This is a genomic window from Rhodococcus sp. 06-418-5 (assembly GCF_002258285.1).
In the GTDB taxonomy this organism is placed as follows: Bacteria; Actinomycetota; Actinomycetes; order Mycobacteriales; family Mycobacteriaceae; genus Rhodococcoides.
In genome coordinates this window covers 113,240-170,541 of sequence record NZ_NOYE01000037.1, presented here as the reverse complement: position 1 = coordinate 170,541, position 57,302 = coordinate 113,240, and the positions used below count along the sequence as shown (strand labels likewise).

Here is a 57,302-nt window from a genome sequence, read left to right as displayed (position 1 = left end):
AATTCTGCACACCTCGGACTGGCACATCGGTCGCACCTTTCACGGTGTCGACCTGTTGGCCGATCAGGGCGCTGTGCTGAGGTCCATCGCGGAACTGGTTGCGGCACAATCGATCGATGTGGTGGTGGTGCCGGGCGACATCTACGACCGCGCTGTTCCCAGTGCCGATGCCGTCCTGGTCTGCAACCGCGGACTGGAGGCCATCCGCGCGGCCGGTGCCGTGATCGTCGCGACGTCGGGAAATCACGATTCACCCGCTCGACTGGGCGCAGGCGCGGCCTTCGCGTCGGCAGGAGGGCTGCATCTGATGACGCGGGTGGGCGATGTCGCCACCCCGGTCGTCATCGACGACGAGCACGGGTGCGTTGCGTTCTACGGCATTCCGTATCTCGAGCCCGAAACCACTCGCGTCGAACTCGACGTTCCCACTGCGCGTACTCATGCCGACGTTCTCGGTGCCGCGATGGGTCGGGTGCGCGGCGACCTCGCGACGAGAAGCGAGGCAGGGCAATGCGTTCGTTCGGTCGTGCTCGCCCACGCTTTCATCGTCGGCGGTGAAGCGACCGGATCGGAGCGGTCGATCTCCTCCGGCGGTATCGAGACCGCGCCTGCGTCGGCGTTCGACGGGGTCGACTACGTGGCGCTCGGACATCTGCATTCGCCCCAGACCCTCACCGACCGGGTGCGGTACTCCGGTTCGCCGCTGCCCTATTCGTTCGGCGAGCGGTCGCACCACAAAGCGGTATGGATCGTCGATCTCGATGCCGACGGGCTCGGCACTGTCGAGCGAATGGATCTGCCGGTGGTCCGCGGCCTCGCCCGCATCGAAGGAACGCTCGAGGAATTGACCACGGACACAGCGTATTGCGAGTTCGAGGATCACTACGTCTCCGCCGTGCTCACCGACGAGGTGCGACCGGTCGACGCAATGCGCTTGCTGCAGCAGCGTTTCCCGCACGCGATCCACCTGGAATGGCGTCGGCCGGAGGGATCCGGCGAGCTTCGCTACCGCGACCGTGTGCGCGGCCGTAGCGATCTCGACATCGCCACCTCCTTCGTGACGGACATGCGCAGCGTGCCGACGGCCGCGGAATCCGCGCTCCTGTCCCGCGCTCTGGCCTCCGTGCAACGGGAGACCGAGGCCACCCGCGGGTCGGCCACCACGGCCGACCGCGGTGCTGCATGAGGCTGCATTCACTCGAGATCACCGCCTTCGGCCCCTTCGCCGGCACGGAGACGGTGGACTTCGATGCGCTGGGGGCCGACGGGCTGTTTCTGTTGCACGGTCACACCGGAGCCGGCAAGACGACGGTTCTCGACGCCGTGGCGTTCGCGCTGTACGGAACGGTGCCCGGAGCTCGTCGCGAGGGCAAGCGGCTGCTGTCCGATCACGCGGCCAAGGGTGCGGTGCCACAGGTCACGTTGGAAGCGACACTCGGTGGGCGGCGGATCAGAATTGTGCGCAGTCCGGAATTCCTGCGGCCCAAGCTGCGAAGTACGGGTACCACCAAGCAACACGCCAAGGCCAGTCTCACCTGGCTCGACGGCCGCGGGCAGAACCTCACCCGGCTCAGCGAGATCGGTGACGCCGTCAACGCGCTGCTCGGGATGAGTGCCGACCAGTTCTTTCAGGTGGTGCTGCTGCCGCAGGGTGAGTTCGCGCGGTTCCTCCGAGCCGACAGCGACGAACGCGGGAACCTGCTCGAAAGACTCTTCGACACAGGCAGATTCGGTGATGTCGAGGAGTGGTTCGCGCAGCGCCGCCGGGAGCTCGCCGCCGAACTCGCCGACGCTCACCACGCCATCGACATCATGCTCGGCCGAGTGTCGCAGGCATCGGGTGTGCCCGAGCCCGCCGGCGAGGACGGCGAACAGCCGGACCCCCTCGAATGGGCGGCCGACGTCCTCGACGAAGCCCGGCAGAATCGGACCCTCGCGCAAGGTCGAGCGGTGCTGATCGACGCGGCAGCTCGGCGTGCGTCGGCAGCGCTGACGAAGGCCACCGCCGTTGTAGATCTGCAGCGTCGACGCGCACTCGCCGAGGGGCAACTCGTGCAGTATCGGGAGGGCGAGACGGTGCGAGCAGCGCGCAGAATCGAGCTCGCCGATTCCGCGGCCGCCGGGCCGATCGCGGACACTGCTGCAGACCTCCGTCTCGCACGACTGGCGACCGACGCCGCAACGTCCGCACTCGCGGCGGCGGAGCATGCCCTCCCGTCGACGGCGGAGGGCCGACGCTTCCACGCTGCACTGCACTGGCCACCGGCACCGGCGGATCCGTCGGCCGAGCGCACGGTCGTCGCACAGTTCGTGCGTGACTGGACCACCGATGTCGCTCGGTTGCAGTCGCTGCTCGGTCTGGCCCGAGAAGCCGACCGACTCGACGGCACCCTCGCCGACTGTCGTGCGCAGCAACGCACCACCGCAGCGGCGATCGAACGCACCGTGCAGTCGCAGGCGTCGATGCCAGAGAAGATCGGAGCGGTCGAATCTCGGCTGGCACGAGCATCCTCGGCGGAGGCAGAGTTGCCGGGTCTCGAGGAGCGATGCGATCGTGCCCGCGCGGCAGCCGAGTCCGCCCTCGACCTGGTGCGCACACGCGCGACTCTGGCCGAGGCGGAGCGGGCCCGCGACAGCGCCAGAGCAGCGCACAACACGGCCTGGGCGCACCTGCTCGATCTCCGTGAGCGACGCATCGACGGGATGGCGGCCGAGCTGGCGGCTCGTCTGGAGGCGGGGGAGCCGTGCGTCGTGTGCGGATCGGAGGTGCACCCGCATCCCGCTGCCGCGTCGACGTCGACGGTGACCAAGGCGCAGGAAGACAAGGCCGCCGCCGCGGAACGCAAGGCTGCTGCTGCGCTCGAACAAGCGGTCGCGGTCGTCGCAGAAGCGCAACGCGGCGTGGACCTGCTGCACGATCGCACCGGAGGGGAGTCCGCTGCGGAACTGACCCGGATTCTCGATGCCGCGACCACCGCAGTGCAGGACGCTCGTGCGCGTGCGGCCGATGTCGAACCCGCAACCGCGGAACTGCATCGGCTGCGGAGCGAGTCGGACGCGCTGACGGTCAGGCTCCACGACCTCGTCGCCTCGCGCAGTGCCGTCGACGAACGCATCTCGGCCACCGAGAAATCGCTGACGCAGATGCGAGCGTCGGTCGCCGAGGAAGTGAACGAGGGCGCGTCGCTGGTGGACCGAATCGCGGAGCGGGAAGCCTTGATCGACGGTGCCCGGCGAATTCAGGAGGCGCGTATCGCCTGGCTCGACGCCACTGCGCGGGCCGATGAGCTGGCAGCCGAACTCGACCGGCGAGTGCAGGCGTCGAGCTTCGAGTCCGTCGACGCGGCAGCCGGGGCAGTGCTGGCCGCCGACCGCGTCGAGCAGATCGAGACCGAACTGCGCACCGCCGAGGAGGCGCGCGCACATGCCGAGCACGTGTTGCGCGAGCCCGCCATCGTGGACGTGGCCGGCCGGCCGCCGGTGGATCTGGAACCGCTGGCACATGCGTGTTCCGAGCTGGACGAGAAGGTCAGGGCCGCTGCTGCCGAAGTGGCCGAATGCCGAAGGCGCGCAGACGATCTGGAACGACTGATCACCGAACTGTTCACCGCCGCCCAGGCCATCGCGCCACAACGCGCCGAGTTCGACGAACTGGCGAACCTGGCGGACGTCGTGGCAGGCCGGGGGCAGAATGCTCGCAAGATGTCGTTGCGCTCGTACGTCCTCGCGTCCCGACTCGAGGACGTCGCCGAGTCCGCATCCGCGAGGCTGCGTCGAATGTCGTCGGGGCGTTACGAATTCGTGCACTCCGACGAGGCAGGCGTCCGTGGCAAACGGGGCGGTCTCGGACTGGACATCAGGGACGACTACACCGGCGTCGTGCGCTCGGCGAAGACACTGTCGGGCGGGGAGGCGTTCCTCGCGTCGCTCTCGCTCGCCTTGGGCCTGGCCGATGTGGTGGCCGCCGAATCCGGAGGTGTCGTCCTCGACACGATGTTCATCGACGAAGGATTCGGCACGCTCGACGCCGACACCCTCGAATCGGTGATGTCGGTTCTCGACGAACTACGTGCGGGCGGACGCGTCGTCGGCGTGGTCAGCCACGTCGACGAGATGCGTCAACGCATTCCCAGCCGCCTCTACGTCAAGCGGGAGCGCACCGGATCGACACTTCAGGTCGTCGCGTCCTGACCCGACGCAGGTTTGTCGGACTTCGACTCGTCCTCGTCGTCCAGACCGGCCTGCTCGTCGGTCAACCCCTCGGGCGGCGGAATTTCGTCCTCGAGTTCGTCCTGGTCCGGTTCGTTCGAGCGGGCGTCGATCTGCTCGGACAGGTACCTGATCAGCACGGCAGCCACCGCGGCAGCCGGGACGGCGAGGAATGCGCCGATGATGCCGAACAGTGAGCTACCGCCGGTCACGGCCAGCAGCACTATCGCCGGGTGCAGGTTCATGCTGCGACTCTGCAGGATGGGTTGCAGCACATTGCCTTCCAGCTGCTGTACCGCGACGATGATGGCGAGCACGATCAGTGCAGTGGTCAGCCCGTTCGCAACCAGGGCCACCAGAACGGCGAGAGCGCCCGCCACGAACGCACCGACGATCGGGATGAATCCACCGATGAACGTCAGGGTCGCCAGCACCAGCGCCAGCGGAACACCGAGAATGACCAGTCCCAGACCGATGAAGAAGGCGTCGATGAAACTGACGATGGCCTGAGTTCGGATGAACCCGCCGAGGGTCGCCCACATCCGTGAGAGCACCTCGCCCAGATGGCGTCCGGCGCGGCCACCGGAGAATCCGTGCAACCACGGCAGGAACTTCGGCCCGTCCTTGACGAAGAAGAACGTCAGTACCAACACCAGCGCCAGGGTCACCAACAGTGAGCCCGCAGCGGATACGCCGGTGAACACGCCGGTGGCGATGACCTCGCCGCTGTCCTGCAGCCGCGCAACGATGGCCGATACGGCCGAGTCGATCTGGTCGTCGCCGATGTTCAGCGGTGGACCCTTCAACCAGTCCTGAACCTGTGCGATACCGCCCGATGCCTGGTCGACCAACTCCGGTGCCTGCTCGGCGACCGACGGAACGATCAGAGTGATGATGCCGCCGATGACGACGAAGAACACCACGAGCGACACCGATGCGGCCAGAGCGGGAGGAAATCCCAGACGCATCATCAGCTTGGCCGGCGGCCACAGCACCGTCGCGACGATCACGGCGAGCAGGACCGGCAGCAGAATCACCCAGAGGTGCCCGATCAGCCAGCCCAACACCCACGCCCCGGCCGCGATGGAAATGAGGATCAGCGACCATTTGGCCAACCACACACCGCCGACCCCGATGAGGTCACCGCGATCATTGCCGGACGTCTCGGACTTCGACGTCTTACCGGGAACTGCCGATTCGGTCACTGTGGGGTCCTCACATTCGGCGGGTGGCGGTTCGTGAAGAACCATAACGTCCGGCGTACTCGGCCTGTATGTGACCGCCATCGGACGACCCGTCGACGAGACGTGCTCAGGCAGCCTCGTGTGCCAACAACCACTTCTTCACCGGCAGCCCCCAACGGAAACCGCCGAGCGCCCCGCCGATTCGAACCACCCGGTGGCACGGCACGAACAGCGCGGCGGCATTGCGCGCGCACGCCGACGCAGCACCGCGAATCGCTGCCGGTCTTCCGGACAGTTCGGCGAACTCGGAGTAGGTCACCGGTGCGCCGGGCTCGACGGTGCGCAGTACTCCCCAGGCGTGCATGAGAAATTCGCCTGATCGTTGCGCGACGGCAACGGAGTCGATGACGGTCAGCTCGCCGCGGTGATAGTTCTCCACGGCGCGCGTCACGTCACCGAGATCGGCCACCCTGCGCACGGTGTCGGGTCGCATCGTCGGGTGGATCAGGACGCGGAGCTCTTCGACATCGGCGGTCCACCCGGAGGCGAGGACGCGCTGATCGTCGTCGACGATGGTGCTGAACGGCCCGATCGGAGTGTCCTGGGTGGCGGCGGTGGCAGTCATGGCTGTCTTCTTTCCAGTGCGGTGATCCACAGGTGCATCGAGACGTACGAACGCCACGGAGCCCAGCGGGCAGAGTTGTCCAACGAGATATCGAGTGCCTGAGCACCTTGGCGGACGACGAGATCGGTATCGAGCAGAACATCGGGATCGCCGAGTAGCCGCATCACGACGTACCGGGCGGTCCAGGGTCCGATTCCTTTGAGCGCGAGCAGCTCTCGCTCCAGTTCGGGCCCTTCTCGCGCGGGATGCAGCACGACGGTTCCCGCCGCGATGGCGTCGGCGACGCGGATGACGGTCTGCACCCGGGCGGCAGGTCCGGTGAGAACTTCGTGGCCCCGTTCGGCGATGACGGCAGGCTCGGGAAACAACCTGGTGACGGTTCCGTTGCCGAGATCGAGTGGCGCACCGAGAGCATCGACGAGCCGGGCGGTGTGGGTGGCCGCAGCCTTGAGCGAGATCTGTTGTCCGATCACGGTGCGCAGCAACATCTCTGCGCCGTCGACCACTCCGAGGGCACGGATGCCCGGGTGGGCGTCGACGCTCGGTGCCAGCTGCGGATCCGTGCGCAGGGCGTCGTCGACGGCGAGTGGATCGGCGTCGAGATCGAGCAGGTGGCGAATCCGAGCGACGGCCGGGGCAAGATCGCGCATGTCCTGCAATGTCACTGCGGCGCTGACGAATCCGTCCATCACCCGCAACGCCACGAGTCCGGCGGCATGCGGTAGGCGCAGCGATCGCACGTATTCGCCGTCCTCGGAGAAGGATTCGATGCCCTCGACCACGTGGCCCCGCAGGAACCACTCGATCCAGCCGCGATCCAGCGGCGGGCGGTACGGCAAGCGCAGGGTGACCGTTCCACCCGCGGTCGCAACGGCCGTGCGGTGTGCTTCTTTGCGCAGTGTCGACGGATCGACGGCGAAGACTTCTTTGATGGTGTCGTTGAATTGCCGAACGCTGGAGAAGCCGGCCGCGAAGGCGACGTCGGCCATCGACATGTCGGTGGTCTGAATCAGGGTGCGGGCGGTGTGGGCGCGGTGCGCGCGGGCCAATGCCAGCGGTCCTGCACCGACTTCGGCCGTCAGCACGCGCGTCAACTGACGGGTCGAGTAACCGAGGGTGCTGGCGAGGCCATCGACGCCACCACGTTCGACGGCTCCGTCGGAGATCAGTCGCATGGCACGAGAACTGAGGTCCGAGTGGATGTTCCAGCGTGGGGAACCGGGGGTGGCGTCGGGCTGGCAGCGGCGGCAGGCTCGGTAGCCGGATTGCTGCGCCGCCGCTGCGGTGGCCATGAACGAGACGTTGCCGGGCTTGGGTGTGCGGGCCGGGCAGGAGGGTCGGCAGTAGATGCCGGTGGTGGCGACGGCGGTGAAGAACTGGCCGTCGAACCGTGCGTCACGCGAGGAGACCGCGCGATAACACCGATCGAAGTCCAGTTCTTGCACCTGCCGTTCGCTGCTCATGCACCTACTGTGTCAGCGTGGACGCGTCGGTGCTAGCGGAAATCGGACATCACCGCGTCAGCAGCAGCGTGCCCCCGGGTTTCGGTCCGCCTCCGCGTGCCGATCCTTCCAGTACTGCCGCACGGTCGGCGGTTCCTGACCGGGGTGGTGGCGGGCCAGATGGGCGACGTATCGGTCGTAATCGTGGTCGCCCATCACCGAGGTGATCCACCACCACAGCCCGCGCATCTAGTGCGCCGATCCGGGGCGACGGACGGTGCCCGCGTCGATCAGCTCGTCCCATTCGGCCTGGATCTTCTTCTCGGCCGGGGTGAGGACGAACCCGGTGGGACCGAAGATCTTCGACGGCACCTCGGGCTCCTCGTTGTCGGGCAGGTTGTCTCCCCGCACTGCCTTGATGCAGACCCACACTCCGGCGAACACGACCACCAGGACGAGTGCCGCGAAGATGATCGACAGCGTGCCCTGAATGAAGGTGTTGCGGATGACGGCGTCGATGGCCTCGGGTGTCTTGGCGCTACCGAACTCGCTCAGGCCCTGCGCCTTGGCGTCGCGGAACTGCGAGTGCTGCGTCCAGTAGCCGATGGCCGGGATGGAGGAGAAGATCTTCTGGTACGACGCCGTCATGGTGACGATGAGGTCCCAGGCGAGTGGAACTCCGGGGATCCAGGCCCACTTGTAGAGGCCACGCTTCACCACGATGACGAGTACCACCGTCAGTGCGATGGCGGCCAGCAGTTGGTTCGCGATACCGAACAGCGGGAACAGGGTGTTGATTCCGCCCAGTGGATCGGTGACGCCCATGAGAAGGATTGCGCCCCAGGCTGCGACGACGATCAGCGAGCAGATCCAGGCACCGGGACGCCACGACGGATCCTTGAACTTCTTGGCCGATGCGCCGGGCAGGTTGCCGATGCTGTCGGAGAGCATGAAGCGTGCGACGCGGGTGCCGGCATCGACCGTGGTGAGGATGAACAGTGCCTCGAACATGATCGCGAAGTGGTACCAGAACGACTTGAGCGATTCGCCGCCGAACACCTGGTGCAGCACCTCGGACATGCCGAACGCGAGTGTCGGTGCGCCGCCGGTGCGGGAGATGATCGATTCCTCGCCCACATCGGCTGCGGCCTGGCTCAATTCGGCAGGCGTGATGTCTCCGCCGCTCAGTCCCAGTCCGTTGACGTAGGGAGCTGCAGCCTCGGGAGTGCCACCGGTCAATGTCGCCGGTGCGTTCAATGCGAAGTAGATGTGCTGATCGAGAACGCAGGCGGTGATGAGCGCCATGATGGCGACGAACGACTCGGTGAGCATGCCGCCGTAGCCGATCATGCGCATCTGCTTTTCCTTCTCCAGCAGCTTCGGCGTGGTGCCGGAGGAGATCAGAGCGTGGAAGCCGGACAGTGCGCCGCAGGCGATGGTGATGAACAGGAACGGGAACAGGGACCCTGCGAATGCCGGCCCGTTGCCCTCGGTGGCGAAGCTGGTCATCGCGGGCATCTGGATCTCGGGACGCGCGATGAGGATGCCGACGGCCAGTAGGGCGATGGTGCCGACCTTCATGAACGTCGACAGGTAGTCGCGCGGGGCGAGCAGCAGCCATACCGGCAGGATGCAGGCGAGCAGACCGTAGCCGATCAGCAGCCAGGCGACGGTCACCTTGGAGAGGGTGAACCAGTCGGTGCCCCAATCGGTTTCGGCAACCCAACCGCCGGCCACGATGGCGAGCAGCAACAGGACGACGCCGATGAGCGAGACCTCGGTGACGTTGCCCGGCCGCAGGAAGCGTAGGTAGACACCCATGAACAGGGCGATCGGAATGGTCAGCGCGATGGAGAAGACACCCCACGGGCTCTCGGCGAGTGCGTTGACGACGACCAGGGCGAGCACCGCGATGAGAATGATCATGATGACGAACACCGCGACCAGGGCGGCGGTGCCGCCGACTACTCCGAGTTCGTCGCGGGCCATCTGGCCGAGGCTGCGGCCGTGGCGTCGCGTCGAGATCCACAGCACCAGGAAATCCTGTACGGCACCGGCGAACACGACGCCGATGATGATCCACATGGTGCCCGGGAGGTAACCCATCTGAGCGGCGAGTACGGGTCCGACGAGCGGGCCTGCTCCGGCGATCGCGGCGAAGTGGTGGCCGAACAGCACCCGACGGTCCGTCGGCATGTAGTCCTTGCCGTTCTCCAGAATCTCGGCGGGGGTGGCGCGGTCGTCGCGTGGGAAGACGATCTTGCGTTCGATCAGCCTGGCGTAGAAGCGAAAGGCGAAGATGTAGGTACACACCGCGGCGATGACGAACCAGACGGCGTTGGGATTCTCTCCGCGGACGATCGCGATGATCGTCCACGCAACACCGCCGAGAAGGCCGATGGCGACGAGCATGAGGCGCTTGATCGGGGTCATCGGATGTGACTCGACGACGCCGACGGGCGGCAGATCGGGATCTGTCTTCAGCAATTCGACGTGTGGTTCGTCGGCCGCTTTCAATGACATGTGTGGGGTCTCCAGGCTCGCAGGTGTGACTGCGATCACCCTATGTCCGGCGCGGGCGCACGTCCTCGAATCGACGCATCGCCGTGCGCCCGGCGGTCGCTGGAGTGCGACGAGCGGCAACCGTGCCGACGGCGCGTGCCGATCAGCCGCCGAGGGCGTCGTCGACGGCTCTGGCGCTGAGCACCTGATCCAGCACCAGCGCGGCGCTACCGATGACTCCGGAGAGGTCGCCATGGGTGGTGGCCTGAATGGTGAGGGCCTTGGTGGCCAGTGCGGTGGCGTTGCCGTAGACGGTTTCACGCAGCCCGGCGACGAAGATGTCGTAGGCGTTCGCCATGTCGCCGCCGATGATGAGTACCTCGGGGTTGAGCAGGTTCACGGCCCCGGCCAGAGTTTCGCCGATGTGGCGACCGCTGTCGCGGATGAGTCTGCGTGCCTCGGGGTCGCCGCTCACCGCGAGGTCGACGACGCCGCGGACGTGGCCGACTTCGCGGCCCTGTTCGTTGAGTGCGCGCACCAGTGCCCAGCCGCCTGCGATGGCTTCGAGGCAGCCGCTGTCGCCGCATCGGCAGGCGACACCTGCTGCAGCTGCGGTCTTGGTGTGGCCGAATTCGCCTGCAGCCCCCAGTGATCCGCGTTGCAGTGCGCCGCCTGCCACGATCCCGGCTCCGAGGCCCGTCGAGGCCTTGACCAACAGGGCGTTCTGGAAGCGATCTCTGTTGTCGCGACGTTCGGCGAGAACCATCGCGTTGGCGTCGTTGTCGAGAAACACCGGAGCCGACGTCGTATCGGCGAAGAACGGGGCCAGCGGCACCCCGTCCCAGCCGTGCATGATCGGCGAGTCCAGGCTGCAGCCTCGGTCGGTGTCGGCGGTGCCGGGGATGGACAGCCCGACCCCGAGGATGCGGTGGCCGGTTCGGTGCGATTCGTCGAGCAGTGCCTGCAGTCGCTTGGTGATCTGCGGCATCAGTTCGTCCGGGCCGACGCCGATCTCCTGGTCGACGGTGTCGCTCGCGAGCAACTCGCCGCCGAGGGTGAAGACGCCCAGCTGGGAGCGGCTGCGTCCGATCGCGGCGGCGAGCACGACTCCGGCGTCGATGTCGAACGACAGTCTCGCCGGAGGCCTGCCGCCGGTCGAGTGCGTGTCCTCGGTTTCGATGACCAGGCCGAGGCCGGTGAGCGCGGCGACGCGGGACGCGACGGCGGACCGTGACAGTCCGGTGATCCGGCCGAGCTCGGCCCGGGTATCAGCTTCTCCATCGCGGACCAGAGCGAAAACCTCGCCTGCCGTCGCAGGTGGAGCGCTCAGGCGCGGCATCGACATAGACGCCATTCAACCAACTGGCAACTTCTACGGCAACAACCTAAGAAGTGCCACTTATAACTTCGAAAAGCATAAGTTGGGTTGTCGATCGACCTAAGCGGCCTTAAGGTGAGTGATGAGAGACCGAACATCGGAGATACTCATGGACACACTTCATCCGGTCCTGCGGCAGGTCACCGACCACATCGCAGACCGTAGCCAGTCCGCTCGCGCCGCCTACCTCGCTCGAATCGACGCCGCAGGAGATCGAGGCCCCGCCCGTGGTCGCCTCGCCTGCGCCAACATCGCCCACGGTTTCGCCGCCTCCGGCAAGGCCGACAAACAAGCATTGCGCGGCATGGTCAAGCCCAACATCGCCATCGTCTCGGCGTACAACGACATGCTCTCGGCGCACAAGCCGTTCGAGAACTACCCCGCCGTGCTGAAGAAGTCCGTCATCGATGCCGGCGGCATCGCGCAGTTCGCCGGGGGAGTCCCCGCCATGTGCGACGGCATCACTCAGGGCCGCGACGGCATGCAGCTCTCACTCTTCAGCCGAGACATCATCGCAATGTCGACGGCAATTGCGTTGTCCCACGACATGTTCGACGCCACCCTCATGCTCGGGGTGTGCGACAAGATCGTCCCCGGAATGCTCATCGGTGCACTGAGTTTCGGCCATCTTCCCGCGGTGTTCGTGCCCGCAGGTCCGATGACGTCCGGACTTCCCAACGGGGAGAAGGCAAAAGCGCGCCAGCTCTACGCCGAGGGCAAGGTTGGCCGTGAGGCTCTGCTCGACGCCGAGGCCGCGTCGTATCACGGCAGTGGTACCTGCACCTTCTTCGGAACGGCCAATTCCAATCAGCTGCTGATGGAGGTCATGGGCCTGCATCTGCCGGGATCGTCGTTCGTCAACCCCGGAACTGCGATGCGCGACGCATTGACCCGCGAGGCCGCGCACGTCGTCACCGGCCTGACGTCGCTCGGTGACAACTACACGCCGGTGGGTGAGGTCGTGGACGTCAAGTCGATCGTCAACGGCTGCGTCGCGTTGCTCGCCACCGGTGGTTCGACCAATCACACGATGCACCTCGTCGCCATCGCCAAGGCTGCCGGCATCACGCTGACCTGGCAGGACCTGTCCGATCTGTCGGCCGTCGTGCCGCTGATGGCCAGGATTTACCCGAACGGCAAGGCCGACGTCAATCACTTCCACGCAGCAGGCGGCCTCGGATTCGTCATCGGATCTCTGCTCGACGCCGGGTTGATGCACGAGGACGTGAAAACCGTTGCTGGGCAGGGCCTGCGACGCTACACACAGGAACCGAAGCTCGACGGCGACGGAGTGATGTGGCAGGACGGAACTCGAATCAGTCATGACGCCACCGTCTTACGCGGTGCAACCGAGCCGTTCAGTGCCGACGGAGGGCTGAAGATGTTGACCGGTCCGATCGGCAAAAGCGTCATCAAGACCTCTGCGGTGGCACCGGAACATCGTGTGGTCACCGGTCCGGCGCGGGTGTTCGACGACCAAGCCGACTTCCTGGCAGCATTCGATGCAGGACTGCTCGACACCGATTTCATTGCGGTGCTGCGGTACCAGGGACCGCAGGCCAACGGCATGCCAGAACTCCACAAGCTCACCCCCGCGTTGGGTATCCTGCAGGACCGCGGCCGGTCCGTCGCGCTGATCACCGACGGCCGGATGTCCGGAGCTTCCGGAAAAGTGCCTGCGGCAATTCATCTCACACCCGAGGCGGCGAGCGGTGGACCGATAGCGAAGATCCTCGACGGTGACGTGATCACCGTGGACTCTCTCGGTGGCACATTGTCGATCGACGTTCCGCTCGACGAGTTCGAAGCCCGACCGGTCACCGGTCGAGTGTTGGACGCAGACGAGTGGTCGAGCACCGGCCGTGACCTGTTCTCCGGGATGCGTGCTCTCGTCGGTCCGGCAGACGAGGGTGCGATGTTCGTGATGCGTTGACCCGAGAACCCGATTCGAGAGAAAGTAAGACCGTGACTGCATCCTTGCTCGACCGTGTACCCGTCATTCCCGTCGTCGTCATCGACGATCTCGACCATGCCGTTCCGATCGCTCGCGCTCTGGTGGCGGGCGGAGTGCCCGTCATCGAGTTGACTCTGCGGACACCGGTGGCGCTCGATGCCATCGAGCGCATCGCCGCCGAGGTTCCCGACATCCTCATCGGTGCCGGCACGATCATCACTCCCGGCCAGGCCAAGCAGGCCGCCGACGCGGGCGCGCAGTTCCTGGTCTCGCCCGGCTGTACGCCGTCACTGACCAAGGCGATGCGAGACACCGGACTACCCCACTTGCCCGGTGCCGCAACGGTGTCCGAGGTGCTCACTCTGCTCGAGGCCGGTCACACCGAGCTCAAGTTCTTCCCGGCCGAAGCATCCGGTGGCGCGAATTTCTTGAAGTCGATCCACTCGCCGATCCCGGCCGCACGCTTCTGCCCGACGGGTGGCATCTCGACCTCCAATGCATCGAGCTACCTGGCGCTGCCGAACGTCGGCTGTGTGGGCGGATCGTGGCTCACTCCGGCTTCGGCCGTCGCGCAGGAGGATTGGGACGCCGTCACTCGGTTGGCCGAGGCCACCTCGACGCTGAAGGCAACAGCCCAGTAGCGGTCAGCACCACGAGTGTTCATCCGCGGGTGACCGAGATACCGCCGTCGACGTACAGCGTTGTGCCGTGGATCATCGCGGCGTTGTCCGATACCAGAAACAGAACGCCGTCGGCGATGTCCTGCGGAGAGAGCACTGTGCCTGCAGGCGTTCCGGCCGTCATGGCGTCCAACACCTGCCGCGCATCCTCGTTGCCCGGCGTGAGCGTCGCGCCGGGTGCGAGGGCGTTGACCCGCACGCCGCGTGGGCCGAACTCGGCAGCCCAACTGCGAGTGAGTTGCTCGTCGGCGGCCTTGGTAGCGGAGTACATCGCGGCGAACGGGCTCCCCATCGTGGCCATCCACGATCCGATGTTCACGATGACACCACTGCCGCGCTCGGTCATGGCCGGGGCCATCGCGCCGACGAGAACGTGCGGAGCCCGGACGTTGACGGCGAGCATCGCGTCGAGCTGGTCGTCGGGCAGGTCTGCGGTGGCGGTGGCCGGATAGATGCCGGCGTTGTTGACGAGAATGTCGACGCGGCCGCCGAGAGCGTCGGTGGCGCGGGCCGCGAATTCGCGGAGCTCCTGGTAGCTGCCCGAGAGATCGACGTCGACGAAGGCCGCAGTGCCGCCTGTCTCGGAAATGCTGTGCGCCAGGGCCTTGCCGCGCTCGGCGTCGCGGCCGCTGACGACCACCGATGCCCCCTGGGCGGCGAGGGTCAGCGCGATGGCAGCACCGATCCCACTGGTCGATCCGGTGACGACGGCTGTGCGTCCGAGGAGCTGCGGAGAAGTGGAAGAAGTCATGACGCCATGTCTACGGTCGGTCGAGGCAGGCAACCAGGCGTCGTTCTGCCTAGGTCTGTCATGACCAGGTTGCCGATCGCCCATGTCGCTACTGTGGGATTCGTGAACAAAGACAGGTCCGCCCTCAGCGCATTTCTGCGTGATCGGCGCGACCGCATGACCCCGATCGAGGCGGGGATTCGTACGTATCCCGGTGCCCGACGGGTGCCGGGGCTGCGGCGCGAAGAGCTGGCGGCTCTGGCCGGAGTGAGTCCGGATTACTACAGCAAACTCGAACAGGGTCGGCAGGCCAACGTGTCGAACGAGGTGCTGCTGGCAATCGCCGGTGCGTTGAAGCTCGATGATGTCGAGTCCGCGCATCTACTCGATCTCGCGTCCCCGGCGACGCCCACCGAGGATGCTGCGCAGTTACCGAATCCAGGTCTGCTCCAGGTCATGAAGGCGCTCGACCATGTGCCGGTGATCCTGCTCGGGCGCAGCGGGGCCGTCCTGGCCAGCAACTCGCTGGTCCGATCGGTACTGAGTCTGCAACCGTCCGCCGACCAGTCGTTGTTCCACTATCTGTTTCGCAACCCCATCGCCCGCGAGCGAATCGTCAATTGGTCGCAGTTCGCGGCAGCATCGGTCGCGGGGTTGCGCCGTGACCTCGCTCGTCGACCGGGGGATCGCGCGCTCATCGCCTTGATCGCCGAATTACGTTCCGCAGAGCCATGTTTCGAGCAGTGGTGGGGCGACCACGAGGTTCGCGAATTCGAGCGCGCAACCAAGATCATCCAGCATCCGGCGGCGGGAACCCTCGAATTCGGTATCGAGTTTCTGACCTCGCCCAGCGAGCCGGATCAGAGTCTCATCGTCTACACGGTCGAGGACGGGTCGAGCACTGCCGAGATTCTGCCGATCTTGGCGAGTTGGGACCCGAGTTCGGCGATCCGCACTTGACCTCGATATAACTCGAGGTTTTAGCGTCGCCTGCATGGACACACTCGGTCTCGGCAGACTCGGCATTTCCATCGACGTATCGCCGTCGTACCTCGACGACGCACACGAGTTGGAATCACTCGGATTCACCTCGGTCTGGTTGCCGGGTGGACAGCTCGATCGGCTCGGCAGGTTGGCCGATCTGGTCCACGCGACCGAGAAGGCGACCATCCTTCCGGGGATCGTGCCGGTCGATGTGTACTCACCTGCACAGACCGGTGAGCTGTTCGACGAGCTCTCGGGCACCGGTCGATTCGTTGTCGGCCTCGGTGGGCCGCAGAGTGCTCGGCCTTTGGCCGGGTTGAGGAAGTACCTCGACGAGCTCGAGGTGCCCGCCGATCACCTTCTGCTCGCGGCGCTCGGTCCGAGGAAGTTGGAGATGGCGCGGGACCGCGCTGCCGGCGCAATCGCGTTGCTGGTGACGCCGGAGTGGACGGCGCAGGCGCGCGGTGCACTCGGTGGGTCGACGTTGGTGGTCGACCAGTTCGTCGTGGTCGAGTCCGACCCGGATCGGGCGCGTGCTGCAGCTCGGCAGCCGCTGAGCTTTCTCGCCACTGTTCCCGGCTATCGGCAGAACTTTCTGCGGATGGGCTTCGCCGAGGCCGACGTCGACCAGCTCAGCGACCGATTGGTCGACGGCCTGGTGGTGTGGGGGAGTATCGAGACGATTGCTTCGCGGTTGGCGGAGCACCACGAGGCGTGAGCGGATCACGTCGTTCTTGCACCCCTCGGCGCTTCCAGTATCGACGCTGGCCGGGCACTGTCCGAGCTGGTGGTGTCGTCAAAGTAGACTCCATAGACCGTGAGCCTCACCCTCGGAATCGTCGGACTGCCCAACGTCGGCAAGTCCACCCTCTTCAATGCACTGACCAACAACGATGTGCTGGCCGCGAACTATCCGTTCGCCACCATCGAGCCCAACGTCGGAGTGGTCGCGCTGCCGGATCCCCGGCTCGAGAAGCTGGCCGAGGTGTTCGGTTCGGAGAAGCTCGTGCCCGCGCTGGTGTCGTTCGTCGACATCGCCGGCATCGTCAAGGGTGCGTCCGAGGGCGCAGGTCTGGGCAACAAGTTCCTCGCCAACATTCGTGAGGCCGACGCCATCTGCCAGGTCGTTCGTGTCTTCGCCGACGACGACGTGGTGCACGTCGACGGTCGCGTCGACCCGACCGCCGATATCGAGGTCATCGAGACCGAACTCGCGATCGCCGATCTGCAGACCCTCGAGAAGGCCATTCCGCGCCTCGAGAAAGAGGTGCGGATCAAGAAGGATCGCAAGCCCGCACTCGATGCGGCGCTGGCCGCGCAGGCTGTGCTGAACGACGGCAAGACGCTGTTCTCGGCCAAGGCGAAGTTGGACTTCGAGCTGCTCGGTGAATTCCAGCTGCTCACCACGAAGCCCTTCCTCTACGTGTTCAATGCCGACGAGTCTGTGCTGACCGACGACGCGAAGATCGGCGAACTGGCTCGCCTCGTTGCCCCCGCCGATGCGGTGTTCCTCGACGCGAAGATCGAATCCGAGTTGCTCGAACTCGACAAGGAATCGGCAGCCGAACTGCTCGAATCCGTCGGACAGACCGAGCCCGGTCTCGATGCGTTGGCACGTGCAGGCTTCCACACCCTCGGCCTGCAGACCTACCTCACCGCTGGCCCGAAAGAGGCTCGCGCGTGGACAATTCATCGGGGTGACACCGCACCCCAGGCTGCGGGCGTCATTCACACCGACTTCGAGCGCGGCTTCATCAAGGCCGAAATCGTCTCCTACGAAGACCTCATCGCCGCGGGTTCCATGGCCTCGGCCAAGGCCGCAGGCAAGGTACGCATCGAAGGCAAGGACTACGTCATGGCCGACGGCGATGTAGTGGAGTTCCGCTTCAACGTCTAGTCGCCGAATTGCAGAATCGGCGGCGCTTTACCGCCGAGTGTCAGATATCGTTACCACGGTGGTACGCGCCACCGACTGCGCTTCCACGTGGCAACCACGTGAATCATCGAGGAGAGGCCTGACCAGCTCAGGACATGTCCGGATGGGGTGCGGCGCAGAAATGCGCCTCCTTCATTGTGCCGATGCCCGACATCGGTTGGCGAAAGGACATGACATGTCGTCGAAGGACGAAAAGAACCTCGCTCAGGTGATCGAGAAGATCTCGAAGATGGACGAACCGCGGCGTTCGGTCATGCAGCGTGTGCACGACATCATCGTGTCCGCGGCACCCACTTTGAAGCCGCGGATCTGGTACGGAATGCCCGCCTATGCGAAGTCGGCGAGCACACCGGCGCTGGTGACGCTGCGCAACGACGATCGACTGAATCTGGCCATCACCGAGAAGGCGGTGTTCCGCGCTGCCGGTGGCGCGGACGGAGAGTTGATGCCTGCGGCGTGGTTCTTCGAGACTGTGGACGAGGGCACGGCGCAGCGCATCGCCGAGATCGTCCGTTCGGTCGTCGACTGAGCTTGTTCGGTCGACCGCGGATCCGGTCGGGACGGCGGCGCTCGGAGGACTACCCGAGGCGGTCGCCGTTGCCCGACGTGAGTTCATCCGTGACCCCTCGTCCACCAAATCTACGACACCCGAGTTGTGGTGCGAGTGATAGCAATTGCTCATCGCAGGGACGCCTATCGGTGATCATTGCGGCACGTTCTGCGAGTGGGCGTCGTCGTCTGCGCCGCCCAATGATGTTGACTACGCTTCGAATCGAACGATAGGAGAACGTGAATGGGTCTGCAGGAACTCGAAGCCTTGGTGCACCGAACGGCCACTGCTGGGGAACCTTTCGAGCGTGGAGCCGACGAGGCGGAGCAGGCATACTTGTCTTCGCTTGCGACACGGGAGAGTACGAAGGTGATCTGTGAGGTCGGGTTCAATGCCGGCTTCTCGAGTTGGGCGTTCCTCGACGCATCGCCCGATACGACCGTCGTGTCCTTCGACCTGGCAGCCTATGCCTACAGCGACGCCGCGAAAGCACATATCGACGAACACTTTCCGGGTCGGCACACCCTGATCCCGGGCGACTCGCACACCACCATCGCGGCCTACGCGAAGGAACATCCGGACGTACGGTTCGACGTCATCTTCATCGACGGCGACCATTCGGTGGAAGGTGCTCGCGCAGACCTCGACGACCTCCGTCCACTCGCCACCGCGGACTCGATCGTGATCATGGACGACATCACCCCGTGGCTCTGGTTCGGCGAAGGCCCCACTCAGGCATGGCAGGAAGCCGTCGATGCGGGCCGGATTCTGCACACGCAGTACTTCCGCGACGGCGAACCTGTCGATGCGGTGACACCTCCGGCTGCCCGCGCCTGGGCCGAGGGGCGCTACCCCTTCTGAACCTCCGCGCGGGGTCGAGAAGCGTTCCTCACCGACAGTCGGACACGGCCTGCCGCACCAACTCGGCGGCCTCGTCGGTGGTCGACGCGAAGTGGACGTTGTCGAAGCGGTGCAGGTAGGCGTCGTAGATACCGGACACCTTCCTGTTCGCGTTGTCCATCGCCACGACACGCTTGCCCATCATCGCCGCCAGTACCGCGGCGTGCAGTCGATCGGTGAGGACAACGGGTGCGAGGTTCAGAATGCGTTGGGCCACACGAAGGTTGAGCTTCGCCGTTTGCTCGTACGAGCGGAGAAGGGCGGGGTAGAGCAGACGATTCGTTCTGGGGAAACGTTGCGCAATCAGAGTCGGCAGCATCACCGCCGTCGAGATCGCCAGATCCGTTCCGTGCAGGCCCCAATCGTATTGGACGGATGAAGCGTCGATGTTCACCGATGCATGACCGAGGCTTTCCGAATCGGCGCGCAGGAGCTTCACGACCTCCACTGCAGAGCCTTCGGCGCTGCGCGCGATCTCGGCACCGAAAGCCATGTCCGGACAGTACTCGACGCGGTTGCTCGGGAAATGCTCGAGCGCCAATTGGTACGAACGTTGTTCACGGAGCATGAGGGTGAGATCCGGGTGCTGCGCGTACAGGGCTGCGGTCCTCGTAAGGGCTTCGGCATCGGCAAAGTCGATGCTCTGGGGGAGGCACACTATTTTGTTGCGAGGAAACCGCGCAACGATTGCTTCACGAAACCTCTGGTCGATCGGCCACCGGTCGCCGAAATTTCCCCCGCCTTGCAAGAACAGGGTCCCGTCGCCGATTCGTTCTTCGAGTAGAGCATCGTTGTGGGTGAACGGATCGGACACGTAGTCGACGTGCACGTTCAACCGCTTCAGGTACTCGACCTCACCGGCGTGGATGAGCGAGTCACCGGCATTGTAGTGATTCGGAAAGTCCAGGTGCGCCACACGATCTCCCGGTTCCGCGTGAGGCCGCAGGACGCCGAGAGTCTCCTCGCGTAGCGCATCGACGGTCTCGTACGTCATCGGACGCTCGGTCTCTGTCGTCGGCCGAGCGAGGTCACTCGTGTTCGCAGAGCGCCGTAGTGAATCCCGATGTAGTGAGCCCACAAACCACTCGGCATCGGTCTCAGTACATTCGGCAGCCACGGATTACGAACTGTCGCAAGATAAAGTATCGACACCGCGTGTACGGGAATCCTGACCACGGACGAGGGGTGTGGGCAGCCCGATGCGCGGTGCTTCGTCGACAGTTGATACGACGTCCGGCCGTACGCCCGACCTTGCTCGAACGATCGACGGACAGTCGTTCTGACGCGGTAGGCGACCACTGCATCCGCGGCATGTCCGAGTGTCGATCCCGCCTGCTGAATTCTCCACGAGTAGTCGACGTCCTCGGCACCGCCGACGAAGTCTTCGTCGAAGTCTCCGACCTTCTCGAACACCCTCCGCCACATGGCGAAATTGCTCCCCGGTGCGTACGGCAGGTAGGCGGAGCGGAACAGAGCGCCGGGCGGCGGGACGGTTCGCCACGACGCCACCTCCGGGGAATTGAGGGATTCGACTTCGAGAGCGCCGCCCACCGCGTCGAAACTGTCGAGTGCGTGTACCAGAGCAGTCAGCCAGGTCTTATGAGCGACGTCGTCGTGGTCGACGAAGGCAACTATGTCACCGCGCGCAGCTTTCACGCCGGCGTTTCTGGCGTACGAGACTCCACGCTTGGCGGAGGCGTCGACCATGCGGATCGTCATAGGCAGAGAGAGATTCTCGAGGTGTGCGCGCAGGCCGTCGGTCGAGCCGTTGTCGCTGACTATCAGCTCGACGTCGCCCGTGTAGTCCTGTGCGGCGACGGCCTCGAGCTGCTCATCCAGATCGGGCAACCCGTTGTACACGGGGAGGACGATGGAAACGAGACTGATCGGCACGGTCCGACCCTATCGCGAATTCGGGCACCGTTCGGCCGCGTGCCCCGCTGCCCAGGCAGATATCGGCTACTTCTTTCCCCGCAACTTCTTCTCCAGCGGCGTCGGGAAGGACGGGACCACCGGGGTGCCGTCGAGCAGGGTGGTTATTCTTTCTGCCTCGGCTGCAACGGCTTTCGTCACCGGAGCCCCGACGTCCTCCAGGAATTCCGTCACCACTGCTCCGGAACCGGTGACCGCCCAACCGCCGACGATACGACCACCGGACCAGATGGTCGGGCCGATGTTGCCGAAGGTGTCGAACAGCGGGGCCTTGTGCTCACCCAGATACCAGGCTCGGTGCTTCCACCCCATCGGCGTGGGATCGAGCGCAGGTAGCAGCATGACGCTCGTGCCGGAAGGCTTATCGAAAACAGTGCTGGACAACATGATTCCGTCGCCCTCGGTCAGTTCGACCGTAACGGTGTTCAGTCCGGACACCGCCTGACGAGTCTGTGTCTTGTTCCAGCCCGTCCACCACTGCAGATCGTCGAGGGTCGCAGGGCCGAACACCTCGAGCCAACGTCGGGCAAGATCGGCACGTGCCTCGGTCTCGTCGAGATCGGGAATCCCGTCCGGCCACCAGTGATCGATCGGTGCCCACGCGTGGCGTCGCGATGTCCACGCGCCCCGCGGTTCGACGCGCACCAGCCTTCCCTCGGCGGCCATCATCACCAGTACCTCCGAGGTGACGTACCGCTTGACGTCGTACACCTTGTCGGTGGTCGGCAGCAGCGCGGTCTTGAGGCCGGGCACGACGGCAGACAGCTCGGCCCCGGTCGCAGTCCCCATCGATCGCAACGCCGACTCGGTCTCGGCTTCGGTTGCGGCGATCCATGATTCGACATCGGCGATCACCGGTTCGGTGGGCAACGTGGAGACCTGCCTGATCAGGCGTGCCCGCATGGTGCGCGCAACTCCCAGGCTCGCCGCAGCGTGAATCATCGGAACGTCGTCGTGAGCGACGACGAACATCGTGCGCCGCATCGCCATCAACCGCACCAGGCTCCGGCGCTCGTACATCGCATCACGAACATCCGAGAGTCCCAGTGTTCGAGCGCGGGCGAGCACCGACAGATACACCGTCGCCGGATCGGTGGCATGCAACGCGAGGAGTGACGACACCACAGCTTCGGTGGTCGATGCACGGGCGAAGTGCTGCGCGACGAGCCGGTGTCGGCGCTGAGCGTCGGTGATCTTCACGCGATCAGTGTGACGGCATTTGCGGCGCAGGGCCGACGAATCCGGTGAGAAGTGCGTCGGCGATGTCGCTCATCCCGTGTGCGCGGGCATCGGCGGCGGCACCGACGTGGTCGTACTCGACCAGCTCGAACGAGACTGTCCAGCTGCCACGGTCGTGGTCGTCGAGTACCGCGTAGCGCGCATGCGGAGAGCCGGATTCCATGACGTGCGGGTAGGGCTGATCGTCGTCGTAGGCGGGCACGCCGACGCTCCCTGGATTGACCACGAGTGTGCCGCTGGGGAGAGTCCATTGTCGCTGCAGGTGGGTGTGGCCGCAGGCGATGACGGAGTGGTTCGTAAAACCTGCTGCCCTGTCCAGTATCTCGGCCTCGGTTGCCTCGCGAGAGCCGTTGTCGTCCACCGAGTGCAGGAAATATTGCTCATCATCGGTGGGTGTTCCGTGCACTGCGAGGATTCCGCCATCGAACTCCAATGAGAACGGCAGCGAGGCCAGCCACTGTCGATGCTCGTCGTCGAGTCGATCATGGGCGTGCCGATCCCAACTGCCCATGGACTCCCGGTCCTGCTCGAGCAGATAGCGGTCGTGATTTCCCGCGACAGTGGGAAAACCGAGTGCCATCAGCCGGTCCGCAGTTCGACGCGGATGCAGGCCGCCGGACAACAGATCGCCGAGATTGATCACCGAGTCGACGCGATGGCGTTCGATGTCGTCGACGACGGCGTCGAGCGCCGCGATGTTGCCGTGAATATCGGCAATGAGAGCTACCCGCACAACCACAGGATCGCAGCGTGGGCAGTCGACTGCAACACGGCAGCCCGGAGGCGAGTGCTGGAGACTTCACCCTCACACACCCGCCGTCGATGGGTGGTTTCTCCATAGACCTACGCTCGAGTCGCCCATAACGTGGTCCAGGTCACTTTCGATCTAGGGAAGGCCGAGCCCATGCCTGCAGTCACGTCGAAGCCCGAGATCGAATCGAGGGTGGTCAAGAAGGTCGCTCGACGTATCATCCCGTTCCTCGGATTGGCTTACTTCGTCAACTATCTCGATCGCACCAACATCGGTCTCGCCAAGCTGACCATGAGCGACGAATTGGGCCTCACCGAGACGATGTTCGGCCTCGCGTCGGGCCTGTTCTTCATCGGGTATCTGCTGTTCGAGGTGCCCAGTAATCTGGCGCTGCACAAATTCGGTGCCCGACGGTGGATCGCCCGCATCATGGTGTCGTGGGGAATTGTGGCCGCCGCCATGGCTTTCGTGCCGACGGCAGGGTGGCTGTACGGTCTACGCATCCTTCTCGGCATCGCCGAGGCCGGCTTCTTTCCCGGCGTACTGCTGTACATGACGATGTGGTTTCCGCGCGCCTACCGCGTGCGGCTGATGGGCCTGTTCTTGCTGGCTCTGCCTGTGTCATCGGCGCTCGGTGCGCCACTGTCGAGTGCAATCATTCAGTACCTGGACGGTCTGTTCGGACTGTCGGGTTGGCGGGTTATGTTCCTCCTCGAAGGCATTCCGGCGATTCTGCTCGGCGTGATCACCTGGTTCTATCTCACGGATCGACCGTCTCAGGCGAAGTGGCTCACCGTCGACGAGAAGGAATGGCTCACTGCGGAATTGGAGTCCGAGGACGCAGTGAAAGGCGGGCACGTCAGCGGCTCGGTCAAGCATGCGCTCGGTGATGTACGAGTATGGATGCTCGGCCTGATCTACTTCGGCATCACCTACGGCCTCTACTCCCTGAGTTTCTTTCTGCCCAGCATCGTCGCGGGATTCAAGCAGACGTTCGATACCGACTTCTCGCTCGTGACCACGGGACTCATCGTGGCGGTGCCGTTCGCAGTGGGCGCGGTGGCGATGGTGCTCTGGAGTCGGCATTCGGACCGGACCGGCGAGCGAACGTGGCATGTAGCGATACCGACTCTGATCGGTGCGATCTCCATTCCATTTGCGCTGTACATGGATTCACCGTTCACCACCATGATTGCGGTGACCGTCAACGCCGTCGGCGTGTTCTGCGCTCTACCCGTCTTCTGGTACCTGCCCAGCACCTTCCTCACCGGAGCCGGCGCAGCGGCTGGAATCGCGATCATCAACTCGGTCGGCAACACCTCGGGCTTCGGTGCCCCATACGTGACGGGGTGGCTGCTCGACGCCACTGGCAACGCCAAGGCAGGCCTGTGGGTGGTCGGCGGTGTCATGCTCATGGCGGTGGTGTTGGTGATCGCTCTGCGCAGCCGAATGGGAGTCCGCTCCGAGAGCAATACGGATGTGCCGGTGGCGCACTGACGAACGGCTGCGCACGAAGCCGAGTATCTGCACGGAACCGGATTCGGCTCTTGCAGCGAACACCGGACATACTCGACGAATGACGAGTCGCGGGCGGGTCCGGAGCTGGGAGATTCTCGGCATGGAGGGCATCATCGATTCCGAGGACACTCCGGGCGGATGCTGGTCATTCTTCAGCGCGCTGCATCCCGATGAGGTCATCGATTCTCGATCGGGAACAGGGTTCGACATCGGTGGAGGTGTCTCCGAGCTCGCAGTAGGCGAGCAGGTCGACTTCGAGTGGGAGCCTGCTGTCGATCAGGACGGTTATCGGTTTCGCGCGATCAGGGTCCCGACCGCGTCGCGAGATTCCGCCGTGGCGGATCGAGCGATTCGATGGCTGACGCATTCGAATCGAAATCCACGGTGCTCTGACCTCCCGGCGGCCTCCGACGGTTATCGAGTTGCCGCTCGCTGACCGTCGACGCGGATCGTGGGAAGCCATGTTGCCAAGGTGCGACCGAGCGTGGCGACCATGCGTGGTCCGAAGACGCACAAGGTGCGTTCCCACGGGTGGCCGAAGGTCCCTTCGGTGAATCCGTCTCGGGCGAAGATGTAGTAGTCGCCGTTCGGGTGGACGGGGACGCGCCACTCGGCGTTCTCGGCCGCGTCGGCGTGCGCTTCGGCGTCGAAGCTGTAGCCGGAGTGTTGCCAGTCCAGGACGATGAAGGTGGGGTCGTCCGAAAACTCGGTGACGAAGCAGCGCAACGCTTCCGCGTTGATCGCGTCGGCTCGGGCAGACCAGGACGCTGTCGTGCGGACGGTATGGGAGGAGAGGTCGAATGTCATCGAGGGGGCAGCCTCGGAAATGGCCGGCCACGAGTCAGGCTTTGTCCCGGGTCGAAACCCGAACCTACTTGTGAACACCGACCAGTGCTCCGCTTCGACATTGCGGTCGAGTTCGGTCCACCCGATGGGTAGCGCAGATCCGAAATTCCTGGTCAGCTTGGTCGTCATCGGCCTATCGTCTCAGAGGCTGAGAAACTAGGCTGACAGGAACTGATCGGGAAGCGGGTGACAGTCACATGGTGCTTGCGTTGTGTGCCATAACGTTTGCTGTACTGCTTCACGTCGTGGCGGCTCGAATCGCAGCCCGTGAGAACTATGGCCGCGCGTTGCCCACAGTGAACGGCTCGTATCCGGTCAGACCTGCCCAGCGTGCCCGACGTGCCCATGCTGCTGGATGGATACTGAGTATCGTCGGTGCGCTACAGCTCGGCATTCATTTCTGGCTGACTGAGCCGTGGCTGGCCGTGGGTCTAGTGATTGCGGTTCTCGTCCTGATCAACGGCCTCCCGAGTCTGCTGGTTACCTTGCTGCACAACGGCAGTCTGCGAACACAACCATAGGACCGTGTGAACCAAGCGCCGTCAGGGTGTGAACACTTTGCCCGGGTTCAGGATTCCATGGGGATCCAGTGCCTTCTTCACAGCTCGGTGCATTTCCAACACCACCGGATCGAGTTCCTGCACCAGGCCGTCCATCTTGAGCAGTCCGACTCCGTGTTCGCCGGTCACGGTGCCGCCGAGTTCCAGTGCAGCGTCGATGATCTCGGCGAAGGCGGCCTGAGCGCGTTCGCGAGCCGGAAGGTCGTCGTGCGGAGTGATGAGCAGCGGGTGGAGGTTTCCGTCACCGGCGTGTGCGATGTTGGCGATGGTCGTCTCGTAGCGAAGGCCGATCTGCTCGATGCGCGAAAGCATCTCGGGTACATGCTTCTTCGGCACACACACGTCCTCGGTCAACACCGGACCCAGACGTTCCATCGCGGGATACGCCAACCGTCGCGCCGCGAACAGAGCGTCGGCCTCTTCCTGATCGGTCGAGACCGCAGACCAGGTCGCTCCGGCCTCGTCGAAGCACGAGAGCATCTTCTCGGCTTCCTGGTCTCCGATGAGACCCGGATCGTCGATACGTCCGAGCAACACCACATTGGCCTCGACCGACAGGCCCATGTTCTTCCACGCGTCGACGGCGATGAGGCACTGCCTGTCGATCAATTCCAGTGCGGACGGCGTCAAGCCGGCGGCGGCCACCGCGGCGACGGCACGCCCGGCGTCGACGATCGAATCGAAGTAGCCGGCGACGGTCCGCTGCGGATCCTGCAGCGGGCGTAGTTTCAGGGTCACCTCGGTGATGATGCCGAGGGTGCCCTCCGATCCGACCATCAAGCCTGCAAGGTCGTAACCGGCAACGCCTTTGGCGGTCTTGCGGCCGAGTCGAACCAGTTCTCCGGTTCCGGTGACGACCTGCATGCCCATCACGTAGTCGCGCGTGACGCCGTACTTGACGCAGCACAATCCGCCGGCATTGGTGGCGACGTTGCCGCCGATGGTCGACCACGGCGCACTTGCCGGATCCGGGGGATACCACAGACCCTGCTCGGCAACGGTTGCGCGCAGGTGATCGTTGACGACTCCCGGCTCGACGACGGCGTAGCGCTCGAGTGGGTCGATCTCCTTGATCGTGTCCATGCCGTCGAGCGCGAGAACGACGCATCCCTCGGTGGCGTTCGCGCCGCCGGACAGTCCGGTGCCCGCCCCACGGGTGACGACGGGTGCGCCATGGGCCAGGCATGCACGAACGACGGCTTGGACTTCTTCGGCGCTGCGGGGTCGCACGACGGCGACCGGCGTCGAATACGGTGCCCATTCGGCCTCGTCGTGCTGGTAGGAGGCGACGACGTCCGGGTCAACCACGATCCGATCCGCGGGCAGGACCTCGGACAACTGTTCCACGAGCGACATGTGTTCGACTTTAGCTGTGACGCGGGTCTCGGCCAATGTAGGTTTTCTCCATGTCGCCCGCGAAGTCATGGATGGAAATGCTGCTCGACGACGCGTCCGTCGATGAATTGGAAGCCCATCGACGGGATCTTCCCGGTGCCGAGGCGCATGCGGCACTCCGGCTGCGAACTTTGCTCGATCAACGCAAACAACGCAGCACCGAACTCTCGGCGCTCAACGACATCGCGGTGCGCCTGACGACTGTGCGTGACAATCGGATTCTGCTGCAGGAAGTGGTGGACCAGGCGCGCAGGCTGCTCGGCGTGGACCTGGCCTACATGGGTTCGGTGTACGGCGACGAGTTCGTCATCGAGGTCACCAGTGGTGCCCTTACCCCGCAACTGGTGGGCATCAGGCTCACACTGGACGAGGGGCTCGTCGGGCTGATCGTGCGCGGTGCCTCACCGTCGTGGACACCCGACTACCAGAGCGAACCTGCATTTCGGCACATCACGGGAGCCGACAGTGCTGCGCGGTCGGAGAACATGCGCGGTCTGCTGGGCGTACCGCTTCGGGTCGGCGACCGCGTGATCGGCGCACTGTTCGCGTGCAAGCGGCAGGAGCGGGATTTCGCAGACAGTGAGATCGCTCTGCTGTCCGCACTGGCCGCGCACGCGGCGATCGCCATCGAGAACGTGCGAGCGATCGACACGCTCGAAACCCTCAACGCCGAATTGTCGCTCCGCACGACGGAATTGGAGCAGACTCTGCAATGGGACCGCACGTTGACACAGGTCGTGCTCCGAGGAGGCGGTGTGCGGAGTCTGGTTCGGGAGGTGGCGTCGGCCACCGAACGTCCGGCGTATTTCGTGGCCGATGGCGCGTCCGTACCGGTTGCCCTGGAGGACAGAGCGGTCCAGGTCGAAGCCTTGGTCGAACGGTGCAGGGCGGGTGCCGATACTGCCGTCGGCGACGAGATCACTGCGCGCCGGGTGGTGGCTGCCGGTCGCTTCTTGGGAGTGTTGATCTCCGTCGGATCGGACGACGACCAGACCCGCCTACTTCTCGATCGAGCTGTGCCGGCCATCGCGCTGTCGCTGGCCGAGGAGCGCGCGGCCGCGGAATCCGCACGCCGGGCGCAGGACGCATTCCTGCTCGATCTACTCCTCCATCCGACGTCGACGCCCGAGGACGAACGCAGGCAGTTCCACCGTGCCGGACTGACTCCGGACGTGACGTATTGTGTGGCGGTCGCGCAGGGTAACGCGTCGAGAGCCGAGTTGGAAGCTCTCGCACTGCCCCCGGGATCGGTTGTAGCGGAGCAGGGTTCGAGAATCCTGTTGGTCGTTCCCGCTCGCGAGTCCGCTGCCGTTCGTCGCATGATCGTCACCCGGGCCACCGTGGGAATCTCCGAACCCGCGCGAGGAGCCGACGCGCTGGCGACGGCGTTCCGAGAAGCGCAACAGACTGCTGACGTGCTGACGACTCTCGGCAGAGACGGAGAAGTGTCCTCGGCGCGCGGCCTGGGAATCTATCGAATCCTGCTGAGCCACATGGCCCGTGAGCACCTGGACGAGCTCACCGAGGACAAGCTCGGGCCGTTGCTCGCCGAGCAGGACAAGCGCGGGGTCCCGCTGATGGAGACCTTGTCGACGTATCTGGCTCACGGTCGCCACCATTCGGCCACCGCGTCGAGCTTGGGAGTGCACGTCAACACGCTCTACCAACGGCTCGAAGCCATCGACCGGCTGATCGGTACGCAGTGGCGTGACCCCGACGATGCTCTCGACCTTCAGGTGTTGATGCGCCTGCGCAGATCGGCCGATCTACTCGGTCTGTGAGCCACCGGCCGCGGGTTCGGTCTCGATCCCCGTCGCCTCGACCACGCTCGCCCACAGTGCATCTCGCACGCGAGGTGAATCTCCGCGCCAGGAAGGGTAGTGAGTCGGACGCGGGGCCCGGTCGTGCCAGAACGTGCCGGTGCTGGTCAAGGCCTGGTCGGACCCGACGAGCCAGACGATGGTGTCGGCCCCGTCGTGTGCGTTGCGCAGAATCGGCTTCATCACCGAACCGAACTTCGGCATCGATCCGGTGACGCCGGGAGTGGCCGCCCAGCCCGGGTGCATGCTGTGCACCACCGGGTCGTCTTCGAGCGAAAAGCGTTCGGCCAGTTGCTCGGCCACCACCACCTGCATTCGCTTCGTGCGAGCGTAGGCGGTCATGCCGGAGTACTTGCCGTTCTCGTACTCGAAGTCCGAGTTCTGCAGCGGCGCCGCATACATGCCGCCGCTCGAGACGAACACGACCCGCGATCCGGCGTCGAACAGCTCTCGCAGTCCCACGGTCAATGCGACCGGCCCGAGAACGTGGGTGGCGAAAGCGGATTCGTGCCCCTGCGCCGAGAGTTGCCGCTCGTCCGGCATGACCCCGGCGCAGTGCACCAATGCGTGCACCGACGTGAGCTCGGATGCGAGAGCCGCGCTCAAGGCCGCCACGGAATCGAGATCGCTGATGTCACACTCGCGGACCACGAGGGAGGCGTCGGGCACCTCGCCCCGAATGGCCGCGGCCGCGGACTCCAGCCGATCGGCCGACCTGCCGACCAGGTGCACCCGTGCCCCCAACCTGGCCAGTTCCTTCGCGGTGGCTGCGCCCAATCCGGACGACGCGCCGGTCACCACCATGTCTATGGGGGCGGGGAACGGCGTCGGATCCGCGGCCCAGAATCGTCGACGCACCGTGGCACCGATGCGGGAGTATCCGGGAACGACTGCTCTGTCGAGGATCGTGTCCAATGTGCGGGTCAGCAATGACATGGCGCTGTGATACCCCGCGGTAACCGGATGTATGCGCGTCCCCACGCCGGGGTCGATGCCAGAATGAGCCCATGGTTCACCCCGCCGTCTCCGACGTCACCCGAGAGATCCTCGCCGAGCTTCCCGCCCACCGACGTGAGACCTTCGAGTTGCGTCTCGAGCAGTGGTTTCCCGATCTGCACGACGCGGTCACGGCCGTCTATCCCGATCCCGACGCGGTGGCGGCCACCCTGGTGGAGATCGCTGCGCGCGCCTACGCGGCCCGCCCCGAGGATCTGCACCGGCTCGATCAGCGTCGGCTGCTCGAACCGGATTGGTTCCAGCAGCCGGACATGTTCGGCTACGCCTGTTATGTCGATCGGTACGGACAGACGCTGCGTGGGGTGGGCGAGCGACTCGACCATCTGACCGATCTGGGTGTCACCTACCTACATCTGATGCCGCTGCTGCAGCCGCGGCCCGGTGACAACGACGGCGGATACGCGGTGATGGACTACCGCGCGGTTCGCGAGGACCTCGGCACCAACGAGGACCTGCGGGCGCTCGCGGAAACGCTACGCGGACGCGGCATCAGTCTCGTGGTCGATCTGGTGCTCAATCACGTTGCCCGCGAGCACGAATGGGCCGAGAGGGCGCGCTCGGGCGATCCGAAGTATCGAGACTACTTTCTGATCTATCCCGATCGCACCACCCCGGACTCGTACGAGCGCACACTCCCCGAGGTGTTCCCGGACTTCGCGCCCGGCAGCTTCACCTTCGACGACACACTCGGCGAGTGGGTGTGGACGACGTTCAACGAATGGCAGTGGGATCTGAACTGGGCCAATCCCGCTGTGCTGCAGGAGTTCGCAAGCATCGTGCTGCACCTGGCCAATCTCGGGGTCGAAGTGCTGCGCCTCGACGCGATCGCATTTCTGTGGAAGCGACTCGGCACCAACTGCCAGAACCAGCCCGAGGTGCATGCGGTCACTCAGGCCCTGCGAGCCACCGCCCGACTGGCGGCTCCGGCCACGCTGTTCAAGGCCGAGGCGATCGTCGGGCCCCGCGATCTGCTGCCGTACCTGGGTCAGGGCCGGCACACCGGACGGGTCTCGGACATCGCCTACCACAACTCGCTGATGGTCCAGGTGTGGTCGATGTTGGCAACGGGCAGTACAGCATTGGCGCGCCACGCCCTGGCGTCGTTGCCGCCCACACCACCCAGCGGCACCTGGGTGACCTACGTTCGCTGCCACGACGACATCGGTTGGGCCGTCGACGACGGCGACGCGGCGTCCCTGGGACTCTCGGGCGCAGGGCATCGCCACTTTCTGGCCGACTGGTACTCGGGCGAATTCGACGGCTCCTGGGCCGAAGGCCTGGTGTTCCAGTACAACCCGGACACCGGTGACCGTCGGATCAGCGGCACCGCAGCCGCGCTGACCGGACTGGGGGAGTCCCGCCTGGATCCCGACGGCGCGTTCGGTCGAATCTTTCTCGCACACGCCATCATTGCCGGATGGGGTGGCATTCCCGTCGTATGGAGCGGCGACGAGCTCGGCTCCCCGGGAGATCCGAACTGGGCCGACGAACCGGCCCATGCCGAGGACAACCGATGGGTGCATCGGCCGCGCGTGACCGATGCCGATCGAGCCGGCCGATTCCAGCGGGGGAGTGACGCACAACGGGTGTTCGACGGAATCGCTCGCATCGCGAAGGTGCGCGCCGGCCTGCCGATGTTGCACGCCGAAGCGCCGGTGGACGTGCAGAGCGAGTCGGACGACGGTCTGCTCGTGGTGCGCAGGCGGCATCCGAGCGGCACCCTCGTCGCCCTCTACAACGTCACCGCCGAACACCGCTCGTTTCCGCGCGCGCAGCTGATCGAACTCGGAATTCCGGCCCCGGTCGAGGTTCTCTCGCAGCACGATCTGCAGGTCGACGACACCGGCTCGGTGTGGTTGCCGCCCTATGCGGCGTGGTGGATCGTCGACAACCCGCTGCGTTAGAGGAGGCGGTGCCGTGACCGGCCTGTTACCCTGCCCCGGGACGGTCGGTGGATACGAACAAGGGGACAATGTCGATGCTGCATGCTCGGATACGAAGTCTGGTGCTCGCCGTGGTGGCCGTGTTGGTGGCCACGATGGCAACGGTGCTGATGGGGACCGGTGTGGCGAAGGCCGATTCCGAGCTCGTCTACGTCTATTCGCCGTCGATGGACAAGAACATTCCGATCAAGGTGCTCAAAGCCGCCGGTGGGGGACCCGCGCCGACGCTCTATCTGCTCGACGGGCTGCGCGCACCCGAGGACAACAGCGGCTGGCTCATCGAGACCGACGTCGAGAGCTTCTTCGCCGACAAGCACGTCAATGTGGTCATCCCGTTCGGCGGGGGCGGCACCTTCTACTCCGACTGGCAGCGCGACGATCCCAAGCTCGGGCGGGTGAAGTGGGAAACCTTCCTCACCCAGGAGCTGCCGCCGTTCATGGCGGATCGGTTCGGTAGCGACAACGTGAACAACGCCGTGGCCGGACTGTCGATGAGCGGAACCTCGGCGCTGAACCTGGCCGCGCACCACCCCGACTTCTACAAGGCGGTCGCGTCGTTCAGCGGCTACCCGACCGCCAGCAGTCCCGGATTCGCCCAGGGCATCGCCGTCGCCGTCGGCGAGATGGGCGGCAACGCGCGCAACATGTGGGGCACCTGGCCGTCCGCGGAGTGGATCCGCAACGACCCGTCCCTCAACGTCGGTGCTCTGCGCAACACGGCAGTCTTCGTCTCCTCGGGTAGTGGTTCGCCGGCCACGGACCCGGTCTTCAACCCGGTCAGCAGCAGCTTCGACCCCGTCAGGTTCGCGCAGATGGTGCCGCTCGAGACGGCTGCAGGGATGAGCAGCCGGGCATTCGTTCCGTTGTTGCAGGCCGCGGGCGGGCGACCCAACGTCAAGATCACCGGTACCGGTGTGCACTGGTGGAACCACTGGGAGCAGCATCTGCACGAGGCGTGGTTCGAGACGATCGCCCCTGCCGTCGGCGGCTGAGCGTTAGTCTGTTCGCCATGACACCACCGAGGATCACCGTCGACTACACGGTGCTCGACTGCCCGGACCCGGCTGCGCTCGGCCGCTTCTACAGCACCATCCTCGGCTGGGAACAGTCTCGTGACGACGGCGATTGGGTGGTGATCGACGGTCCGGGTGATCTGCGGTTGGCATTTCAGAAGGCACCGGACTTCGTCCCCATCGACTGGCCCAGCGAGGGCATCAAGATTCACCTCGATCTGGTGGTGGACGACATGGAGCAGGCCAGGGACTTCGTCGTCGACGCCGGGGCCGAACTCATCGACCACGCGCAACCCTCGTTCTGGGTGTTCCGCGATCCGGCCGGGCACATCTTCTGTCTGTGCAAGAGGGACTGATCCGCAATGACCGGTGAAGCCGTACCCGTCCTGGTCGAGCGCTCCGCCGTGGTTCGGGCCGACGCCGCAACCGTGCACGCACTGATCGACGACTTTCATCAGTGGGTGACATGGTCGCCCTACGAGGGAGTCGATCCGGACCTGAAGCGCACCTACAGCGGTCCCGACGCCGGAGTGGGTGCCTCGTACTCGTGGTCGGGCAAACGCAAGGCAGGCGCGGGGACGATGACCATCACCGAGTCGGTTCCCGAAGAACGAATCGTGCTCGACCTCGCGTTCACCAAGCCGTTCAAGAATCGGAACGTCACGGCGTTCCTGCTCGAGCCCGTCGCGGACGGGACCCGAGTGACCTGGCGAATGTCAGGGAAGCAGAACAAGCTGTTCGCTCTGATCGGAAAAGTGTTCTCGATGGACAAGCTCGTCGGGCCGGACTTCGAGAAGGGTCTCAGGCAGCTCGCCGCTGTGGCAGAGAAGTCCTGAGCAGCTCCTCGCGCCGATCCGCTTGCCCGCCCAACCAGCGCGCGAGAACCTGACATCCTGTCGAGTCGCCCTCGTACGGCTCGCGTGCGTACGCGATGTGTCGCCCGCCGCCGGGATTGGCCCATTCGAATCGGTGCCAGCGCAACGACTGCGGTAGATAACCGGACACCTCGACGGCCGCGGTGCGGAGGCGTCGAACATCCTTCGCCCACTGCGAGGGTCGAAGGCGGGTTCGGGTCGCGTTCTGAAAGCTGTTGCTGCGCAACAGACGCCACAGCTCGCGAAGCCAGATTTTCGGGGTCCGGAACGACATCCATCGGGTGAGGTCCGCTATGTCACGGATCAGACTGTCGTCGCTGGCGTTGCAGATCATGTCGGACTTCAGACCGATCCACTCGACCGGAATCGACTCGGGCAGAGCCGGACCCGCACCGGCGACGCCACGTCCGGTGCATCCGTCGACGGCACCTACCGGCTGCTGAGGATCCGATATCAGACCAGCGGCAACGATGCGGCTGCCGTCGATCGTTCCAGCGTGCACCAGACCGAGCACCTCGCGTACGACGGTCGCGCCCTGGGAGTACCCGATCAGGGCGATCGGTCCGCTGGTGCCCTCGATGGCGCGGCGCAGGCGTCTGACGCCGATGTCTGCGCTGTGTCGAAAACACAGTCCGCCGAATGCGACCGGACCGTACGACGCCGGATAGCCGACCCACCGTCCGACGAACCGGTCGTCGAGCTCACCGACGACGCAGGCCAGCAGGCCCGTCACCCGCGTTCGGTGGTCGGACGGATGTGATTCTCCGGTACCTCCGACGGCGAGTACGGTGACCTTCTGCTGGCTCATGACTGTCAGTCTGGTGGGAGAACCTGAGCCCGACGCCCGACAAATGCTGAGAACTGTCTGGCAGTTCGGTCCCGGTCAGGCCAGAGCCGCGCGTACGTCCGCGAGAGCGTCGCGAAGGAGTGCCTCGTAGAGATCCGGGTCGGGTACGGCCGCGCTGTTGGAGGTGATTCCGACGGTGACGGTATCGCCGATGCCGTGCACTCCGTGGGTCAGGCTCATGGCCGGGGACAGGGCCGGGAAACCGGCGGTGAATCGGACGGAGCCGCCGCCGAACGTGAGGTCTGCGGCACCGCGCGAGACGCTGGAGACGACGGTGTTCCCGGTGACGGACGGAGGGACTGCGGTCGGATCGAACTGCGCGACGCCCCATTCGGCCAGAAATGCAGGCACGTGTGCTTCGACGGCGTCCTGTGACGCGCGGGCGGCCTCCGACAATGGATGGTTCGCGCGAGCACGACGCGCGGCCAGATCGGCCGATACGAGTCGACTGCGAGTGCGGATGTCGGGCTCGTCGGTGAACAGTCCGACACCGACGTTGCCGAAATTGTTTCGTGCGTCGGCTCGTGTGTCCCTCGCCAGCGTGACCTCGGCGGCAAGGTCCGGACCATCGCCGAGAAGCCGTTGCAGTGCAACCGATACTGCGGTCAGTACGAAAGTGGTGACGGTGGTGCCGGCGGACTGCAGGTCGGATTTCGGAAGCACGATGGTGCGCACCGACGTCCGGCCGGCGGGCGGCACGTCCAGGACGGTCGGCGCGCGCGAGTGTGCGGGCGGAGGGATCTCACCCGAGTCGGTGCCTCGTCCGAGGCTCAGCGCGTCGCGTCGGGCACGGACGCCGCCGCGAACCATCTGTGCCAGTCGAAGCGGGACGGTCGCAGCGGCAACGATGGTGGATGCCTGCTCGAACACCGCGGGAGGCTCCGCCCGCGCGGAGGCCGGTGGAAGTGGGTGCGTACCGAACAGGTCGCGGGCAGTGCGAGTGGCCAGTGTTCCGTCGGCTGCCGCGTGCGAAAGCTGGAGCACGGCAACGACGGCCGCGCCGCCGGGAGCGTCGGCGATGTTCGGATACAGGTGCAGGTGCCACACGGACACTCGGGGATCGACCTGACGGGCGAACGATGCCGCGATCGCGTCGAGGCACTCCGGCCAGGTGCGCGGCGCTCGGTGGACGGAGATGGTGTCGGGGCGCGGGCCCGCCTCGGTCCAGCGAGGATAGTCGAGACCGAATGCGACGTCGGTGATGCGTCGACGCAGAACCTCGATGCGCCCGCTGCGCTCGTGCAGTCGTGGCATTTCGGCGTCGAGGCCCTCGGATCCGTTGTCGAAGCAGTACAGCAGAAACTGGTCGCTCGGAATTTTCGACGCCATCCAGTACGCGCGCGCATCGGCCGGATGCAGGCGCGTCGATCGGGGGCGGCGGTTGTCGGCTCGAGCGCGGGGCACACGATGAGCCTATGCGGCACACTGCGAACCGAGATTTTACGTACTGATCGGTCCCGTTCTGTGATCTGTCACCAGGACGGGCCGAGGACTTCTTCGGTTGCCTGGAGGTCTACCGGTGCCATCGGCGCTAGCCTGGTCCAATGCATCGACCAGCACTGTGGCCGCGACGCCGTGGCACCCCATGGCGGGTGTCGTGACGCCCAGAGTTGCTTCGGGTTATCGGGCAGGACTGCGTTCCTCGACCAACGCCGCCGCATCGGCCGACTTCGTCACCGACATCTCCTACACCGAGTACGGCTCTGCGGCCTGCACCCTGGGGGTGGCGGCGGACAACACCGTCTTCGTCGCGCCCGCATTCACCGTCGACGGTGTCGGTGTACTGCGCTCGTCCGACTTCGGAAAGTCCTGGCGCGCATCGGTTCCCGACGGGGTGCAGCAGAGTCGGAACCGACCCTATCTGTACTTCGACGACGTCGACGAGCGGCTGTTTCTGCACGCCGGCCGTTTCGACGCGGTGCCGCCCCACCCGCTGCGAACGGGCTTCACCCTCGGAGTCAGCGACGACCGGGGCGAAACCTGGCGCACCCGGAAAGTGGCATCGAAAGCGAGGATGGACGCCAAAGTATTTGCCGGACCGAGTAATTCACGGTCGGGGAGAGTTACGTATCTCTCCGCGCCCACGCCGTTCGCAGTACGGGTGCGGCCACTGATCAACGTCACCCGGCAGGTCATCTGGCGGTCCTTCGACGGCGGGGTGAAGTGGGAGGTGGCCGGTGGTTTCGACATCGATTCGAAGAACATCCCCGGGTTGCCGAGTCGGGAGTACGTCGCGTTCGGCAAGGGCGTCGTCGCCCCGGACGGCACGGTCTACATCGGTGGCCGTTACGGCCGACGGTTCGCGGTGGCGGTCAGTCGCGACGAGGGCCTGACGTGGGACGTTCGGATGGTCCCCGGTTCGGCGCTGGCGAAATACCACAATGCAGTGCATTTTCTGCTGCTCGGATCGCGTTATCTGCTGCCGGAGTCGATGGCCGTCGACGACGACGGAAACGTGTACGCGGTGTGGCCGGACCGCGACGGGTTGCTGCATGCGGCCTGGTCCTCGGACGGTGCGGTGACGTGGTCGAGGCCGGTGGTGGTGTCGGCACCAGGGGTGCGCGACGCTCGCTTCGGCGCGATCACCGCCACCGGGTCCGGGCGAGTGGGCATCGCCTACTACGGACGTGAGAGGGGTCGTGCGTTCCACGGCTTCATCGCGCAGTGCCGTGACTTCCGTACCAGCGGCCCGGTGTTCGTCGGTGGAAAGTACAACGAACCCGACGCGCCGCTCTTTCCCTACGGGTTCTGCAGTGTCCTACCGGGTTTCGGGTCGAGGCGCTCACTCAACGAGATCGTTCGTGTGCATTTCGCCCCCAACGGTGACCTCGTGACCGGGGCGGCGATGCAGATGCGGGGAAGGAACAGGCAACGGCCGTGGGCGGCGCGATCGGAACACACCGAGATGCAGGCCGTCCTGGGCCGGCTGGGCCGAATCGTCAGCGCGTAGCAGCCGAAAGGCCCTGCAGCAGTGCGCTGCAGGGCCTTTCGTGATCAAGCGGAAACTCTAGGCGACGTTGATCATGCCGACGGTGGGGAAGAAGAAGCAGCTCTTGTCCGAACCGTCGAGGGCCTTGTGGTTCACGGTGCCGAACACCGCGGCGAGAACGGTTCCCGATCCGGTTTCGACGGGTACGGCGCGGGCACCGGCGGCAGGCAGCGAGTCGATCGCGCCGATGACGAACGGCCGAACGATGTCCTTCGCGGCGTCGGGCACGCCGGAGTTGGCGAGCATCGAGTCGGCGAGAGTGGTTGCCAAGCCGCCGAAGTCGGCGAATCCGCCCTTCAGGGTGTTGACGTTGAACCAGGCGACCTGCATCCCGGTCTTGTCTGCGGAATCGTTCACGATTCCGGCCGGGACGAACGCGAACATCGTCTCGCCCTTGTCGACGGCATTGAGCTCGGGAATCTCGATGGACGGCAGGAACGGCAAGGTGGGGATGGCCGGCGCGGTCAGCTGAGGCCACGGTCCGGCCGCTCCGCCTGCGACACCCGGAACGATGCCGAGGGGCGAGCCCGCCGTAGCGGCGCAGTTGATCGCTGCCGTGGGGTAGAAGAACGGAGTGATGCCGAAGTCGGTGAGGGCCTTGTTGGCCGCGTTCAGTGCGGCGAACGGATCGACGCTCGCGTCCTCGGCGACCGGGGTACGTGAGTCGGCGATCGCGGTCGCGGCGTCGAGTGAGGCACCACCCTGTCCCTGCAGTGCGGCGATCGCCTGCGCCAGCGGATCGGCCGGTGCCGGATCCGCTGCAGCAGTGGCGGGGACAGCGAGCAATGCCGCGCAGGAGAGCGCGAGCGCGCCGGCCAAACGGCTGAGGCGACGAGACATGTGTGACTCCTGTGACTGATGAGGCTTATGTTGCGTGTGCGCTGATACCACCACACATCATCTGGACGTCACAAGCTCAGCCGGAATCCGTTGTTCAATCGAGACGGTCCGAGCGACACAGTGCGCGGACAGCTAGCCCACGTCGATGCCGAAGTCGCGCACGATCCCCTCGAGGCCCGAGGCGTAGCCCTGGCCGATGGCACGGAACTTCCATTCGGCGCCGCGGCGGTACAGCTCGCCGAACACCATTGCCGTCTCGGTCGAGGCGTCTTCGGTGAGGTCGAAGCGGGCGAGTTCGCGCCCGTCGGACTTGTCCACCACGCGGATGAACGCGTTGACGACCTGGCCGAAGTTCTGGCCAAGGGCATCGGCGTTGTGAATGGACACCGGGAAGACGATGGAGTCGACGTCCGGGGTCAGGGCCGCCAGGTCGACATCGATGCTCTCGTCGTCGCCCTCACCTTCGCCGGTCCGGTTGTCTCCGGTGTGCTCGATGGCACCGTCGGGGGAGCGGAGGTTGTTGTAGAAGACGAAGTAGCTGTCGCTCAGCGCCTTCTTCGTCGTGCCGAGTCCGATAGCGCTGGCGTCGAGGTCGAAGTCGCCGCCGGTGGTGGCACGGACATCCCAGCCGAGACCCACGCTGACGGCGGTCAGGTTCGGTGCTTCTTTGGTCAGCGAGACATTTCCACCCTTGGCAAGCGTTACGCCCATGTCCATCCACTCCTCAGCGCGTTCGTCCGTGCATCGTCCACTCCACCATATTCATGTTCGAGATCTCGGTGCTCGAGGTGCACGTGTGAAGCCGGAGGGGAACGTGGTGGGTGTGAGCAGTGGGGCTGGCGGTACCGATGGGATTGTGGTGGGATACGACAAACGGTGAAAGATAGCAGTGGTTGTGCGATTTCTCGGGTAGGCGCGCCGCAGCGATCGAACGACGATGGAGATTTCTGTGCAGGTTTCGCGACGTGAGTTGTTCAAGTACGCCGCCGCGGGGTCCGCGGCCGCCGTCGGATTGGTTGCGTTGGGAACGGCGACCGCGCACGCCGACGCCGGGCTCGGCACCCTCGTCGACTACTCGGGTGGGGTGCCGTCGGCAGCGGCCATCAAGGCGGCCGGTCACCTCGGGGCCGTTCGGTACGTCTCCGATCGGCGACCGGATGCGAACTGGATGATCGGTAAGCCGATGCGCAAGTCCGAGGCCGACTCGCTGACGTCCGCAGGGCTGGAAGTGGTCTCGAACTATCAGTTCGGCAAGGGGGCCACGTCCGATTGGCGTGGCGGGTATGCGGCGGGTGTCAAGCATGCAGAGCGGGGACTCGAACTCCACCTCGCCGCCGGTGGTCCGACGGACCGCCCGATCTACGCGTCGATCGACGACAACCCCACCGCCGTGGAGTTCGCAACTCTGATCGCGCCGTACATCCTGGGCTGGCAATCGGTGATCGGAGCCGAGAACACGGGGATCTACGCCAACTCACCGACCATCGAATTGGCCTCGGTCGCCGGACTCGGCCAGTGGTATTGGCAGCACAATTGGGGAACGCCCAAGGGCTTCGTTCACCCCGATGCTCACATTCATCAGATTCGAATCGACAAGGATTTCGTGGGCGGCGTCAAGGTCGACATCAACAACATTCTGAAAGCCGACTACGGGCAGTGGTCGAAATCCGAGGCGAACATTCTCTGAAATAACATCGATGTAATTCATTGCGACCATTCTCGAATGCAACGCATCGTTGTTTTCGGAATTCGTCCGAATCGACAATTTCGCCCCCGGCTTCCGATGAAGCCGGGGGCGAAACTGTCGGTGGAGCAGATACGAGCTACGGAACGTAGACCGTACCGATGGTGGGCAGGAAGGTGCAGCTGCGCGGAGCTGCGGCCGGATCTTCCTTCGACTGCGTGGTGATCGAACCGGAGATCACCGAGAGGACGCGTCCGGGGCCTGTGTCGGCGATCGCGGACAGCGTTGCCGGACCGTCGGTGTTGATCATGGCCGCGCCGGTCAGGTCCTGCGTTCCCGAGCGACGGTTGTCGATGTTGAGCCACGTCACCGTCAGGGGAGCTGCCTGCTGCGCAGCGACGGGCGCAGTGCCGAGGGCGGTGAAGACGAAGCCGGCCTGTCCTGCGCCGGGTCCGGGAGGCGGCAGGGTGGCCGGTCCCGGTACGGCGAGGGCGGTTCCGACGGAATCGGCGGTGTCGGAAATGCATCCCTTGCCGAGCGTCGGGTAGAGGAACTGGGCGATGACGGGTCCGTCCGACGGCAGTTCGGGTCCGCCGCCGCCGGAGCCGTCCAGGAAGGTGATGACCCGTTCGAGCAGTGCCTTGACCTGGTCCGGGAGCTGCGCGGTTTCCAGCAGGGTGCGGGCCTGGCCGAGCAGGTCCGCCGCCGGAGCAGCTCCCACGTCGGCAGGTCCGGCTGCGGCACCGAGAATGGCCGGTGCGAACGAGGCGAGTGCTTCGACGTCGGCCAGGTTCGGCATCGGCTCACCGGGGGCGGGGAGGAACTGAGCGATCAGAGCAGCGGGATCGGCCGGTGCTGCGGGCAGATCTGCCGGTGCCATCGGCACCAACGGCTGTGCGGATGCGCTGGTCGGCACGACGAGTGCGGCGGCTGCGGCTACGGCCAAGGCTGTAACTACGCGACGCGTTCCGCGGGTACGAAGCACGGTGATATTCCCCATTCTGATCATGACGCGGGCCCACGGCGACAGCCGGTGCTCGAGGGGTCACTCTATGTAGCGCAATCCCCGATGTACAGCTGTTGTCGGTGGAGCCCTCCCCCGTCGCATCTTTGCCAGGGCAGTCTATTGGTCACACGCTGCGAATTCTCCGCAGGCGCACACGATAACCTGTTACTGAAGTTATCAGTGTGAAAGGTGATGCAAATGTTACTCCGGTGCGCAGGCGGTTGGGGCGCATGAGCGGAGCCCTATAAGCTCGACGACCGATACACCGCATCGATACCGAACGGAACCGCACGCACAGTGAACCGACTTGTTCGGCTGGCCCCCGTTCTGCTCGCGGTCTCGGTGCTGAGCCGCTTCGTCTGGGCCTTCGCGACGCCCAACGGAATGAACCTCGTGGACCTCCACGTCTACGTCGACGGCTCCGCGGCACTGCTCGGCGGCAATCTGTACGACTACACGTATTCGGTACAGACCCCGGACTTCCCGCTCCCGTTCACGTACCCGCCGTTCGCCGCGCTGGTGTTCTTCCCGCTGCACTATCTGCCGTTCACGGTGATCGGCGTCCTGTGGCAAGCCGCGACCATGATCGCGCTGTTCGCCGTGGCGAGGCTGACGCTGTCGATGGTCCTCGGCGACGAGCGCGCCGCCGAGGCGCGCTGGGTGCGTATCGCCATGCTGTGGACCGCGCTGGGGCTGTGGTCCGAACCCGTACGGACGACACTCGACTACGGCCAGGTCAACGTATTCCTGGTGCTGCTGGCGATTCTCGCGGTACGCAGCAGCAGGTGGTGGGTGGCAGGCGGACTGGTCGGCTTCGCGGCCGGAATCAAGCTGACCCCGGCCATCACCGGTCTGTACTTCCTGGCCACCCGGCGATGGAAGGCCGCAGCGTTCTCGGCTGTGGCCTTCGCCCTTTCCGTCGCGGTCAGTTACGCGGCACTCGGACATCAGGCGGCCACGTACTTCACCACGCTTCTCGGCGATGCCGACCGCATCGGCCCCGTCGGCTCGGTCTGGAATCAGTCTCTGCGTGGTGCGCTCAGTCGGATCGCGGGGGAGGACGTCGGGCAGGGACCACTGTGGATCGTTGCCGCCGTCGTCGCGACGGGGCTCGCGATCGCGGCATGGCGTGCGATCGGACGCGAAGACCATCTGGGCACGCTGGTGATCGTGCAACTGTTCGGCCTGCTGATCTCACCGATCTCGTGGTCGCATCACTGGATCTGGGTGATCCCGATGGTGATCTGGCTGGTGCACGGCCCCCTGCGTGACGTCGCCGGGGCGAAGATCGTCGCGGGCTACTGGTTGGTGACGGTGACCGTTGGGGTGCCGTGGCTGCTCAGCTTCTTCCAGGAATCGATCTGGACCATCCCTCGTCCCGCACTGGAGGCGTGGGCAGGTGCCGTGGACGTCGTCGGAGCAGCGCTGTTCCTCGGCTGGGTGGTCTACGCCGGACGAGTCAGGAAGGCGCGGTCAGTGCATCGATCCGACGCGCCAGATCCACATCCTTCTGTGTGAGCCCGCCGGCACTGTGCGTCGACAGGGTGAACGTGAGCGTCCGCCATCTGATGTCGATGTCGGGGTGATGGTCCGCTTCCTCCGCGGCCTCGGCCACGCGGTTCACCGCCTCGATGGCAGCCGGAAACGACGCCAGTTCGACGCTGCGCGTCAGGGATTTCCCGACCACGGTCCATTCGTCGAGCCGGGCGTCCTCGATGTCGCGATCGGTCAGCAGTTCGGTCATAGAAGGATGGTGGCATGTCCGGTACCCCCACCGCTGTGGTTGTCGCAGCCGCGTTGACGCACGACGGCAGGCTGCTGCTCGCGCAACGAACCCGTCCGCCCGAGCTGGCGGGTCTGTGGGAACTGCCCGGCGGCAAGGTCGAGCCCGGCGAGTCCGAGGACGCGGCCCTGGTGCGCGAGTTGCGGGAGGAACTGGGAGTCGAGTGCTCGGTCGGAGCGGCGCTGAGCGGCGACGTCGATCTTGCGGGCGGGCTGGTGCTGCGCGCCTACCGGGCCTCGCTCGTCTCGGGAATGCCTGCAGCGCTGGAACATTCGGCCCTGCGGTGGGTGGATGCGCAGACGCTGCCGACCATGGATCTCGTCGATGCGGACCGGCTCTGGCTGCCCGAACTGCTGGAGATCCTGCTCACTTCGCCCGGGCGGTCTTGAGGCCCTTCTTGAGGTCCTTCTTGGTTGCCCCCGCCGATTCGAGTTTCTTCATTCGCATGATGACCACGGGGCATTTGATGCACCGAACCTTCTTGCGACAACATTTTTTCTTGGGCTTCATCCCCGAGACATCTGCTGCCTTTATCTTGCCCATGAGCACCAAGACTAATGGGTGGCGCAGGTCACAGACCTGAGGGTGGCGCGGGGTACCGTCGGACTACGGGTAAACTCGATCAGTCGCGAGAACCTCGCGGTGCAGCGCGCTTCTCTAGCGACATAAGCCCGCTAGCGAACAAGAGCCCGCATTCGACTCCAGGAGAATTTTTCGCGTGAGCGCCCCAAGCAGTGCAGACAACATCGACAGCACCACCACTTTTCGCAACGTAGCCATCGTTGCACACGTCGACCACGGCAAGACCACCCTGGTCGACGCCATGCTCCGGCAGTCAGGCGCGTTCGAGGAACGTGCCGAAGCGATCGACCGCGTCATGGACTCGGGTGACCTCGAAAAAGAAAAAGGCATCACGATCCTGGCCAAGAACACGGCCGTTCACAAGCGCAACGCCGACGGCACGATCACCGTCATCAACGTGATCGACACCCCCGGCCACGCCGACTTCGGCGGCGAGGTCGAACGAGGCCTGTCCATGGTCGACGGCGTCGTCCTTCTCGTCGACGCTTCCGAGGGCCCGCTCCCGCAGACCCGCTTCGTCCTGCGCAAGGCGCTCGCCGCCTCGCTCCCGGTGATCCTGGTCGTGAACAAGACCGACCGTCCCGACGCGCGCATCGAAGAGGTCGTCTCGGAGAGCCACGATCTGCTCCTCGACCTCGCGTCCGACCTCGACGACGAAGCGTCCGAGGCCGCCGAGCTCGCACTCGATCTCCCCGTTCTGTACGCCTCCGGCCGTGAGGGCAAGGCGTCGCGTGTTCAGCCCGAGAACGGCCACGCGCCCGACGCCGAGAACCTCGACGAGCTGTTCGAGGTACTCCTCAACTACGTCCCCGCGCCCAAGGGCAACGTCGACGCACCGCTGCAGGCCCACGTCACCAACCTCGACGCGTCGGCCTTCCTCGGCCGCCTCGCCCTGGTGCGTATCCACAACGGCCAGCTCTCCAAGGGCCAGACCGTGAGCTGGATGCGCGAGGTCGACGGCGAACCCGTCGTCCAGAAGGCCAAGATCACCGAGCTGCTCAACACCATCGGCGTCGAGCGCGTCCCCGGTGAGCGCGGCGTCGCAGGCGACATCGTCGCCGTCGCGGGCTTCCCGGACATCATGATCGGCGACACCCTCGCAGATCTGGAGGATCCGGTCGCGCTGCCTCGCATCACCGTCGACCAGCCGGCCATCTCCGTCACCATCGGCACCAACACGAGCCCGCTCGTCGGTCGCGTCAGCGGCCACAAGCTCACCTCGCGCATGGTCAAGAGCCGTCTGGACCAGGAGCTCATCGGTAACGTCTCGCTCAAGGTTCTCGACATCGGTCGCCCCGATGCCTGGGAGGTCCAGGGTCGTGGCGAGCTGGCGCTGGCCATCCTCGTCGAGCAGATGCGTCGCGAAGGCTTCGAGCTCACCGTCGGCAAGCCCCAGGTGGTCACCAAGCAGGTCGACGGCAAGCTGCACGAGCCCTTCGAAGAGCTCACCGTCGACACACCGGAGGAGTACCTCGGCGCGGTCACTCAGTTGCTCGCAGCTCGCAAGGGCAAGATGGTGCAGATGACGAACCACGGCGCAGGCTGGGTTCGCATGGAGTTCATCGTTCCCTCGCGTGGCCTGATCGGTTTCCGCACCGATTTCCTCACCGAGACTCGCGGCACCGGTATCGCCAACGCCGTCTTCCACGGATACGCACCGTGGGCAGGCGAGATCCGCGCCCGCCACACCGGCTCGCTCGTCTCGGACCGTAACGGCACCGTCACTCCGTTCGCGATGATCCAGCTGGCCGACCGCGGCACGTTCTTCGTCGAGCCGGGTGCGGACACCTACGAGGGCATGGTCGTGGGCATCAATCCGCGTCAGGAAGACCTCGACATAAACGTCACCCGCGAGAAGAAGCTGACCAACATGCGTCAGTCCTCCGCAGACGTCATGGAGACCCTGGCCAAGCCCAAGAAGCTCGACCTGGAAATGGCGATGGAGTTCTGTGCAGGCGACGAGTGCGTCGAGGTGACCCCCGAGGTCGTCCGCGTCCGCAAGGTGCACCTCGATTCCAACGAGCGCGCCCGCGAGCGTTCGCGTAGCAAGACTCGCGACAAGGCTGCTCTGTAAGACTCACTTCGTGCGGCAGAAGCGACGTGTCACCCTCGTGGGGCGCGTCGCTTCTGTCGCAGAAGTAGCCGACTACCAAGGAGATCCTCGTTGCGCAAGGTGCTGATGCCGACGGTTCTGGTTTCTGCCATCGCTCTGGCTCTCACCGCGTGCACTGCGGATCCGCCGCCACCCATCGAGAGTGTCGAGACTCCGGTCAGCACGACGATGGTTCCGGCCGAGACCGGTGATCCGGTCGTCGTCGCCATCGACGACGTCGGTATCGGGTTCAATCCACATCTTCTGGCGGATCAGTCGCCCGCGACGGCCGCGGTGAGTTCGCTGGTGCTGCCCAGCCCGTTCCGCCCGGTCAGGAACCCCGACACCGGGGTGACCACCTGGGAGCCGGACCTGTCCTTGCTGCTCTCGGCCGAGGTGACGTCGCAATCGCCGTTCACCATCCGCTACCAGCTGCGCAACGAGGCCCAGTGGTCCGACAGCGCGCCGATCGCCGCCGAGGATTTCCGCTACCTGTGGCAACAGATGATCACCCAGCCCGGTGTCGTCGATCCGGCGGGGTACGCCCTGATCAGCGACGTTGCGTCCTCGGGCGGTGGCAAAACGGTCGACGTGACGCTCTCGTCGCCGTATCCGGCCTGGCAGCGACTGTTCGCCGATCTGGTGCCCTCGCACCTGCTCAAGGACTCACCGGGCGGTTTCCAGGGGGGCCTGACGGACAACGTGCCGGTCTCCGGTTCGCGGTTCAACATCAAGACCGTCGACCGGGGGCGCGACGAGATCCTGCTCGAACGCAACGATCGATTCTGGGACCGACCGGCATCACCGGACCAGATCCTCATCCGCCGCGGAGGAACCTCTGCGCAGCTGGCCGATTCGCTGAGGTCCAGTGACGCTCAGATCGCTCAGGTTCGCGGGGGCTCGGCGCTGCGGGCGCAGCTCTCCGCAATTCCCGGAGTGCGAACCGACACCGTCAGGCAGTCACGTGTGCTGTCGATGACGATCAACGGTCGAGCTCCGAACATGTCCGATTCTGCTGTGCGGCAAGGGATATTTGGTCTGCTCGATCCGAACCTGCTGGCCACGGTCGGAGCAGGCGGCGGCGCGACCGATCGCCGGGCGGCTGCGCAGCTGTCCTCGCCGTCCGACCCCGGCTACTCCGCGACCGCGCCCGCCCCCATCGGCAAGACCGCTGCCCTCGATCTACTCGGTCGGGCCGGGTTCGTGCCGACACCCGATGCCGTGGTGACCTCGACACCGAACCCGAGCGCACCGACCACCCCAGCTCCGACGACGAGTCCAGCTCCGACGACGAGTCCCGCCCCGAGTGCGACGGGCGCTCCTCGGTCGCCCGTCACCCGCCTTGCCGACGCGACCGGCACCGCGTTGCGGTTCGTGATCGGTGCGGTCGAGAACGACGACATCGCGCTCGCGGTCGCCGGCACCGCCGCCGACGAACTCGTCGGCGCGGGCATCGACGCCACCGTCACCCCACTGCCTGCCGACGAGTTGTATTCGACGGCGATGACCGACGGGACCGTCGACGCGGTCGTGGGATGGACGAGCGCCGGGGTCGACCCCGCCACGGCCCTCGCCTCACGGTTCGGCTGCGTCGACGCAGCGGCCGACGGCAGTGGCGACGGCGTCGAGGTGCTGCGCAACCTGTCCGGCCTGTGCGTTCCGGAACTGCAACCGACGATCGACAGGGCACTGGTGAGCGGTCTCGACCCCACCGTGGCCAGGAACGAGGTCGAGCCCGAACTGTGGTCGCTGGCGTCGACCCTGCCGATCATGCAGGACTCGTCCGTGGTGGCCGCCGTTCCCGGCATCACCGGCGTCTCGTTGACCGGCCCGGTGGAGGTCGGGATCTTCGCCGACGCGTCGCAGTGGATACGGACACCCCGATGACCGAACCCGGCGAGACCGACGACAACGACACAGCGAGCGACACAGCGATGACGAACGATTCGACGAGCGAGCAGACGATGCCGGAGCCTTCCATGACGGAGCCGCAGCGGTTGCTCCTGGTGCATGCACACCCGGACGACGAGACGATCACCACCGGCGGCACCATCGCTCACTACGTCCGTGCCGGAGCGGACGTCACGGTGCTCACCTGCTCGCTCGGCGAGGAGGGGGAAGTGATCGGCGAGACGTGGGCAGATCTGGTCGTCGACCGTGCGGATCAGCTCGGCGGCTATCGGATTCTGGAACTGCACCGCGCTCTCGCGGCGCTGGGGTGCAACCCACCTCGATTTCTCGGCGGTGCCGGACGGTGGCGAGATTCGGGAATGGCCGGGACGTCGGCGGCCCGCAAACCGCGCGCGTTCGTCAACGCCGATCGCACCGAGGCTCTCGGAGCGCTCGTCGCGGTGATGCGCGAGCTCCGACCGCAGGTGGTCGTCGGGTACGACCCCGAGGGCGGATACGGCCACCCCGATCATCAGCAGGTGCATTCGCTGGTGACCGAGGCCGTCGAGGTCTGCGGTACGGAGTCGTTCCCCGGCGTCGGATCGCCCTGGGAGGTGGCGAAGTTCTACTGGACGGTCACCGGACACGATCAGTTGCGGGCGGGACTGGCCGCAATCGAGGAGATTCCCGCGCACTGGCGAATGCCGGAGGTCGGCGAGCTGCCGAGTGTTCCCGAGAGCGTCATCACCACGAGTGTCGACATTCGCGGCGTGCTCGATGCCAAGAGGGATGCGCTCCGGGCTCACGCAACTCAGGTGACCGTCGCACCGTCGGGAAGCGAGTACGCACTGTCCAACGACATCGCCCAACCGATTCTGCTCGACGAGCAGTACGTGCTCGTCCGCGGTGAACTCGACCCCGATGAGACGGGCAGGGAGAACGACCTGTTCGCCGGCGTACTAGGCTGTGGCTCGAATCACTGATCTCGATACAGCAGGGGCGGAACACACACATGTACAACTGGGTAGTGCAGGACGCGATCGTCGCGTTCGTCGATTCTCTCAAGCCGCAGTTCGGCGCGCAGGCAGATCTGTACCAGTACGTATTGGGACAGATCGCCATGGGTGCGAGCAACTTGCTGACCTCACTGGGATACCCGCCGGTTTCCTGAGTGCCGGTGCACTGAATTGACCCGGGTCAAGGCAGTATTGGGCGCATGATCTCGAAGGCCGCATCCAATACTGTCGCCCTGGTGTCGTGGGCGACTGTCGCAGTACTGGTGTTCGACGGCTTCCTGTCCGGAATTCTGTCGGTCTTCTTCCTACCGACCTACCTCGGTTCGGTGCAGTTCCCCATCAGCGCTGTGCTCGGCGGGATCGCGAACGTCGCGCTGATTCTGGCCGCACGCAAAGTCGCAGATCGACCGATCTGGGTGGCGTCGCCCCTGTTCGGTTGGTTTGCCGCGGTGGTGCTGTGCATGCTCGGCGGTCCGGGAGGCGACGTTCTCCTACTCGCCGATTGGCGCACCATGCTGCTCATCGTGGCCGGTGCGGGCCCCGCCGGAGTGCTGCTGTTCATGTTCCGGATGAAGGCGATCACAGCAAGCGTGCATGCCGACCCGCATTCCGCAGCACGTCCTCGATCATCGTCGGAGTCAACAGTCCGGTGAAGGTGTTTCGCTGGCTCACGTGGTAGCTGGCGAACACGGTGATCGAGCCCAGGTCGAGCCGAGCCCCATGGCCGAATTTCGGTGCGGGCCTCGGCACATCCCACCCGTTCGCGGCCAGTGTCGGCAGCAGAGACTGCCAGCCGAACGCTCCGAGAACGAGGACGGACCTCAGGGTCGGACGCAGCAACCGCAATTCGTCGTCGAGCCAGGGTCTGCACCGGTCACGTTCGGCGGGAGTCGGTTTGTTCTGCGGCGGAGCACAGTGCACCGGAGCAGCGATGCGAACCCCGTTGAGCGTCAATCCGTCTCCGATATGGGTGGCAGTGGGTTGGCTGGCCAGGCCGACCGCATGCATCGCTCGATAGAGAACGTCACCGCTTCGATCACCGGTGAACATCCGACCGGTGCGGTTCGCGCCGTGTGCCGCGGGTGCCAGACCCACGATCAGCATCGATGCATCGGCCGGGCCGAAACTGGGAACTGCTTTGCCCCAATACGTTTCGTTGGCGAACGCGGCCCGCTTCTCGGTAGCGACCTGCTCACGCCACTGCACCAAGCGTGGACAGGCGCGGCATTCGGCCACCGCGATGTCGAGCTCGTCGATGCTCTGCGGCCGCGTCATGTCAGGTCCGGTGCAGCCAGACGTCCCCGGCTCCAGGGGTGACGGCGTCGATCATCGCCCACGCGTTCTCGATGGGGATGTCGACCACCTCGTAGTGTCCGACGCCTGCGGGAGTTGCGGCGACGACGGTCGCGACCCCGGCGCGACGCTGAAAGAACGTCTGCCGCACCGTCCAGCCGATGATGCCCGCAGCTTCGAGGCTGTGTCGAGTCCTGTCGAGCGAACCGTGCTGGGTGATGAGCCAACCGGGCAGAACCGTGTGGCCGAGGCCGCGAAAGCGATCGCGAGCGAGTCCGAATGCAGCAACGAACAACACCCCGACCGCGATCCACGCCAGCACCGGGATCGGTGCGCCGACGTACTGTGCGATGCCCAGCGCTGCACCGAGAACCAGCACGGGCAGCACAGCGCGGGTGTAGCGGCGTCGACGCGCTGCGGGTCCGTGTTGCAGCAGAGGCCGGTCCGAACTTCCGTGCAGACCGGCCTCGCCGAGCACCGTGGTCATCATCCGCAGCGCCTCGGCGCGTGGGGCCTGGGGGAGCAGCAGAGACGATTCCTTCTTCTCGGCGCTGACGCCCGTCATGATGGCGTCCAGCCTTGCTCCGCCGGCCGCACGAAGCAGCAGCGGTTCGGACAACGAGGTGCCACGAAGTCGCTTGCGATCGAGCGTCGACTGACGGGTGCGCAGCAGTCCGTGGCTGACGTGCATGGTGCGTCCCTGGTCGGTCACGGTCAGGTTGGCGTAGGCCAGCAGGTAGCGGACGCATGCGAAGATGCTCGACACGACGAGCAGCACCATCAGCGCCACGACGACGAACACCGCGATGCCCAATCGCTCGGCGGAGTCGATGCTGTTGGAGACCACCGACGATTCGGCCAGTGTCTGCCCGAGCCCGTATTGGAACAACACGCCGACGGCCGCAGCGATGGTGACGATGCCGGTGATGGAGAACGGCGCGAACCGCACCCACGAGAACTGCCAGTGCGCAATCTCCACACCGGAATCCTCTGCTGCGGTGGATGTTCCGTCGGTCGCCGGGACCTGCCCCGAGACTCGCTGCAACAGGTCTCCGCGGAGTGCCGGTACCAGCGAGGTGTCGAGGGCATTGAGCTCGAAGGCCTCACCCTTGCCTGCCTGTTGCCCGGTGCCGATGCGCAGGATGGACAGGCCGAGTACGCGGTGCAGGACGTTCGCCTCCACGTCGACCGACCGAATCCTGTTGCGCGGGATGGACAGGACCTTCTTCTGCAACACTCCGGTGCGAAGTTGCACGTGTACCGGACCGATTCGGTAGCTGGTGGTGAACCATCGCAGAATTGCGAACACCACCACGACTGCGAGGATGCCGAGACTCCAATAGTGGTTACCGCTCTGACTGCCGACGAAGAACGAGATCAACAGCACCGGCAGAATCTTGATGCCCTCGTTCACCGGATGTACCAACAGCATTCGCTTGTCCAGGCGCAGCCAGGGCTGTTCCTCCTCGACGGCGAGGAGTTCCGCCTGATCCTGCGGGCTGCCGGCGGTCACGTGGCATCTCCGACGGTACGGCCGGCGATATCGGTCAGGCGCGCGACCGTCTTGTCCGCGACGTCCTGATCGAGCGCTGTGATCTTCACCGCGCCCGCGGACGACGCCGTGGTGACGGTGACGGTGGCCAAGCCCAACAGACGGTCGAGCGGTCCGCGCTCGGTGTCGACGGTCTGTACTCGCGAGATCGGTGCGATCCGCCGCTCCTGGCTCAACCAGCCGGTGCGGATGTAGACCGCGGTGTCGCTGATCTCCCAGCGATGCACGCGATATCGCCACTGTGGCACGACCGCGACGTGCAGGGCCGCGAGGACGATCGAGGCGACGAGGACGGTGACGTGCGGCCAGGTGGTCCAGTTCGAGTCGACGACGGCCCAGACGATCTGGGCGACGAAGATCGGTACCCACAGCAGACCGGCACTCAGCGCCCAGAGCAGACGCGCACGGGGAGAGGGTTGCCACTGCGGATCGGTCATCGTTGTCACGGCTACAAACCTAGGGGTGTCGTTCGGTAACCACCACCCCCGGAGCCTGCGGAACGACCCCAGTACGGCGGGAGTGGAGCCTGCGGAACGACCCGGGAGGGGAGGAGTGGAGCCTGCGGAACGACCCGAATGGGGGAGGGGTGGGTGGCACGTGCGTACCAGGAAGCGCATGATCGACTGGTGACTTCGCTGCCTGATACCGCTCCAGCCGCTTCTGCCATGCGCCGCGTTCTGCGTCGCGCCCGGGACGGAGTCTCGTTGAACGTCGACGAGGCGACGGTTCTGCTGCATGCGCGTGGGGACGATCTGGTGGATCTGATGGCGTCGGCGGCGCGAGTTCGTGATGCGGGTCTGGAGTCGGCCGGGCGTCCGAAGACGGTCTCGTATTCGCGAAAGGTCTTCGTACCCATCACGCGGTTGTGCCGCGACAAGTGCCATTACTGCACGTTCGTCACGGTGCCCGGCAAGCTCAATGCGGCCGGGCACGGGATGTTCATGGATCCCGACGAGATCATCGACGTCGCTCGCAAGGGTGCCGCGCTCGGGTGCAAGGAAGCGCTGTTCACCCTCGGCGACCGACCGGAGGAGCGGTGGCCCGAGGCCAAGGCGTGGCTCGATTCCCGCGGCTACGATTCGACCCTGGATTACGTGCGCGCCATGTCGATCAGGGTGCTCGAGGAGACCGGTCTGCTGCCGCACCTCAATCCGGGAGTGATGTCGTGGCAGGAGCTGTCGCGACTCAAGCCGGTCGCCCCGTCGATGGGGATGATGCTCGAGACCACCTCGCGTCGGTTGTTCGAGGAGAAGGGGCAGGCGCACTACGGCAGCCCCGACAAGGATCCCGAGGTTCGGCTGCGGACGTTGACCGACGCGGGTCGCCTGAACATCCCGTTCACGACCGGCATTCTGGTGGGAATCGGCGAGACACTGCGCGATCGCGCCGAGTCGATCATGGCAATTCGTAAGGTGCACAAGTCTTTCGGGCACGTTCAGGAAATCATCGTGCAGAACTTCCTGGCGAAGTCCGACACCGCGATGCGATCCGTCCCCGATGCGGGGCTCGAAGAATTCCTGGCGACCATCGCGGTGACGCGCATCGTGGTCGGCCCGTCGACGCGGATTCAGGCTCCGCCGAATCTGGTCGAGCCGGAGGAGACCGCAGCGCTGCTCGGTGCAGGCGTCGACGATTGGGGCGGGGTCTCGCCGCTGACTCCCGATCACGTCAACCCGGAGCGGCCGTGGCCGAACCTCGACACCCTCGCCGAGCTGTCCGACAAGGCGGGCTACCGCTTGGTGGAACGTGTTGCAGCGCAACCGCAGTACGTTCTGGCCGGCGCTCCGTGGATCGATCCGCGGATCTCGGCGCACGTGCGGGCGCTCGCCGATCCCGAGACCGGCATGGCGCGTGAGAACGTCAACCCGACGGGTCTGCCGTGGCAGGAGCCGGACGAGGAGTGGGAGTCCTCGGGACGCGTCGACCTGAACACCGAGATCGACACTCAGGGACGCAATACCGAGACGCGCTCGGATCTGGCGAATGCGTTCGGCGACTGGGACTCCATTCGCGAGCAGGTGCGCGATCTCGCCGGGCTCGAGCGGGTCGATCGCGACTTGGTGTCGGCATTGACGGCAGCGGAGAAGGATCCGGCCGGGCTGACCGACGAGCAGTACCTCGCACTCGCCACGGCCGAGGGTCCGGGCATGGACGCCGTCGCGGCCCTGGCGGACGATCTGCGCAAGCAGGTCAACGGAGACACCGTCACCTACGTGGTGAACCGGAACATCAACTTCACCAACATCTGCTACACCGGGTGCCGCTTCTGTGCGTTCGCGCAGCGCAAGGGTGACGCCGATGCGTTCACCCTGTCCACCGCCGAGGTCGCCGATCGTGCGTGGGAAGCGCACGTCGTCGGTGCCACCGAGGTCTGCATGCAGGGTGGAATCGACCCCGAACTACCGGTGACGGGCTACGCCGACCTGGTGCGTGCGGTCAAGGCTCGGGTTCCGTCCATGCACGTGCACGCGTTCTCACCGATGGAGATCGTCAACGGGGCCTCCCGCGGCGGTCAGTCGATTCGCGAGTGGCTCACCGAACTCCGGGCCGCAGGGCTGGACTCGATACCGGGTACGGCCGCGGAGATCCTCGACGACGAGGTCCGCTGGGTGCTCACCAAGGGCAAGCTGCCCGCTGCCGAGTGGATCGAAGTGATCACCACCGCGCACGAGGTGGGCCTGCGGTCGAGCTCGACGATGATGTACGGGCACGTCGACAATCCGTCGCACTGGGTCGGTCACCTGAACGTGCTCAAGAAGATCCAGGACGAGACCGGTGGGTTCACCGAATTCGTGCCGCTGCCGTTCGTGCACCAGTCCTCGCCGCTGTATCTGGCCGGAGCGTCCCGACCCGGGCCGACCAACCGCGACAACCGTGCGGTGCACGCCCTGGCTCGCATCATGCTGCACGGCCGAATCGACAACATCCAGACATCGTGGGTGAAATTGGGAATCACGGGTACACAGGCGATGCTGAACGGAGGCGCGAACGATCTGGGAGGGACCCTGATGGAGGAGACGATCTCGCGTATGGCGGGTTCGCAGAACGGTTCGGAGAAGACCGTCGCGGAACTGCACGAGATCGCCGACGGCATCGGACGACCGGTTCGTCAGCGCACCACCACGTACGGCCCGGCTCCGGCGGTATCGGTTGCCGGCTTGATCTGACCCTCGGGTCCCCTTTTTCGAAATGGAGCTTGTCTGACATGGACGACCGTCGAGTCGCCGCGGTTCTGAGCAGTGCCGTCGCCATCATTCATCCCGTGCTCGACATCCTGGCGACACGGGATCCGATCGGGCTCAAGGGGCGCACGTTCCGTGAGTCCTCCGCGGATGACTCGACGCTCGACAACGTGATCGATTTTCTCGCGAAGGCCTTCGACACCACCGACTTCCCCGGTACCGCGGGCTGGGAGAAGCTCGACAGCGACGCTCGTTCGCAGTGGTGGGTCAATCGGATCGGCGCACTCAACACCGTGGCCGTGGCGTTCCCCGGTGTGTTCGGCATTCTGGTCAACCGCCTGCCGATCCAGGACCTGCTCGGGTTCGCCAACCAGGCGATGGTGCTCGTGGCCGTGGCGCGCGAGTCGGGGGTCACCGACCGCGAGACGCACGTCGCGCTGCTCGGATCGGTGCTGTGCAAGCGCGATCTGACGTCCCTGGCCGACAGTGCTCCGGCGCAGAAGGAGCAGTCACCCAAGTCGGGTCCGTTCGCACTGCTGCGCGGAATGTGGCAGATCGCGAACGTACTGCGGGACGTGGCAGGCGAACTGGAGAAGCGTCCGCACCCCCGCGGCTTCTACCGCGTGCTCGGCGCCATCCCCCTCGTCGGTGGCGTCGCCGGATATCTCGGTGAGCGCGGCGCTCTCTCGCGTGCCGCCAAGCAGGGGCGCAAGTGGCTCGCGGCCCACAAGAAGGCATCGGCACTCGGTGCCGACTCGCCCGCGAAGCAGTTGCGTCGATAGCCGAGCGGGGCAGGTGAGGCGACCCTGAGTCGGTCGCCCTCGAGTTCGGACGGCGATACTAGGATGCTCAGGGCGCGCGAGCGCCCACGATCGATACAGGAGGGGAGAGCAGCAGTGACCTACTCGATTGCAGAACCGTGCGTAGATGTACTGGACAAAGCGTGCATCGAAGAGTGCCCGGTGGATTGCATCTACGAGGGTAACCGAATGCTGTACATCCACCCCGACGAATGCGTCGACTGCGGAGCCTGCGAGCCCGTGTGCCCCGTCGAGGCCATTTTCTACGAGGACGACGTGCCCGAGCAGTGGAGCGCATACGTCGGTGCCAACGTCGACTTCTTCGACGACCTGGGATCTCCCGGTGGCGCAGCCAAGCTCGGCAAGACGGACTACGACCCGCCGTTCATCAAGGCTCTGCCTCCCATGGGCGAGAACTGACGCCTTGGCACGCAGAGCGGTGGCAGCGACGCTGCCCGATTTCCCATGGGACTCGTTGACCGCTGCCAAGGAGACGGCGTCGGCGCACCCGGACGGCATCGTCAATCTATCGGTCGGGACACCGGTGGATCCGGTTGCCGAGGTCATCCGCACCGCACTGAATTCGGTTGCGGACGAACCCGGATACCCGACCACCGTCGGTACCGTTGCGCTGCGGGAGGCCGCGGTCGCCGCGCTCGAGCGCCGCTACTCGATCACCGGCATCGGGGTCGACGCGGTGCTGCCTGCCATCGGCACCAAGGAAATGATCGCCTGGTTGCCGACATTGCTGGGCCTCGGAGCCGAGGACCTGGTCGTCATCCCCGAACTGGCATATCCCACTTACGAAGTGGGTGCTCTGCTTGCCGGCGCTCGTATTCTGCGGGCAGACGGTCTCGCGCGGCTCGGACCGGAGCGCGCGTCGTTGATATTCGTCAATTCGCCGTCCAACCCGACGGGCAAGGTGCTCGGTGTCGAGCACCTGCGCAAGGTCGTCGACTGGGCCCGCGAACGTGACGCGATCGTCGTCTCCGACGAGTGCTACCTGGGTCTGACCTGGGATGCCGAGGCCGTGTCGGTTCTCGACCCCCGCGTGTGCGACGGAGATCACACCAATCTCCTTGCGGTGCACTCACTCTCGAAGACCTCGAACCTGGCCAGCTATCGCGCCGGCTTCGTCACCGGAGATGCCTCCCTCGTCGCCGAGTTGCTCGAGGTGCGCAAGCATGCCGGCATGATGGTGCCGTTGCCGATCCAAGCTGCCATGACCGCCGCACTGGCCGACGACGAGCACGAGAACATCCAGCGCGAGCGATACCGAGCCCGGCGAACGACTCTCAAATCCGCCGTCGAGGCAGCGGGCTTCACCGTCGACCACTCCGAAGCCGGGCTCTACCTCTGGGCCACGCGGGGTGAGAAGTGCCGCGACACCGTCGACTGGCTCGCCCAGCGCGGCATCCTCGCCGCACCGGGGGAGTTCTACGGTCCCGACGGTGCCCACCACGTGCGGATCGCGTTGACGGCCACGGACGAACGCATCGAGGCTGCGGCGGCTCGCCTGCGCGGATAGTGCGTGGTGCACTGACTGTCCACGATTCGGCCCGGCCAACGGAATTCCGTTTCTCGATGCGAATTGTGGGCAGAAAAGTCGGTTGGCTTCGGCTCGGCCCGGGTGTTCTCATGTACCCATGACCCTCAGCCTGCTGCTCAGCTTCGCCGGTGTGTGCTTTCTGCTGGCGATTCTGCCCGGGCCCGATTCGTTTCTGGTGCTGCGTTACAGCATCGGCGGTCTCAAGCCCGGGATC

General features: G+C 65.4%; 54 protein-coding genes (2 of these 54 running past the window's edge). 30 read left to right on the top strand and 24 right to left on the bottom strand.

Annotated elements, in window-relative coordinates; translation table 11 throughout:
* Both CH274_RS25970 and CH274_RS25965 read left to right on the top strand, forming a co-directional pair.
* On the top strand, nt 1-1,186 hold the 3' portion of the coding sequence (locus CH274_RS25970) for an exonuclease SbcCD subunit D (protein WP_094659584.1). It extends 5 nt beyond the left edge of the window; the window shows 1,186 of its 1,191 coding nt (coding positions 6-1,191); the start codon falls outside the window, past its left edge; it ends in the stop codon at nt 1,184-1,186.
* Nucleotides 1,183-4,191 (top strand): AAA family ATPase, encoded by a 3,009-nt coding sequence (locus CH274_RS25965; RefSeq protein WP_094659339.1) that lies wholly within the window; start codon nt 1,183-1,185, stop codon nt 4,189-4,191. The genes CH274_RS25970 and CH274_RS25965 overlap by 4 nt, the downstream gene beginning before the upstream one ends.
* Here CH274_RS25965 and CH274_RS25960 read toward each other — a convergent pair.
* From CH274_RS25960 to CH274_RS25935, 6 genes are all read right to left on the bottom strand, one after another.
* The gene (locus CH274_RS25960) at nt 4,173-5,414 is read right to left on the bottom strand and encodes an AI-2E family transporter (RefSeq protein ID WP_032394214.1); all 1,242 of its coding nucleotides are present in this window, start codon (nt 5,412-5,414) and stop codon (nt 4,173-4,175) included. The two genes, CH274_RS25965 and CH274_RS25960, sit on opposite strands and share 19 nt — an antisense overlap.
* A gap of 106 nt (nt 5,415-5,520) precedes the next feature.
* Nucleotides 5,521-6,018 carry a methylated-DNA--[protein]-cysteine S-methyltransferase gene (locus CH274_RS25955; protein WP_045199133.1) on the bottom strand — a complete coding sequence of 166 codons (498 nt, stop codon included), beginning with the start codon at nt 6,016-6,018 and terminating at the stop codon, nt 5,521-5,523.
* On the bottom strand, nt 6,015-7,481 hold the full coding sequence (locus CH274_RS25950) for an AlkA N-terminal domain-containing protein (RefSeq protein WP_094659338.1): 1,467 nt from the start codon (nt 7,479-7,481) through the stop codon (nt 6,015-6,017). The genes CH274_RS25955 and CH274_RS25950 overlap by 4 nt, the downstream gene beginning before the upstream one ends.
* 57 nt (nt 7,482-7,538) lie before the next feature.
* Complete coding sequence (locus CH274_RS25945; protein ID WP_072692145.1) at nt 7,539-7,709, bottom strand: YbdD/YjiX family protein; 171 nt, start codon at nt 7,707-7,709, stop codon at nt 7,539-7,541.
* Nucleotides 7,710-9,983 (bottom strand): carbon starvation CstA family protein, encoded by a 2,274-nt coding sequence (locus CH274_RS25940; protein WP_094629692.1) that lies wholly within the window; start codon nt 9,981-9,983, stop codon nt 7,710-7,712.
* 142 nt (nt 9,984-10,125) lie between these two features.
* Entirely contained in the window at nt 10,126-11,307 is a 1,182-nt protein-coding gene (locus CH274_RS25935) for an ROK family transcriptional regulator (RefSeq protein WP_094629557.1), read from the bottom strand.
* A 142-nt stretch (nt 11,308-11,449) separates the two neighbouring features.
* On the opposite strand from CH274_RS25935, the gene edd reads away from it, so the two are divergent.
* Entirely contained in the window at nt 11,450-13,273 is a 1,824-nt protein-coding gene (gene edd, locus CH274_RS25930) for a phosphogluconate dehydratase (RefSeq protein ID WP_094659583.1), read from the top strand.
* Nucleotides 13,274-13,305: 32 nt separating this feature from the next.
* Nucleotides 13,306-13,935 (top strand): bifunctional 4-hydroxy-2-oxoglutarate aldolase/2-dehydro-3-deoxy-phosphogluconate aldolase, encoded by a 630-nt coding sequence (gene eda, locus CH274_RS25925; protein WP_094659337.1) that lies wholly within the window; start codon nt 13,306-13,308, stop codon nt 13,933-13,935.
* Between the two features lie 19 nt (nt 13,936-13,954).
* On the opposite strand, the gene CH274_RS25920 is transcribed toward eda, so the two are convergent.
* A complete protein-coding gene (locus tag CH274_RS25920) occupies nt 13,955-14,725 on the bottom strand; it encodes an SDR family NAD(P)-dependent oxidoreductase (RefSeq protein WP_094659336.1) in 771 nt (256 codons plus the stop codon).
* A 102-nt stretch (nt 14,726-14,827) separates the two neighbouring features.
* Here CH274_RS25920 and CH274_RS25915 point away from each other — a divergent pair, with 102 nt between their 5' ends.
* The 5 genes from CH274_RS25915 (at nt 14,828) to CH274_RS25895 (ending at nt 19,035) form a co-directional block, all read left to right on the top strand.
* Nucleotides 14,828-15,664 (top strand): helix-turn-helix domain-containing protein, encoded by an 837-nt coding sequence (locus CH274_RS25915; protein ID WP_094659582.1) that lies wholly within the window; start codon nt 14,828-14,830, stop codon nt 15,662-15,664.
* Between the two features lie 34 nt (nt 15,665-15,698).
* Nucleotides 15,699-16,406, top strand: a complete 708-nt coding sequence (locus tag CH274_RS25910; RefSeq protein ID WP_094659335.1) for a TIGR03620 family F420-dependent LLM class oxidoreductase — start codon at nt 15,699-15,701, stop codon at nt 16,404-16,406.
* A gap of 99 nt (nt 16,407-16,505) precedes the next feature.
* Nucleotides 16,506-17,585: a redox-regulated ATPase YchF gene (gene ychF, locus CH274_RS25905; RefSeq protein WP_032394046.1), complete on the top strand. Its 1,080-nt coding sequence runs from the start codon at nt 16,506-16,508 to the stop codon at nt 17,583-17,585.
* Nucleotides 17,586-17,799: 214 nt separating this feature from the next.
* Nucleotides 17,800-18,153, top strand: coding sequence for a DUF1801 domain-containing protein (locus CH274_RS25900; protein WP_032394047.1), 354 nt, complete (start codon nt 17,800-17,802; stop codon nt 18,151-18,153).
* Nucleotides 18,154-18,417: 264 nt separating this feature from the next.
* Nucleotides 18,418-19,035, top strand: coding sequence for a class I SAM-dependent methyltransferase (locus tag CH274_RS25895; protein WP_094659334.1), 618 nt, complete (start codon nt 18,418-18,420; stop codon nt 19,033-19,035).
* A 28-nt stretch (nt 19,036-19,063) separates the two neighbouring features.
* Here the strand turns inward: CH274_RS25895 and CH274_RS25890 are convergent, their stop codons facing one another.
* The 4 genes from CH274_RS25890 to CH274_RS25875 all read right to left on the bottom strand — a co-directional run bounded on the left by CH274_RS25890 (nt 19,064) and on the right by CH274_RS25875 (nt 22,978).
* On the bottom strand, nt 19,064-20,068 hold the full coding sequence (locus CH274_RS25890) for a polysaccharide pyruvyl transferase family protein (protein WP_094659333.1): 1,005 nt from the start codon (nt 20,066-20,068) through the stop codon (nt 19,064-19,066).
* Nucleotides 20,065-20,967 (bottom strand): glycosyltransferase, encoded by a 903-nt coding sequence (locus CH274_RS25885; protein ID WP_094659332.1) that lies wholly within the window; start codon nt 20,965-20,967, stop codon nt 20,065-20,067. The genes CH274_RS25890 and CH274_RS25885 overlap by 4 nt, the downstream gene beginning before the upstream one ends.
* Nucleotides 20,968-21,033: 66 nt before the next feature.
* The gene (locus CH274_RS25880; RefSeq protein WP_094659331.1) at nt 21,034-22,206 is read right to left on the bottom strand and encodes a winged helix DNA-binding domain-containing protein; all 1,173 of its coding nucleotides are present in this window, start codon (nt 22,204-22,206) and stop codon (nt 21,034-21,036) included.
* 4 nt (nt 22,207-22,210) lie between these two features.
* Nucleotides 22,211-22,978 carry a metallophosphoesterase family protein gene (locus CH274_RS25875; protein WP_094629565.1) on the bottom strand — a complete coding sequence of 256 codons (768 nt, stop codon included), beginning with the start codon at nt 22,976-22,978 and terminating at the stop codon, nt 22,211-22,213.
* Between the two features lie 171 nt (nt 22,979-23,149).
* On the opposite strand from CH274_RS25875, the gene CH274_RS25870 reads away from it, so the two are divergent.
* On the top strand, nt 23,150-24,493 hold the full coding sequence (locus CH274_RS25870; protein ID WP_094659330.1) for an MFS transporter: 1,344 nt from the start codon (nt 23,150-23,152) through the stop codon (nt 24,491-24,493).
* 79 nt (nt 24,494-24,572) lie between these two features.
* Nucleotides 24,573-24,950, top strand: a complete 378-nt coding sequence (locus CH274_RS25865) for a hypothetical protein (RefSeq protein ID WP_179275862.1) — start codon at nt 24,573-24,575, stop codon at nt 24,948-24,950.
* Here CH274_RS25865 and CH274_RS25860 read toward each other — a convergent pair.
* The gene (locus tag CH274_RS25860) at nt 24,929-25,489 is read right to left on the bottom strand and encodes a DUF2716 domain-containing protein (protein ID WP_094659329.1); all 561 of its coding nucleotides are present in this window, start codon (nt 25,487-25,489) and stop codon (nt 24,929-24,931) included. The genes CH274_RS25865 and CH274_RS25860 overlap by 22 nt on opposite strands.
* 413 nt (nt 25,490-25,902) lie before the next feature.
* Nucleotides 25,903-27,276, bottom strand: a complete 1,374-nt coding sequence (locus tag CH274_RS25850) for an FAD-binding oxidoreductase (protein ID WP_094659327.1) — start codon at nt 27,274-27,276, stop codon at nt 25,903-25,905.
* A gap of 71 nt (nt 27,277-27,347) precedes the next feature.
* Between CH274_RS25850 and CH274_RS25845 the strand changes: the two genes are divergently transcribed.
* A complete protein-coding gene (locus CH274_RS25845; RefSeq protein WP_094659581.1) occupies nt 27,348-29,096 on the top strand; it encodes a helix-turn-helix domain-containing protein in 1,749 nt (582 codons plus the stop codon).
* Here the strand turns inward: CH274_RS25845 and CH274_RS25840 are convergent.
* Complete coding sequence (locus tag CH274_RS25840; protein WP_094659326.1) at nt 29,082-30,071, bottom strand: SDR family NAD(P)-dependent oxidoreductase; 990 nt, start codon at nt 30,069-30,071, stop codon at nt 29,082-29,084. The two genes, CH274_RS25845 and CH274_RS25840, sit on opposite strands and share 15 nt — an antisense overlap.
* Nucleotides 30,072-30,142: 71 nt before the next feature.
* Here CH274_RS25840 and CH274_RS25835 point away from each other — a divergent pair, with 71 nt between their 5' ends.
* The 4 genes from CH274_RS25835 (at nt 30,143) to CH274_RS25820 (ending at nt 33,944) form a co-directional block, all read left to right on the top strand.
* A complete protein-coding gene (locus CH274_RS25835; RefSeq protein ID WP_094659325.1) occupies nt 30,143-32,056 on the top strand; it encodes an alpha-amylase family protein in 1,914 nt (637 codons plus the stop codon).
* 74 nt (nt 32,057-32,130) lie between these two features.
* Complete coding sequence (locus CH274_RS25830) at nt 32,131-33,087, top strand: alpha/beta hydrolase (RefSeq protein WP_094659580.1); 957 nt, start codon at nt 32,131-32,133, stop codon at nt 33,085-33,087.
* A 17-nt stretch (nt 33,088-33,104) separates the two neighbouring features.
* Entirely contained in the window at nt 33,105-33,464 is a 360-nt protein-coding gene (locus CH274_RS25825; protein ID WP_032394056.1) for a VOC family protein, read from the top strand.
* 6 nt (nt 33,465-33,470) lie between these two features.
* Nucleotides 33,471-33,944: an SRPBCC family protein gene (locus tag CH274_RS25820; protein ID WP_094659324.1), complete on the top strand. Its 474-nt coding sequence runs from the start codon at nt 33,471-33,473 to the stop codon at nt 33,942-33,944.
* Here CH274_RS25820 and CH274_RS25815 read toward each other — a convergent pair.
* On the bottom strand, nt 33,910-34,791 hold the full coding sequence (locus tag CH274_RS25815; protein ID WP_094659323.1) for a PE-PPE domain-containing protein: 882 nt from the start codon (nt 34,789-34,791) through the stop codon (nt 33,910-33,912). The two genes, CH274_RS25820 and CH274_RS25815, sit on opposite strands and share 35 nt — an antisense overlap.
* 75 nt (nt 34,792-34,866) lie before the next feature.
* Entirely contained in the window at nt 34,867-36,234 is a 1,368-nt protein-coding gene (locus tag CH274_RS25810; protein ID WP_143546641.1) for a WS/DGAT domain-containing protein, read from the bottom strand.
* A gap of 115 nt (nt 36,235-36,349) precedes the next feature.
* On the opposite strand from CH274_RS25810, the gene CH274_RS25805 reads away from it, so the two are divergent.
* On the top strand, nt 36,350-37,780 hold the full coding sequence (locus CH274_RS25805) for a sialidase family protein (protein WP_143546640.1): 1,431 nt from the start codon (nt 36,350-36,352) through the stop codon (nt 37,778-37,780).
* Between the two features lie 57 nt (nt 37,781-37,837).
* Here the strand turns inward: CH274_RS25805 and CH274_RS25800 are convergent, their stop codons facing one another.
* Complete coding sequence (locus CH274_RS25800; RefSeq protein ID WP_094659320.1) at nt 37,838-38,659, bottom strand: hypothetical protein; 822 nt, start codon at nt 38,657-38,659, stop codon at nt 37,838-37,840.
* Between the two features lie 132 nt (nt 38,660-38,791).
* Nucleotides 38,792-39,370: a TerD family protein gene (locus tag CH274_RS25795; RefSeq protein ID WP_032394223.1), complete on the bottom strand. Its 579-nt coding sequence runs from the start codon at nt 39,368-39,370 to the stop codon at nt 38,792-38,794.
* 226 nt (nt 39,371-39,596) lie between these two features.
* On the opposite strand from CH274_RS25795, the gene CH274_RS25790 reads away from it, so the two are divergent.
* On the top strand, nt 39,597-40,346 hold the full coding sequence (locus CH274_RS25790; RefSeq protein WP_032394061.1) for a DUF1906 domain-containing protein: 750 nt from the start codon (nt 39,597-39,599) through the stop codon (nt 40,344-40,346).
* A 136-nt stretch (nt 40,347-40,482) separates the two neighbouring features.
* Here CH274_RS25790 and CH274_RS25785 read toward each other — a convergent pair whose 3' ends face one another.
* A complete protein-coding gene (locus CH274_RS25785) occupies nt 40,483-41,343 on the bottom strand; it encodes an Rv1157c family protein (protein WP_052049291.1) in 861 nt (286 codons plus the stop codon).
* A 303-nt stretch (nt 41,344-41,646) separates the two neighbouring features.
* Here CH274_RS25785 and CH274_RS25780 point away from each other — a divergent pair, with 303 nt between their 5' ends.
* Nucleotides 41,647-42,867 carry a mannosyltransferase gene (locus CH274_RS25780; RefSeq protein ID WP_052049269.1) on the top strand — a complete coding sequence of 407 codons (1,221 nt, stop codon included), beginning with the start codon at nt 41,647-41,649 and terminating at the stop codon, nt 42,865-42,867.
* Here the strand turns inward: CH274_RS25780 and CH274_RS25775 are convergent.
* Entirely contained in the window at nt 42,809-43,093 is a 285-nt protein-coding gene (locus CH274_RS25775; RefSeq protein ID WP_094659319.1) for a 4a-hydroxytetrahydrobiopterin dehydratase, read from the bottom strand. The genes CH274_RS25780 and CH274_RS25775 overlap by 59 nt on opposite strands.
* Nucleotides 43,094-43,107: 14 nt before the next feature.
* Between CH274_RS25775 and CH274_RS25770 the strand changes: the two genes are divergently transcribed.
* Complete coding sequence (locus CH274_RS25770; protein ID WP_094659318.1) at nt 43,108-43,521, top strand: (deoxy)nucleoside triphosphate pyrophosphohydrolase; 414 nt, start codon at nt 43,108-43,110, stop codon at nt 43,519-43,521.
* Here CH274_RS25770 and CH274_RS29410 read toward each other — a convergent pair.
* Nucleotides 43,499-43,675, bottom strand: coding sequence for a hypothetical protein (locus CH274_RS29410; protein ID WP_094609726.1), 177 nt, complete (start codon nt 43,673-43,675; stop codon nt 43,499-43,501). The two genes, CH274_RS25770 and CH274_RS29410, sit on opposite strands and share 23 nt — an antisense overlap.
* A 175-nt stretch (nt 43,676-43,850) precedes the next feature.
* Here CH274_RS29410 and typA point away from each other — a divergent pair, with 175 nt between their 5' ends.
* The 5 genes from typA (at nt 43,851) to CH274_RS25745 (ending at nt 49,365) form a co-directional block, all read left to right on the top strand.
* Complete coding sequence (gene typA, locus CH274_RS25760) at nt 43,851-45,788, top strand: translational GTPase TypA (protein WP_032394066.1); 1,938 nt, start codon at nt 43,851-43,853, stop codon at nt 45,786-45,788.
* A 105-nt stretch (nt 45,789-45,893) separates the two neighbouring features.
* Nucleotides 45,894-47,693: an ABC transporter family substrate-binding protein gene (locus CH274_RS25755; protein WP_094659579.1), complete on the top strand. Its 1,800-nt coding sequence runs from the start codon at nt 45,894-45,896 to the stop codon at nt 47,691-47,693.
* 47 nt (nt 47,694-47,740) lie between these two features.
* Nucleotides 47,741-48,679 (top strand): N-acetyl-1-D-myo-inositol-2-amino-2-deoxy-alpha-D-glucopyranoside deacetylase, encoded by a 939-nt coding sequence (gene mshB, locus CH274_RS25750; RefSeq protein WP_373453952.1) that lies wholly within the window; start codon nt 47,741-47,743, stop codon nt 48,677-48,679.
* A gap of 29 nt (nt 48,680-48,708) precedes the next feature.
* On the top strand, nt 48,709-48,867 hold the full coding sequence (locus CH274_RS29405; RefSeq protein ID WP_008714214.1) for a hypothetical protein: 159 nt from the start codon (nt 48,709-48,711) through the stop codon (nt 48,865-48,867).
* A gap of 45 nt (nt 48,868-48,912) precedes the next feature.
* Entirely contained in the window at nt 48,913-49,365 is a 453-nt protein-coding gene (locus CH274_RS25745) for a hypothetical protein (RefSeq protein ID WP_032394067.1), read from the top strand.
* Here the strand turns inward: CH274_RS25745 and CH274_RS25740 are convergent.
* The 3 genes from CH274_RS25740 to CH274_RS25730 form a co-directional block, all read right to left on the bottom strand.
* Nucleotides 49,292-49,987, bottom strand: a complete 696-nt coding sequence (locus tag CH274_RS25740) for a uracil-DNA glycosylase (protein ID WP_094659317.1) — start codon at nt 49,985-49,987, stop codon at nt 49,292-49,294. The two genes, CH274_RS25745 and CH274_RS25740, sit on opposite strands and share 74 nt — an antisense overlap.
* Before the next feature lies 1 nt (nt 49,988).
* Nucleotides 49,989-51,437 carry a PH domain-containing protein gene (locus CH274_RS25735; RefSeq protein ID WP_094659577.1) on the bottom strand — a complete coding sequence of 483 codons (1,449 nt, stop codon included), beginning with the start codon at nt 51,435-51,437 and terminating at the stop codon, nt 49,989-49,991.
* Between the two features lie 77 nt (nt 51,438-51,514).
* Entirely contained in the window at nt 51,515-51,994 is a 480-nt protein-coding gene (locus tag CH274_RS25730; protein WP_094659316.1) for a PH domain-containing protein, read from the bottom strand.
* Nucleotides 51,995-52,132: 138 nt separating this feature from the next.
* On the opposite strand from CH274_RS25730, the gene CH274_RS25725 reads away from it, so the two are divergent.
* The 5 genes from CH274_RS25725 to CH274_RS25705 form a co-directional block, all read left to right on the top strand.
* Nucleotides 52,133-54,724 carry a bifunctional FO biosynthesis protein CofGH gene (locus tag CH274_RS25725; RefSeq protein ID WP_373453946.1) on the top strand — a complete coding sequence of 864 codons (2,592 nt, stop codon included), beginning with the start codon at nt 52,133-52,135 and terminating at the stop codon, nt 54,722-54,724.
* Between the two features lie 38 nt (nt 54,725-54,762).
* Nucleotides 54,763-55,521, top strand: a complete 759-nt coding sequence (locus CH274_RS25720) for a hypothetical protein (protein WP_032394071.1) — start codon at nt 54,763-54,765, stop codon at nt 55,519-55,521.
* A gap of 114 nt (nt 55,522-55,635) precedes the next feature.
* On the top strand, nt 55,636-55,959 hold the full coding sequence (gene fdxA / locus CH274_RS25715; RefSeq protein WP_008714223.1) for a ferredoxin: 324 nt from the start codon (nt 55,636-55,638) through the stop codon (nt 55,957-55,959).
* Between the two features lie 4 nt (nt 55,960-55,963).
* Complete coding sequence (dapC, locus tag CH274_RS25710) at nt 55,964-57,067, top strand: succinyldiaminopimelate transaminase (RefSeq protein WP_094629579.1); 1,104 nt, start codon at nt 55,964-55,966, stop codon at nt 57,065-57,067.
* 118 nt (nt 57,068-57,185) lie between these two features.
* Nucleotides 57,186-57,302 carry the beginning of a LysE family translocator gene (locus CH274_RS25705; RefSeq protein WP_094641247.1) on the top strand. It continues 501 nt past the right edge of the window, so the window shows 117 of its 618 coding nt (coding positions 1-117); the start codon lies at nt 57,186-57,188; its stop codon lies off the right edge, out of view.

Coding starts and splice junctions, on each gene's coding strand:
- CH274_RS25965 (WP_094659339.1), top strand. CDS start 1,183: ATGAGGCTGCATTCACTCGAGATCACCGCCTTCGGCCCCTTCGCCGGC.
- CH274_RS25955 (WP_045199133.1), bottom strand. CDS start 6,018: ATGACTGCCACCGCCGCCACCCAGGACACTCCGATCGGGCCGTTCAGC.
- CH274_RS25950 (WP_094659338.1), bottom strand. CDS start 7,481: ATGAGCAGCGAACGGCAGGTGCAAGAACTGGACTTCGATCGGTGTTAT.
- CH274_RS25945 (WP_072692145.1), bottom strand. CDS start 7,709: ATGCGCGGGCTGTGGTGGTGGATCACCTCGGTGATGGGCGACCACGAT.
- CH274_RS25940 (WP_094629692.1), bottom strand. CDS start 9,983: ATGTCATTGAAAGCGGCCGACGAACCACACGTCGAATTGCTGAAGACA.
- CH274_RS25935 (WP_094629557.1), bottom strand. CDS start 11,307: ATGTCGATGCCGCGCCTGAGCGCTCCACCTGCGACGGCAGGCGAGGTT.
- edd (WP_094659583.1), top strand. CDS start 11,450: ATGGACACACTTCATCCGGTCCTGCGGCAGGTCACCGACCACATCGCA.
- CH274_RS25920 (WP_094659336.1), bottom strand. CDS start 14,725: ATGACTTCTTCCACTTCTCCGCAGCTCCTCGGACGCACAGCCGTCGTC.
- CH274_RS25910 (WP_094659335.1), top strand. CDS start 15,699: ATGGACACACTCGGTCTCGGCAGACTCGGCATTTCCATCGACGTATCG.
- CH274_RS25900 (WP_032394047.1), top strand. CDS start 17,800: ATGTCGTCGAAGGACGAAAAGAACCTCGCTCAGGTGATCGAGAAGATC.
- CH274_RS25895 (WP_094659334.1), top strand. CDS start 18,418: ATGGGTCTGCAGGAACTCGAAGCCTTGGTGCACCGAACGGCCACTGCT.
- CH274_RS25890 (WP_094659333.1), bottom strand. CDS start 20,068: ATGACGTACGAGACCGTCGATGCGCTACGCGAGGAGACTCTCGGCGTC.
- CH274_RS25870 (WP_094659330.1), top strand. CDS start 23,150: ATGCCTGCAGTCACGTCGAAGCCCGAGATCGAATCGAGGGTGGTCAAG.
- CH274_RS25865 (WP_179275862.1), top strand. CDS start 24,573: ATGACGAGTCGCGGGCGGGTCCGGAGCTGGGAGATTCTCGGCATGGAG.
- CH274_RS25860 (WP_094659329.1), bottom strand. CDS start 25,489: ATGACGACCAAGCTGACCAGGAATTTCGGATCTGCGCTACCCATCGGG.
- CH274_RS25850 (WP_094659327.1), bottom strand. CDS start 27,276: ATGTCGCTCGTGGAACAGTTGTCCGAGGTCCTGCCCGCGGATCGGATC.
- CH274_RS25845 (WP_094659581.1), top strand. CDS start 27,348: ATGGAAATGCTGCTCGACGACGCGTCCGTCGATGAATTGGAAGCCCAT.
- CH274_RS25840 (WP_094659326.1), bottom strand. CDS start 30,071: ATGTCATTGCTGACCCGCACATTGGACACGATCCTCGACAGAGCAGTC.
- CH274_RS25835 (WP_094659325.1), top strand. CDS start 30,143: ATGGTTCACCCCGCCGTCTCCGACGTCACCCGAGAGATCCTCGCCGAG.
- CH274_RS25830 (WP_094659580.1), top strand. CDS start 32,131: ATGCTGCATGCTCGGATACGAAGTCTGGTGCTCGCCGTGGTGGCCGTG.
- CH274_RS25825 (WP_032394056.1), top strand. CDS start 33,105: ATGACACCACCGAGGATCACCGTCGACTACACGGTGCTCGACTGCCCG.
- CH274_RS25820 (WP_094659324.1), top strand. CDS start 33,471: ATGACCGGTGAAGCCGTACCCGTCCTGGTCGAGCGCTCCGCCGTGGTT.
- CH274_RS25815 (WP_094659323.1), bottom strand. CDS start 34,791: ATGAGCCAGCAGAAGGTCACCGTACTCGCCGTCGGAGGTACCGGAGAA.
- CH274_RS25800 (WP_094659320.1), bottom strand. CDS start 38,659: ATGTCTCGTCGCCTCAGCCGTTTGGCCGGCGCGCTCGCGCTCTCCTGC.
- CH274_RS25795 (WP_032394223.1), bottom strand. CDS start 39,370: ATGGGCGTAACGCTTGCCAAGGGTGGAAATGTCTCGCTGACCAAAGAA.
- CH274_RS25790 (WP_032394061.1), top strand. CDS start 39,597: ATGGAGATTTCTGTGCAGGTTTCGCGACGTGAGTTGTTCAAGTACGCC.
- CH274_RS25785 (WP_052049291.1), bottom strand. CDS start 41,343: ATGGGGAATATCACCGTGCTTCGTACCCGCGGAACGCGTCGCGTAGTT.
- CH274_RS25775 (WP_094659319.1), bottom strand. CDS start 43,093: ATGACCGAACTGCTGACCGATCGCGACATCGAGGACGCCCGGCTCGAC.
- CH274_RS25770 (WP_094659318.1), top strand. CDS start 43,108: ATGTCCGGTACCCCCACCGCTGTGGTTGTCGCAGCCGCGTTGACGCAC.
- CH274_RS29410 (WP_094609726.1), bottom strand. CDS start 43,675: ATGGGCAAGATAAAGGCAGCAGATGTCTCGGGGATGAAGCCCAAGAAA.
- CH274_RS25755 (WP_094659579.1), top strand. CDS start 45,894: ATGCCGACGGTTCTGGTTTCTGCCATCGCTCTGGCTCTCACCGCGTGC.
- mshB (WP_373453952.1), top strand. CDS start 47,741: ATGACGAACGATTCGACGAGCGAGCAGACGATGCCGGAGCCTTCCATG.
- CH274_RS29405 (WP_008714214.1), top strand. CDS start 48,709: ATGTACAACTGGGTAGTGCAGGACGCGATCGTCGCGTTCGTCGATTCT.
- CH274_RS25745 (WP_032394067.1), top strand. CDS start 48,913: ATGATCTCGAAGGCCGCATCCAATACTGTCGCCCTGGTGTCGTGGGCG.
- CH274_RS25740 (WP_094659317.1), bottom strand. CDS start 49,987: ATGACGCGGCCGCAGAGCATCGACGAGCTCGACATCGCGGTGGCCGAA.
- CH274_RS25735 (WP_094659577.1), bottom strand. CDS start 51,437: ATGCTGTTGGTACATCCGGTGAACGAGGGCATCAAGATTCTGCCGGTG.
- CH274_RS25730 (WP_094659316.1), bottom strand. CDS start 51,994: ATGACCGATCCGCAGTGGCAACCCTCTCCCCGTGCGCGTCTGCTCTGG.
- CH274_RS25725 (WP_373453946.1), top strand. CDS start 52,133: ATGGGGGAGGGGTGGGTGGCACGTGCGTACCAGGAAGCGCATGATCGA.
- CH274_RS25720 (WP_032394071.1), top strand. CDS start 54,763: ATGGACGACCGTCGAGTCGCCGCGGTTCTGAGCAGTGCCGTCGCCATC.